Raw genomic sequence first — 55,654 nt, forward strand, 5'->3', positions numbered from 1 at the left:
CGCCCGGGGGGGGCCACGGTCCCCCTCAACGAGATCGCCCGCGAGGCGGGCATCGGCGTCGGCACGGTCTACCGCCGCTTCCCGGACCTCCAGTCACTGGTGGACGCCCTGTTCACGGAACGCTTCACGGTGTTCCTGCACCTGGCGGCCAAGGCAGCGGAACTGCCGGACCCGGCCCGGGCGCTACGGCACTACCTGCTGGCGGCGGCGCAGTGGCGGGCCGAGGACCGGGCCCTGGAGGTCATCCTGGCCAACGCGAGCGTCGACACGGGACCGGTCGCCCGGACCCGTGATCAACTCGGCCGCCTCGTGGACGGCCTCGCGGAACGGGCGGTGGCGGCGGGCGCGGTCCGCGAGGACTTCGCCAGCGCCGACGTGTACGCCTTCCTGTACATGATCGGCGCCGTCGCCGACCGCACGAACGAGGTGGCACCGGGCGCCTGGCGCCGGTACGCGGAGGTGCTGATGGTGGGGTTCGGGCTGGCGGGGCCGGCGGCGGAGGGTACGTCGGCGCTGACGGACGAGCAGTTGCTGGGGAGTTGCCGAAGCCTTTGGGAGAGCAGGGGTAGCGGGCGGGACGGGGGGACCGAGGGCTGGTCACCGGTCACACCAGCCGCCTGATCTCCCCCCGCACCCGGTAGAAGCCTGCCGAGGAGGAGTGCAGCGCGTCGACCACATAGCGGGCGCCGGGCTCGCGTATCGCGCGTGGGAACTGGACGTTCCAACCCGACTCGTAGCCGTCCGAGACCACGTGCACGCGCACTCGGCCTCCTCGCTCGAAGCACTCCACGACGACTCCGCTCCCGGGTGCGGGAACGGCGCTGACCGTGGCGACGGACGCGGCGGTGGTCAGTGGTGCGTACGTCGGCAGGGCGGCGGCCAGCTTGATGTCCGCGGCGACCGGGACCGTGCCCGACTGCGCGGCGTTGATCGCGGCCTCGCTCGCGTCGACGCAGGCGAGGGAGCCGTCCGTGGAGACGATGTACAGCCGCTCGTCGTGGTACTGCATGGACAGCGCCGAGCCGCCACCCGTGCCGAGCTTCCACAGCCGGGTGCCGTCGGCGGTGAAGCAGTAGACGGAGGACGCCGAGTCGCCCGCGAAGACGTACCGTCCGCCGGGGGACGTGGCGCACGAGTACACGGCGGCGTCGCACTGGTAGGAGGCCTCGATCGCCCCGGTGGACTTCGCGAGCCGCTGGACGACCCGCCGGCCCGTACCGGCGTAGACCGCGTTCTGCTCCTGCCAGCCGAAGAGCACGTTGCCGGTGGTCGCGGTGTGCCAGAGCTGGCGGGTGCCGTCCGCCGCGTAGGCCGTCACGCCCTGGCTGTGTCCGTGGTAGACGGCGTGGTCGTCGGCGCGCACCATCCAGGCGTTGTCCCCGGACGAGTTGCGCGACCACTGGAGCTCGTCCTCGTGGTCGATGACCGTCAGACCGCCGTTGCGGTCGGAGACGTTCAGCACGCCCGCGTGGATGTCCAGCCAGAAGATGTCGACCTCGGCGGCGATGTCGTAGGCCGCGAACGGCACCTTCGAGGAGAGGTCGTAGACCCGGCCGTCGTCACAGCCCGCGTAGATCCAGAAGTCGTCCGCCACCAGGCACTTGACGCCGTCGGGCAGGGAGTAGTGCGCCAGCACCTCGCCGTCGTGGCTCAGGTTGTAGACGTTGCCGTGCTGGTTGCCGACCCAGCAGCGGTCCTCGTCGACATGGATGCCGAACGCCGAGGCTCCGGTACGGAACCGCCACAGCACCGGGGCGGTCGCCCGTGCCGTCGACGGGGCGGACGTCACCTGACGGCGGGTCACGGCGCGGGCCGCCCGCTGCCCTTGAACGGCGGGCGCGTACCCCTTGCGCACCTTCTCGGCTATCTTCTTCGCCGCCGCGGTCTTCGCCTTCTCGTCGGTCGGGAAGGTGGTGATCTGGCGCTGCCCGTCCACTCCGATCCGCCCGTACCGCACGGAGACGGTGGTCCCCTCGACAGTCACCTCGTAGAACTTGTGCGCACCGCCGCTCTCCTGCGAGAGCTCCAGATACGTCGTGTTCCCCGACTGTCGTGCCTGCGCAGCGGACACAGCGCACCCCTCCCCAAAGACCCGGTCGGCCACTACGGCCGATCTCCAGTGACTCCAAACTAGTGGTCACCACTGACATCGAGGTCCCGGGCGGGATTCGAGGCGCTCCAAGGGGATCCGCGGGGAGACCTTCGGCTGGACCGCGCCGTTCCGAACGTGGACATCGAAGGCGACTCACTGCCGCCACGCGGCACGAACACGCAGGCAACTCCTCCGCCCGCACCCGCCCCGCCCAAGCCGAGCCGAACAAGCCGAGCCAAGAATCGGTAATGATTGTCATTATTGGGCGCCACCCCATGGTGGTGAAAATCGTTTCCATCTACGGTCGGAGGTGTTCCGTTCCACGGGGCCCCGCCCACATGTGAGGTCCCCAGCCCGTCAAGGAGAACCCCGTCGTGCGCACTGCCGGCACCTCCATATCCCGCCCCGCACGCCTCGCCGTCGGGGGCTCGGTCGCCCTCGTGGTGCTGGCCGCCGTCAGCGGCTGCTCCACCGCCTCCTCCGACGACACCGCGAACGCCGGGTCGACGACGGCGGGCAAGACCATCAAGGTCGTGGCGGCGGAGAACTTCTGGGGCAGCATCGCCGCCCAACTCGGCGGCACCCACGCACAGGTCAAGAGCATCATCAACAACCCGAACGCCGACCCGCACGACTACGAACCGACCGCGGCGGACGGCCGGTTGGTGGCCGGCGCGCAGTACACGATCGTCAACGGCATCGGCTACGACGCCTGGGCGGACAAGCTGCTGTCCGCCAACCCCGAGAGCGGCCGTACCGATCTCAAGGTCGGCGACCTGGTGGGCATCAAGCCCGGCGGCAACCCGCACCGCTGGTACTCGCCCGACAACGTCCACCAGGTCATCGAGAAGATCACCGCCGACTACAAGAAGCTGGACCCGGCCGACGCCGCCTATTTCGACGCGCGGAAGTCGACCTTCGAGACCAAGACCCTCGCGCCGTACGACAAGTTGATCGCCGACATCAAGGCCGAGTACGCCAACACCCCTATCGGCGCCTCGGAGTCCATCGTGACCCCGCTCGCCGAAGGGCTCGGCCTGAAGATGCTCACGCCCGAGTCCTTCCTGGACGCCATCAGCGAGGGCACCGACCCGACGGCCAAGGACAAGCAGACGATCGACCGGCAGATCAGCCAGAAGCTGATCAAGGTGTACGTCTACAACAGCCAGAACGCCACCCCGGACGTCCAGGCCCAGGTGAAGGCGGCCAAGGCCGAGGGCATCCCCGTCGCCACGGTGACCGAGACCCTCACTCCGGCCGGGGCCTCCTTCCAGGCTTGGCAGGTACGGCAGTTGGAGGGCATCGAGAAGGCCCTGGGGCAGGCGACGGGCAGGTGAGCACGGTGAATCCGGCTACCCGGGCAGGGGACTTGGTCCGGCACCGGTTCCCTGGACAAGCGGCCGAACCGCGCTCCCCGGTCGTGTCGCTGCGCGGCGCCGCCGTGCGCGTCGGCGGCCGCACCTTGTGGTCCGGTGTCCAACTGGAGGTCGGCGCCGGGGAGTTCGTGGCCGTCCTCGGTCCCAACGGGGTCGGCAAGTCGACCCTGGTCAAGGTGCTGCTCGGCATCCTGCCCCCGGCCGCCGGCGAGGTCGCCGTACTGGGCGAGGCGCCCGGCCGGGTGGGCCACCGCATCGGCTATCTGCCGCAGCGCCGCAGCTTCGACGCGAGCCTGCGCATCCGTGGCACCGACATCGTGCGACTGGGCCTGGACGGCGACCGCTGGGGCGTACCGCTGCCGGTGCCCGCCCGGTTCAGCGCCCGGCGCCGGGCCGCCCGGGACCGGATCGCCGAGGTCGTCGAGCTGGTCGGCGCGAGCGCGTACGCGCACCGGCCGATCGGCGAGTGCTCCGGCGGTGAGCAGCAGCGGCTGCTGATCGCGCAGGCGCTGGTCCGCGGTCCCGAACTGCTGCTGCTGGACGAGCCGTTGGACAGTCTCGACCTGTCGCACCAGAGCGCGGTCGCCGCGCTGATCGGGCGGATCTGCCGGGAGGCCGGCGTGAGTGTGGTCATGGTCGCGCACGACGTCAACCCGATCCTGCCGTGGCTGGACCGGGTGGTGTACATCGCCGAGGGCGGTGCGGTCGCGGGCCGTCCGCAGGAGGTGATCACCACCGAGACGCTGACCCGGCTGTACGGCGTACCGGTGGAGGTGCTGCGCACCGGCGACGGGCGGCTGGTGGTCGTCGGCCAACCCGAGGCGCCCGCCCGCCACACCGACCGGCACGTTGGGGGAGGCGGCCGTGAACTGGGCTGACGCGAGCGCCGGTTGGTCGTGGAACCCGGTGACCGACCTCCAGCAGATCTGGGCGTTCCCGTTCATGGTCAACGCCTTCCGAGCCGGTACGGTCGTGGCCGTACTGGCCGCCGTGATGGGCTGGTTCATGGTGCTGCGCCGGCAGAGCTTCGCCGGACACACGCTGGCCCTGGTCAGCTTTCCCGGCGCGGCCTGCGCGACGCTGCTGGGCATCGGCGCGGGCTTCGGCTACTTCGCGTTCTGCGTCGGCGGCGCCCTGGTGATCGCCGCCATCCCCCGTGCCGGACAGGGCGGCAGCGGCCAGGAGTCGGCGCTCACCGGCACGGTCCAGGCGTTCCTGCTGGCCTGCGGATTCCTCTTCGTCGCCCTCTACAAAGGGTTCCTCGGCGGGGTCAACTCCCTGTTGTTCGGAAGCTTCTTGGGCATCACCACCGTCCAGGTGACCGTGCTGACGGTCGTCGCGGCCCTCGCGCTCGGCGTGCTGGCGGTCATCGGGCGGCCACTGCTGTTCGCCTCCGTCGACGAGAACGTCGCCTCCGGACGCGGGGTGCCGGTGCGGGCCCTGTCCGTGGTCTTCCTCGTCCTCCTCGGGACGGCGACCGCGGAGGCCAGCCAGATCACCGGCACGCTGCTGGTGTTCGCCCTGCTGGTGATGCCGGCGGCGGCCGCGCAACAGCTCACCGCGCGGCCCGCGTTGAGCCTGGCGCTGTCGGTGCTCATCGCACTCGCGGTGACCTGGACCGGGCTGATCACCGCCTACTACTCGCCGTACCCGATCGGTTTCTACGTGACGACCTTCGCGTTCGCCGTCCATGTCCTGGCCCTCGCGACCCGCACCCTCAACTCGGCCGTGGGCAGGCACCGTTTGGCGGAAGCGGGTGCTGTCGTATGAGCGCCTTCACGCACCCGTACTTCGTGCACGCGCTGCTGGCCGGTACCGCGATCGCCCTGGCGGCCGGCCTGGTGGGGCACTTCCTGGTGCTGCGCGCCCAGGTGTTCACCGGCGACGCGCTCAGCCATGTCGCGTTCACCGGGGCGCTCGCGGCTCTCGCGCTCGGCTACGACCTGCGGCTGGGGCTGTTCGCGACCACCGTGCTGTTCGCGGTGCTGCTCGGCACGCTGGGCCGCCGAGGTCGCAGCGACGACGTCGCCATCGGCAGCGTCTTCTCCTGGATCCTGGGCCTGGGCGTCTTCTTCCTCACCCTCTACACCACCTCCCGCAACACGGGGAACGGCACCGCCGGGGTCACCGTCCTCTTCGGCTCGATCTTCGGACTCTCCGGCGGGCAGGCGGAGTTGGCGGCCGTCGTCGCGGGTGTCATCTCTCTCGCCGTGCTCGCGATCGCCCGTCCGCTGCTGTTCGCCTCCGTCGACGAGGCGGTGGCGGCGGCCCGTCGGGTGCCCGTACGGCTGCTCGGCCTCGGCTTCCTGATCCTGGTCGGCGCCTGCGCGGCCGAGGCGGCCCAGGCGGTCGGCTCGCTGCTGCTGCTCGGTCTGCTCGCCGCTCCCGCCGGAGCCGCGGCGCGCCTCACCGACCGGCCCTACCACTGCCTCGCCCTGTCCGCGGGACTCGCGGTGGCGGAGATGTGGGCGGGCCTCGCCCTGAGCTACTACGTTCCCCAACTGCCGCCCAGTTTCGCCATCATGGCCGTCGCCACGGCCGTCTACGCGGTCGCGATCGGCGCCGTACGGCGACCCAGCGCCCGCGTCCACCTCGCGGAGGCGTGATGGACGCACCGGCCGACGACCTGGACCTCATCGGCCGCCGCACCGCCCAACGCGCGAGTGTCGTACGGGCGTTGATCGACCGCGGCGGCTTCGTGGGCGCCCGCGCCCTGCACGACGAACTTCGGATCCAAGGGGCGAGGGTGGGCCTCAACACCGTGTACCGCACCCTGGCCGCCCTCGTGGACGCCGGTCGCGCCGACGTCGTACGCGACCGGGGTGGTGAACGGCTGTTCCGGCACCGGCCGTTCCCCGGGCATCGGCACTATCTGCTGTGCCGTGTCTGCGGGTTGAGCATGCCGGTCGACTCCGAGGCGGTCGAAGCCTGGGCCGGGCGGGTGGCCGACGCGTCCGGTTTCGCGGAGGTCGAGCACACCGTCGAGCTCAGTGGTCTGTGTCCGCAATGCAGGGCAAGTTAGTAATGGTATCCATTTTCATATAGCGTTTCCCGTGACCCGTCCGAGCAGGAGGAATCTCATGGCCGTTCCCAAGCGGAAGATGTCCCGCAGTAACACCCGCCACCGTCGCGCCCAGTGGAAGGCGGCCACGCCGGCGCTCGTGCCGATCACGATCGACGGCGTCCCGTACCTGGTGCCGCAGCGGCTGGCGAAGGCGTACGAGCGCGGGCTGCTGCGGCCCGAGGGCTGACAACTCCGCACGCCTGCCGCCCACATGGTCAGACCTGCTCGAAGTGGCTCGGTCTGCCGTCGCGCTCGATCACTCGGCCGCACCGCGCCGCCCTGTCCCTGGGCATGAGCGTCCAGGTCCCGTCCTTGCGGCGCAGGGCCGCCGAGTGCCACGGCGTGGTCCAGGCATCGGGCGCGTCGAGGAGACGGATGCCGAACTTGGGTGCGCCGACGGGCTGGGGGTGGATGGACAGGCGTACGGCGTGGGGGTGGTGGTCGGCGACGAGGTCGCCCCAGGCGCGGCTGCGCTGGATGACGCCGTACGCCCGTTGCCGGCAGGCGCGTTGCAGCGCCGAGCGGGTGCCCCGGTGGTCGGCGGTGTCCTCGACGAGGAAACGGGTGATCCCCCGGTACAGCGCCAACGCTTCGTCGTCGGTGCGGATTTCGGCCCGCAGGGCGTCGAGGGTGGGTGCGTATCGCTCGTGGACGTGGACGCGTTTCGTGTCGTGCGGCAGGTCGCCCAGGACGTCGCGCAGGTCGAAGACGGACAGTCTCTCCAGGCCCGACTCGCCTATGAGCGTGCGGAGTTCGTCGGCATAGGCGTCGATGTGCGCGTCGGGGACGCCGATGAGGTCGCCGAAGACGTGGCCGTCGGAGCAGATGACCATGCAGGCGCCCGGTGGGTGGACGCGCTCGATCTCCGTGCACAGGGTGTTCAGGAAGGTGAGGGAGAGGCGTTCGCCCATGTCGGGGAGGTGGCCGAGGACTTTGGCCGGGTTCGGGGACTTGCAGGGGAAGCCTGGCAGGGTGAAGGCGATCGGGGCGTCCGCACGGACGAACTCGGCGATCTGGCCCAGTTGTTGGGGGAACGCCTCGGCGTAGGTGCGGGCGTGGCTGTGGTCGGTCGTGCGGTGGTGCGGCAGGAGCAGGTTGAGGATCGCGGCGCCGGTGCGCGTGGGGAGCGTGTCCGGTGTGGTCGTCGACGGCATGGTGTTCCTCCGGGGGGCGTGCGGGCATGACGACGTGGCGGCATGGCGCCGAGGCGAGGCGTGGCCGGGCGCGGTGTGTAGGTGGGGCGGCGTGTAGGTGGGGCGGCGTGTTGGTGTGCCGGTGGGGCGGTGGGGCAATGTGTCCGTGAGGCGGTGTGCCAGTGGGGCGCTGTGCCGGTGGGGCGGTGGGGCGGTGGGGCGGTGGGGCGGTGGGGCGGCATGTCCGTGAGGCGGCGTGCCGGTGGGGCGGCATCTCCGTGAGGCGGTGTGCCAGTGGGGCGCTGTGCCGGTGGGGCGGTGGGGCGGTGGGGCGGCATGTCCGTGAGGCGGCGTGCCGGTGGGGCCGTGTGTCCGTGGGGCGGGTCAGGCGGAGCCGGGGCGGGCGTGCTCACCCGCCCCGGTCATCCGGGGGCTTGGGTGGTTCGGGGGCTTGGGTCACCCGGGAGGCCTGGATCACCCGGGGGCTTGGGTCACCTGGGGCCTGAGGCAATCGGGGTCTGGATCACCCGAGGGCCCGAGTCACCCTGGGGCCTGGATCATCCGAGGGCCCGAGTCACCCGAAGAGCCTGGGCCACCCGAGGGCCCGGGTGACCCCGAGGACCGGATCACGCGAGGATCTGGATCACCCGGGTCACCCGGAGGATCCGGGTCACGCGGAGGGCCCGGGTCACCGAGGGCCTGGATCACCGAGGGCCCAGGTCACCCCCAGAACCCGAATCACCCAAGACCCCGGGGCACCCGAGGCCCCAGGTCACCTTGAGGGCTTGTAGACCCTGGCGCCTGGGTCGCCCGGCGGCCCGGGTCGTCCTGGGGCCCCGGATCATCACCCAGGGCGCTGGTCAGAGGCGGCGGTCGTAGCCGACCGGGAGACGGTTCGTGCCGCGGCCCAGGACGGCCGGGATCCATTCGATGTCCTCGTCCGCGATGGCCAGTTGGAGGCCGGGGAGGCGGGCGAGGAGGGTGCCGAGGGCGGTCTGGAGTTCGGTGCGGGCGAGGGCGGCGCCGGGGCAGAAGTGGATGCCGTGGCCGAAGGCCAGGTGGGGGTTCGGGGAGCGGTCGAGGTCGAGGGTGTCGGGGTCCGGGAAGCGGCGCGGGTCGCGGTTGGCCGCGCACAGGGAGACGATCACCGAGTCGCCGGCCGGGACCTCGGTGCCGTGCAGGTCGCTGTCCTGGTCGAAGAAGCGCCAGGTCGTCAGCTCGAAGGCGCTGTCGTAGCGCAGGAGTTCCTCGACCGCGCGGGGCAGGAGCGTCGGGTCGTCGCGCAGGCGGGTCAGCTGGGCCGGGTTGCGGAACAGGGCGATCAGCGCGGTCGTGATCTGGTTGGTGACCGGTTCCTGGCCGGCGACCAGGAGCTGGAAGATCATCGAGTCCAGTTCCTCCTGGGACAGTTCACGGCGGTCGCGGGCCACGACGAGGCGGCTGAGCAGGTCGTCCTCTCCGTGTGCGTGCTTGTGGGCGACAACCTCGGCGATGTAGTTCTGCAGGCCGTGCAGGCGGGCTTCGTACCGCGGCCGTCCGGGGTCCGTGGGGCCGACCGGCTGGACGACCTTGCCCCAGTCGCGGTCGAAGCGGGCAGCCAACTCCCTTGGCAGACCGATGACTTCGGCGAGGACCTGGAAGGGGAAGCGGGCGGCGAAGCCCGACACGAGGTCGACGGGGCCGGACGGGGGCAGGTCGTCGACCAGCGCGTCCGCCAACTCCTGGAAACGCGCGCGGAGTTCCTCGATGCGGCGGGGCGTGAACGCGTCGGTCACGAAGCGCCGCATGCGGGTGTGCTTCGGCGGGTCCTGGTGGAGCAGATGGACCTGGAGCTGGGAGTGCTGCGGCTCCGGCATGATCGAGGCGCGGGACCGCCAACTGTCGTTGCCGCGCTCGTGGTTCTTGCCGAGACGGTCGTCGTTCAGGGCGGAGTGGGCGGCGTCGTAGCCGGTGACGAGCCACGCGCGGACGCCGCTGGGGAAGAGGACGCGGTGGACCGGGCCCGCGTCGCGCATCGCGTCGTAGAGGGGATACGGGTCGGCCTTGTAGGGGCAGCCCATCAGCGGTACGGGCTCGGCCAGGGGCTCTTGGACGGTCATGAACGAGGCTCCTCAGAGGGCGAGTTCGGGCTGGTGGTGGTCGAGCCAGAGGGCGAGGTCGACGACGCGCTCCAGGCGTAGCCGGTGGCCCCACTCCAACCGGTCCGGTGGGGTGTCCAGATGCGGCTTGAGGCGGGTCTCGTCGGCCAGGGCGCGGACCTGTTCGGTGGCCAGGGCGTCGCGGGCCAGGTTCTGCAATCCGCGGTTGTAGTCGGGGTGGTGGGTGGCCGGGTAGTGGTTCTTGGGGCGCCACAGGACGGACTCCGGCGCCAGACCGGCACCCGTCGCACGCAGCAGGCTCTTCTCCCTGCCGTCGTGACTCTTCAGCGCCCAGGGGGTGTTGAAGGCGTACTCGACGAGCCGGTGGTCGCAGTACGGGACCCTGACCTCCAGCCCCTGCGCCATGCTCAACCGGTCCTTGCGGTGCAGGAGTTGGCGCAGCCAGCGGGTCAGGGAGACGTGCTGCATCTCGCGTTGCCGGTGTTCGGCGGGGGTTTCGTCGTCCAGGTGCGGTACGGCGGCCAGCGCGTCGCGGTAGGTGTCGGCGCGGAACTCGCCGATGCACAGGTCGAGTTCGGGGTTGAGCGGCATCGCGGCCTCGTCGCCCGTCACCAGGAGCCAGGGGAAGGTGGTGGCGGCGAGTGCCCTCGGGTCGTGGAACCAGGGGTAGCCGCCGAAGACCTCGTCCGCCGCCTCGCCGGACAGGGCGACGGTCGAGTGCCGTCGTATCTCTCCGAAGAGGAGGTACAGCGAGGTGTCCATGTCGCCGACGCCGATCGGCGAGTCGCGGGCCACGACGACCGCCTTGCGGTGCTCGGGGTCGAGCAGGGCGAGCGGGTCGAGGACGACGGTGCTGTGGTCGGTGCCGATGAAGGCGCCGGCCTCGGTGGCGAACGGGGTGTCGTGGCCGGTGCGCAGCACGTCGCCCGTGAACCGTGCCGCCTGGTCGCTGTAGTCGACGGCGTACGAGCGGATGCGGGCGTCCGGGCCCTCGCGCAGGCGGAGTTCGGCGGCGAGCAGGGCGGTCAGGACGGTGGAGTCGAGGCCGCCGGAGAGCAGGCTGCACAGCGGGACGTCGGCTTCGAGCTGGCTGCGGGCTGCCGCCCCGACCAGCTCACGGATGCGCTCGACGGTCGTGTCCCGGTCGTCGCCGTGGACCCCGGCCTCCAACTGCCAGTAGCGGCGCTCTCGGACGCCGTCCCGGTCCAGGACGAGCAGGCCGCCGGGTTCGACCTCGCGTACGCCGGACCACACGGTCGGTCCGGTGTTGAAGAGCAGGCTGTACGCCTCCCGGAGGCCGTCGGCGTCCACGCGGGGCCGTATCTCCGGGTGCACGAACAGGGCCTTGGGCTCTGACGCGAAGGCGAGGCCGCCGTCAACCGCCGCCCAGTACAGGGGTTTTACGCCGAGCCGGTCGCGGACCAGCAGCAGGCGCTGCTCGCGTTCGTCCCAGACGGCGAAGGCGAACATGCCGTCCAGGTGGTCGGCCACCGCCTCGCCCCACTCGGCGTAGGCGCGCAGCACCACTTCGGTGTCGCTGCGCGTGCGGAACTCGTGGCCCAACTTCCGCAGCTCCGACCGGAGTTGGTGATGGTTGTAGACCTCGCCGCTGTAGCTGAGGACCGTGTCGGACCGCCGGTCGGTCATCGGCTGTACGCCGCCCACGAGGTCGATGACGGACAGCCGGCGGTGACCGATCGCGGCGCGCTCGCCGAGCCACACACCTCCGGTGTCGGGGCCGCGCGGGGTGAGGGCGGCGGTCATGGCCTCGATGACCGGGGCCCGAGTTCGGGCGTCGTGATGGAAGGACACCCAGCCGGTAATTCCGCACATGAGTCGAACTCCTGGGTCAGTGGTGGGCGGCGGGCGCCGCGTGGGTCGTCTTCTCGGGCTTGTCGGGCACGGGCGTGGATCTCCCGCCGGCCGGGGCGAGCGGGAGTAGGGCGAGACAGGCGGCCGGGGCGTGCCCCACACGCGCCTCGACGGCCAACGCCCGGGCGGTGATTGCGCACACGAGTCCAACTCCTGGGTCAGTGGTGGGCCGCGGGCGTCGCATCGGTCGTCCTCTCCGGTCTGTCGGGCACCGGCGCGGACCTTCCGCCGGACAGGGCCAGCAGGGGCACGGCGAGACACGCGGCCGTGGCCGCAAGGGCCAGCCCCGCCCGTGCTCCGCCCGCCAACGCCCAGGCCGTGGTGGCCAGGGCAGGGCCGAGGGTGAAGCCCAGGCTGCGGGCGAGTTGGACCGTCGAACCGACCGTCGCCGTCCGGTCGGGTGGGGCGGCGCCCATGACCAGGGACTGGGTCGGACCGCCGTAGAGCCCCATGCCGATGCCCCCGAGGGCCAGCCGCCAGGCCACCTCCGGCGTCGACCAGCCGGTGCCGAGCGGGACGAGCAGGAGGAGGCCCGCGGCGGTGAGCGCGGCGCCGGTGACCGCGACCGGCCAGGCGCCCCAGCGGTCGGCGAACCGTCCGCCGAACGGGCCCGCCAGGCCCATGCCGAGCGGGAAGGCGAGCACGGTCAGGCCGGTTGCGGTGGCGCTCAGGCCGTCGTCGCGCTGGAGGTGCAGGGCGACGACGTAGTGCAGGGCGGCGAAGCCGGCCGCGAGGGCAAGTACCGCCCCGTGGGCCGGTAACAGTCCCGTTGTGCGGAGTACGCCGGTCACCGGACGTCCGCCGGGACCGCGCAGCCACCACCACAGCGGCGGTACGGCGGCCAGGGCGAGGAGCGACCAGGCCGGGGCGTCGGCCGCCAGGGTGAGCGCCAGCAGCAGGGCCGCGACGCCGGTGGCCACCAGCAGCGCGTCGGACATGGACCGGCGATCGGGCGCGCGCAGCCCGCCGTCCCTCGGCATCGCCTTCCACGCGACGGCCAGCGCCAGCACACAGAACGGGATCTTGACCAGGAAGACGGCCCGCCAGCCCAGTTGGTCGAGCAGCAGCCCGCCCACCGCCGGTCCGGTGACCGCGCCGAGCGGGCCCAGCGTCGCGGGCACACTCATCGCCCGCGCCCTGGACTCCGGTCGTACGGAACGGATCGCGAGCACCGGCATCAGGACGAACAGCACCGCCCCGAACGCGCCCTGCGCCATACGGGCCGCGATCAGCCAGGCCGCCCAGGGAGCGACGGCGGCGAGGGCGCTGCACAGGCCGAACCCTGCGGCCGACATCAGCACCGCCGCGCGCGGCCCCACGCCGTCCAGCCAGCGGCCGACCGGCAACAGCAGCGCCACGACGGGGAGTTGATAGCCCAGCACGGCCCACTGGGCGGTCGCGGCGGAGACGTGCAGTCCGTCGGCGATGTCCGCCAGGGCCACATTGACGATGTTCATGTCGAGCATCGCGATGAACGACAGCACCCCCGCCACCGCCACCAGCAGCCAGCGGTCCTCCTGTACGGCTGTGCGGCCGGGCTGTTCCGGACCGGGACTCCGATGCGTCATCTCTGCGCGCCTCCCCTCGCGGGTGGGCTGCCGGACAGCAGCCTCGTCCCACAAGTCGGGGGAAAACAGGGGTGAGTTCCCGGGCTTCGGCCGGCAAAACAGTGAGCGATGTCCGGGCCGAAGGAGGGAACTCAGCGCCCCGCTCGACCGACTACTGAGGCGATCCCCGGGACGACAACCGGCCCTCAGGACAACAGGAGTTCCCCATGGTTCAGAAGCAGCCGGCTCAGAAGAAGTCGGCTCAGAAGCACTACACCGTCACCGGCATGACCTGCGAGCACTGCGCGGCGAGCGTCAGGGAAGAGGTGTCCGAGGTGGCGGGCGTGAGCGAGGTCGTGGTCGACGTCGCCGCCAACTCCGTGACCGTGCACGGCGCGGACCTCGACGACGCGCGGCTGCGCGCGGCCATCGTCGAGGCCGGGTACGCCGTAGCCGACCCGGTCGCCGCCTGACCGAGCCGGGACGGGCAGGAGGACGGCACCACCCCCGTCGTCCTCCTGCCCGTCCCGGCTCACACGCCGGTCTCCACCGCCTCGGTCAACTCCCCCTCGGCGGGCGCCCGATGGTCGAAGGCGATCAACGGGTCGCCGGTCAGTGGATGGTCGATCACCGCCGCCCGTACGCCGAACACCTCCGCCATCAACTCCGGCGTGAGCACCTCGCGCGGCGGCCCGGACGCCACCACCGCTCCCTGGTGCAGCACATGCAGCCGGTCGCAGACCGACGCGGCGGCGTTGAGGTCGTGCAGCGACACCAGGGTGGTACGGCGCCGGACGCGCAACAGGGCGAGCAGTTCCACCTGGTGGCGGATGTCGAGGTGGTTGGTCGGCTCGTCCAGGACCAGGACGTCCGGGTCCTGCGCGAACGCCCGCGCCAGCAGGACGCGTTGGCGTTCTCCGCCGGACAGGGCCGTGAAACGGCGTCCGGCGTGACCGGCCATGCCGACGTCGGCGAGGGCGCGGGCGACGATGTCCCGGTCGGTGGCGTCCTCGCCCGCGAAGGCCCGCTTGTAGGGGGTGCGCCCCATGGCGACGACCTCGCGCACGCTCAACTCGAAGTCGCTCCCCCGCTCCTGTGGCAGAGCGGCCACATGCCGGGCCGATCGCGCCGGGGTCAGCTCCCGCAGATCGGTGCCGGCCAGCAACACCCGTCCGGCGGTGGGTCGTAGGTGCCGGTAGACGGTGCGCAGGAGCGTGGACTTGCCACTGCCGTTCGGGCCGACCAGGCCGGTGATCTCGCCCTCGGCCGCCATCAGGTGGGCGCCCGCCACGACCGTACGTCCGGCGTACGCGACGCACAGATCCTCGATGTCGATCCTCAACTGTCGCTCCCCAGACGCCGATCGAGCAGATACAGCAGGGCCGGAGCCCCGAGCAGCGAGGTCACCACGCCGACCGGCAGCTCCTGGGTGTCCATCGCCGTACGGCAGACGATGTCGACCACCACCAGCAGCACGGCGCCGAACAGCGCGGAGAGCGGCAGCAGTCGGCGGTGGTCGCCGCCGACGACCAGGCGGCAGACGTGCGGCACCATCAGCGCGACGAACGCGATCGCGCCGGACACAGCCACCAGGACGCCGGTCAACACGCTCGTCACGGTGAACAGTTCGCGCCGCAACCGGGTGACGTCGACGCCGAGTCCGGCCGCGGTCTCGTCGCCCATGAGGAGGGCGTTCAGGCCGCGGGCGCGGGCCTGGAGACACAGCCAGGCGGCCGGTACGGCGACGGCGGGCACGGCGAGCAGGGGCCAACTCGCCCCGCCGAGGCTGCCCATGAGCCAGAACAGCACACTGTGGGTCTGCTGCTCGTCCCCTGCCTGAAGGACGAGGTAGCTGGTGAAGCCGGACAGGAACTGGCCGATCGCGACCCCCGCAAGGACCAGCCGCAGCGGGGCGAAGCCGCCTCCCCGGCGGGCGATCGCCCAGACGAGCGCGAAGGTGGCGAGGGCTCCCACGAACGCCGCGCCGGACAGGCCGAGTCCGAGCGCGCCGCCCGCCCCGAGGCCGAGCACGATCGCCGCGACCGCGCCGAGCGAGGCGCCGTTGGAGATGCCCAGCAGATACGGGTCGGCGAGCGGATTGCGCACCAGCGCCTGCACGGCCGTACCGACGAGACCGAGCCCGGCGCCGACCAGGGCCGCCAACAGGGCGCGCGGGAGCCGGAGTTGCCACACGATCAGGTCGTTCGTGCCGGGACGCGGTGCCTCGCCGGAGAGGCGTCGCCACACCACGCCCCACACCTCGCCGGGCGGGATGGATGTCGAGCCCCGGGCGACGGCGGCGGTGAGTGCCGCGAGCAGAGCCACGGCGAGGACGGCGGCCAGCGGGCCGGCGCGCAGGCCGCGTGTCTCCGGATGCGCCGCGCGCCGTACCGGCAAGGAGGCCACGGTCAGCCGACCTTGCCCGGGTAGAGGGTCTTGGCGATCTCCTCGACCGTGTCGGCGTTCTCGACCCCGGCGATGGTGGTCGGCTCGGAGCCGATGCGCAGGAAGTGGCCCTCCTTCACTGCCGTGAGGCCCTTGGTCGCCGCGTTGGACGTCAGCCACTTCTCGGCCTCGTCGAACGCCTTCTCGTTGGCCGCGTCGCTCCCCCGGTCGCGGACCGCGAGCTGGATCCAGTCCGGGTTCTTGGCGATCACGTCCTCCCAGCCGACCTGCTTGTAGTCGGCGTCGCAGTCGGCGAAGACGTTGCGGGCACCGGCCAGGGTGATCACCGCGTTGGCGACCTGGCGGTTGCAGACGACGGTGGGCTGCTTGGTGCCGGAGTCGTAGTCGAGGAAGAAGTAGGTCGGGCGGTCGGTCTCCGGCGTACTCCCCACCGCCTTCTGGACCTTGGCCACCTTCGTCTTCATCCCGTCGACGAGTTCCTTCGCCTTGGTGCTCGTGCCGGTGACCGCGCCGAGGGAGGTGATGTCGGCCTCGACGGCCGACAGGTCCGTCACCGCGCTCTCGCTCTGGGCCGCGCAGGCGGTCGACTTCAGGTAGATGTGGCTGATCCCGGCCGCCTTGAACTCCTCGGCGGTCGGCGCGTCGCCCATGCCGTTGCCCATGCCGCCCATCGACGCGAACGTGTCGATGTACAGGTCGGCGCCCGACCCGAGCAGCTTCTCCTTGGGGATCACGCTCTGGCTGAGCACCTTCACCCGCTGCGCCCGCGCGTCGAGCACGCCGGGCAACGTGCCCTTGCCGGGCGGGAATCCGGTGCCGATCACTTTGCCGCCGGCGCCGAGCCGGAACAGCAGTTCCAGGCTGGAGGCGTTGCTGGTGACGATCTTCTTCGGGGCGGCGGAGAAGGTGGTCCCGGCGCCCGCGCAGTCGGTGACGGACACCGGATAGCCACCCGAGGCGGCCTTCCCGGCGCTCACCTCGGCCGTCCCCTTCGCTCCGTCACCGCAGCCCGCCGCCAGCAGACCGCCGAGCACGACGGCCGCCGTACCGCCCCACACACGAGAACGCATAGCAAGTCTCCAGGTTTCACTCGGTACGTGGGCGACCGTCCGTCACCCGGTCCAGTAGTCGGGGTGAACTCGCCGTGAGTTCCCGCCACTTGGGGCTACACCGGCACGCCTTGCCGCGCTTGGGCCGTCGGTTGGTCCTCCTCGGCGAGCAGTTCCGTCAGGGCCGCCCGGGCCCGTGCCACGCGGGAGCGGACCGTGCCGATCGGGCAGTCGCCGGCCTCGGCCGCCTCCGCGTAGGGCAGGCCGAGCAGCTGGGTCAGGACGAAGGCCTCGCGGCGCTCGTCCGGCAGCGAGGCCAGCAGGTCGAGCAGCGCCACGCCGTCGTCGAAGCCGGGCAGGTCGACCGGCTGGGCCCGTTCGACCGCCAACTGCCAGTCGGGTACGTCGGACAGGCGGGGTCTGGCGGCGGCGTACCGGTAGCTGTCGATGACGGCCCGGCGGGCGATCGACAGCAGCCAGGTGCGCGCCGAGGAGCGGCCCTCGAAGCGGTGCAGGCTGCCGAGCGCGCGCAGAAACGTGTCCTGCGCCAGGTCGTCGACGGCCTGCGGATCGCCGCAGAGATGGGCCACGTACCGCTGGACGTCGCGTTGCAGGGCCCGGACGAAGTGCTCGACCGCGTCCGCGTCACCGCCCCGGGCGGCGAGCGCCCACGCGGTGATCGCCTCGTCGAGAGATGCCGCTTTGTCGCCTTTGCCGCGCGAAGCGGGCAGGGCAGGAGTGATCACCTGGAGTCCTTCTCGGTCATCCGTGATCCGGACCTGGGCACGCTGAAGCGCGGGCGGTCCGGCGAGTGGGAAGAGACGGCCCTACGACGCTGGCGCGGACGTCGGGCCGTGGCCCGGGGCACGCCTCATGGGCCGCCTCGGGATACCGGCTGTCCTCAGACGACAGCGGTCCGAGCGGGCGGCCCCCGCGAGACGATCGCGTGGACCAGGAGGAGAAGGCACGGCGCCCGGTCCGACGCGAGGCTGCGCCCACGGATGCGTGGGCGGTCCAAGGGTGCGGGCGGCGCGAGCAGCAGTCGTAGCGGAGCCAGCAGTCGGCCGGCGACGGCGCGCAGGATGCGGAACGCGGCCTTCTCGCCGTGGGCGAGCCAGAGCCCGCACAGCAGCGCGGCGAGCAGGTGGGCGACGAGCATGCCGGTCGACGAGTCCCCTATGGGCATGGAGTCCATGTGGGTCGCGCCCATGTCCATGGAGTCCATCCGCATCGAGCCCATGGTGGTGTTCGCGGCGGCCGTTCCACCGGACGCCGACTGGACGAACGAGAACGCCGAGTGGAGCACCGCCTGGGCGGCGACAACGACCGTCACGATCAGCGGGAGCCCGCGCTCACGGCCTGTCAGGCACCAGCCCGTGACACCGGTCGCGACGAGTCCGGCGGCCAGCGCCCACGCGGGCACGCGGCTCCCGGACATCATGACGTGGCCCAGGGACGCGAGCAGCACGCAGACGGCCGCGAACACCGCGGCCCGTAACGCGCGAGAACTCCACCCTGGCCTCATGACGCATCATCCTTGCATCAGGACGTCGACCGCCTTGTGTGGGTACGCAAACCCACAGCCCATCACACTCGATCCACAGCATGTGACCCAGGCCACAAAAACGGACGGGAACTGGACGGGATTCCCCGCCGACTTCTACGGGAGAGAGACCGCGCCCTTTCGGCGGCGCGGCTCCTCACCCTCACCCCGAAAGCAATTCGCGATCGCGAAGAAACCGTCACCGCGCGGGCCGTCGGACCACCACCGCGATCGTCCTGACCGCCCCGCTGTGTGCGAAGTGCAGCGTGAACGGCACGAGGTCGCCCGCCTCCCAACCCGCCTTCGCCCGGAGGGTCACGTCCAACCCGTCCGGGGACATGGACAGTTCACGGCCCGCCGCTACGACGACGGAGGCCACGTCGGCCCGGTAGCCGCCCGTGCGTTGGCGGCCGAGGGTGATCTCCCCGGTGGCGGCGGAGGACGTGACGCCGGTCAGGCGGTCGTCCGCGCCGCCGAGGTTGGCGACGTCGAAGAACGCGGCGGTGTCGCTGGCGGCGCCGTACGGCACGTAGACCCGGCTGTTCGAGACGGTGATGCGGGGCGGGCCGCCCGCCTTCCCGGCGCCGGCCCAGGCCGTCAGACCGGCCAGGGCGAGGCCGCACACGGCGACGGGCGCGACCGCGGCGAACAGGGTCTCGGTGAGTCGGCGGCGGGTCGGGCGCCAGGGGCGCGGTCCGTTCATCGGGTACGCCTCCCGGCGGCACGTGTCGGCTGCCAGCCGCGCAGCCGCAGGCTGTTGGTGACGACCAGCACCGAGCTGACCGACATGGCCGCGGCGGCGAGCATGGGGGTGAGCAGGCCGACCATGGCGAGCGGCACGGTCACGACGTTGTAGCCGAAGGCCCACACGAGGTTGACCCGGATGGTGGACAGGGTGCATCGGGCCAGTCGTACGGCGTCCGCGAGAGCCTCGATGTCGCCGCGTACGAGGGTCACGTCGGCGGCTCCGATGGCCACGTCGGTGCCGGTGCCCATGGCGATGCCGAGGTCGGCGAGGGCGAGTGCGGCGGCGTCGTTCACACCGTCGCCGATGACGGCCACCCGGTGGCCCCGCTCCTGCAACTCCCGTACCAGGTCGGCCTTGTCCTCGGGTGAGCGGCGGGCGTGCACCTCGTCGATGCCCAGCGCCGACGCGACGGCCGACGCGGGTGCCTCCCGGTCGCCGGTGGCGAGCACGGGCCGTACGCCGAGGCGCCGCAACCGCTCGACGGCGCGGTGACTTCCGGGGCGCACGACGTCACCGATCTCGATCAGCGCCTCGGGCACCCCGTCCACCCGTACCAGTACCGGGGTGTGCGCGGCGGCCTCCGCCGCGGGCAGGGCGGCCATGAGGGCGGCGGGCAACTCGCCCTCCAGGGCAAGGACTTCGACCAGCCGCCCCTCGACGCGGCCCCGCACGCCCTTCCCCGGCAGCGCGCCGAACTCGCTCACGTCCGGCAACACCCCTTCGGGCAGCGCGCGTTGGGAGTACGCGACGATCGCCCGACCCAGCGGATGCTCCGAGCCCCGCTCGACCGCGCCGGCCAGCCGCAGCACCGCGTCCCTTCCCGACCCGTCCGGTACGGCCGTGACGCGGGCGACGGTCATGTGCCCCGAGGTGAGCGTGCCGGTCTTGTCGAGGACGACCGTGTCGAGATGCCGTAGCCCCTCCAGGGCCTGCGGACCGCTGACGAGGACGCCGAGTTGGGCACCCCGGCCGGTCGCGGCCATCAACGCGGTCGGGGTGGCCAGGCCCAGCGCGCACGGGCAGGCCACGACGAGCACGGCCACGCACGCGGTGAGCGCGGCCTGCGGTGCGGCCCCGGCGCCGAGCCAGAAGCCGAGCGTCGTGACGGCGAGGGCCAGCACGACCGGTACGAAGACCCCCGCGACCGAGTCGGCCAGCCGCTGCGCCTTCGCCTTCCCGGCCTGTGCGTCGGTCACCAGGCGGGTGATCCGGGCGAGTTGGGTGTCCGCGCCGATGGCGGTGGCCCGGACGAGCAGCAGCCCACCGGAGTTGACGGCACCGCCGACCACGGCCGAGCCCGGCCCGACCTCGACGGGCTCGCTCTCGCCGGTGACCAGGGACAGGTCCACGGCCGAACTGCCCTCCGTCACCTGCCCGTCGGTGGCGACCCGCTCGCCGGGCCGCACGACGAAGATCTGACCCATCGTCAACTCCTCGATGGGCACGAGCCGTTCGGACCCGCTCTCACGCACCGAGACTTCCTTGGCGGCGAGTTGGGCGAGCGAGCGCAGCGCCGCTCCGGTGCCGCGCCGGGCCCGTGCCTCCAGGAAGCGGCCGGCGAGCACGAACAGCGGTACGCCGACGGCCGCTTCGAGATAGATGTGCGCGACGCCGTCCGAGGCGGCGGGCACCAGGGTGAACGGCATCCGCATCCCGGGATCACCGGCACCGCCGAGGAAGAGCGCGTATGCCGACCAGGCGAAGGACGCCACGACGCCGAGGGACACCATCGTGTCCATGGTCGCCGCCGAGTGACGCAGCCCGCGTGCCGCCCGCGTGTGGAAGGGCCACGCGCCCCATACGGCGACCGGTGCGGCCAGCGCGAAGCAGAGCCACTGCCAGTTGCGGAACTGGAGGCCGGGCACCATCGACAGCACGAGGACGGGGACCGCGAGCAATGCCGTGTACAGCAGCCGGTCACGTTCCTGCCGGGCCTGCTCGGACTCGTCGTTCTCCTGGTCCCCGGCGGCTCGCTGCCGCTTCTCCTTCATCGTCATCGTCATCGTCGGCTCGGGAAGGGCGGCCGTGTAACCGGCCTTCTCCACCGTCGCGACGAGTTCCGCGGGGCCGATCTCAGGCGGGTGGCTCACCCGGGCCCGTCCGGTGGCCAGATTGACGGTCGCCGTGACGCCGTCCAGCTTGCCGAGCTTCTTCTCGACGCGCGTCACACAGGCCGCGCAGGTCATGCCGCCGACGGCCAGATCGGTCGTCACGAGGACGGCCACCGTGTCGGCGCCCATCAGTTGGCTCCGCCGTGCATGTCCATGTCGCCCATGTCACCGGTGTCGCTGTCGCCTGTGCCGCTGTCTCCCGTGTCACCGGTCCCCGTAGCGGTCCCGCTGGTGCCGTGCATGCCGGGCGCGACGGGGCCGACGCCGGAGCCGACGGCGTACGAGATGCCGAACATCAGCGTCAGCAGGAGGAGGAAGCCGCACAGGGCGGGCGGGGGCGCCAGTCTCCGGAGCACCGCACCGGTGGCTGGGGAGGATTGTCGGGGCTCGTCCATCACCGGTCTCCAGTTCGCGTCGTACGGCACGCGGCGGATTGCCTGGGATCGAGCCGCACCACTTCAGGAGTCGGACGGGAGGGGTTCCGAGTTCCGGCACGGATTTGTGGCCCACGTCACGCGGCCCGGGATGCGGCGGAACGGGCGGGCGCCACGGTCGGCGCCCGCGGATAGGGTGGGCGGTGATCGACAGGGACGGGCTGGGTGAGGGCGGCGGACGGTGTGGGCGGTGCCGGGGAGAGCGGGAACACGGGCACCGGGCGCCCGACGTCACGGGACGTCGCCCGGCTCGCCGGTGTGTCGCACACCGCGGTGTCCTTCGTGTTCAACGGCCGGGCCGAGGGCAACCTCTCGTCGGCCACCCAGGAGCGCATCCGGGAGGCCGCGACCCGGCTGGGCTACCGCCCCGACCCGGTGGCCCGAGGTCTGCGCCGGCGCCGTACGGCCGTGATCGGGCTGGTCACCGATGAGATCGCGTCCTCGCCGTTCGCCGGCCGGCTGCTGCGCGGTGCCATGGAGACGGCCTGGGACAGCGACCATCTCGTCCTCACCGTCGATTCCGGCGGTGACCCGGTCAAGGAGGACGCGGCCGTCGCGGAACTGCTCGACCGGCGTGTGGACGGCATCATCTACGCGGCCATGTCACTGCGCCGGGTCCGCGTCCCCGAGGGCCTGCGCCGCACCCACTCCGTGCTGGCCAACTGCCTGCCCGAGGACGACTCCCTGCCCGCCGTGGTCCCGGCCGAGCGCGCCGGTGGCCGTACGGCGGCCCGGCTGCTGCTCGGTGCGGGCCACCGCCGGCTCGCCGTGATCGGCGGTCTGGACGACATCGCCTCGGCGGAACGTACCCGCGGTTTCCGGGAGGTGCTGCGCGCCGAGGGCGTCACCGTGCCCAAGGAGTGGATCGTGCGCAGTGGCGGGGAGATCTCCGCGGGATACGCGGGGGCGCTGCGCCTGTTCGACGGGGTCGAGCCGGACCGCCGCCCCACGGGTGTCCTCTGCTACAACGACCGGGTCGCGGCGGGCGTCCTGCACGCCGCGACCCGGCTCGGCATCGAGGTGCCCGCCGATCTGTCCGTGGTCGGCTACGACGACCAGGAGCACATGGCCGCGTTCCTCACCCCGCCGCTCACCTCGGTCGCCCTGCCGCACCGGGCGATGGGCGAGGCGGCGGCCCGGCTGCTCCTGGACGCGATCGAAGCGGGCCAGACGCCGCCGGCGACCGTCCGGCGGCTGGCTTGCCCTGTGGTGAGCAGGGCTTCCGTGGGGCCGGCGGCCACTCGGTGACCAGGGCACCCGTCCCACGCCTGCCCTGGCCCGTGATCAGCCGCGCCTCCCTGGGGCCGACGCCGTCCGGTGACATGGGCACCCGGCCCGTGCCTGGTCAGGCGTGCCTTTGTGGGTGCGGCGCCTATCCGGCGCCCACCCGGGCACCCGGCCCGCGCCTGCCCTGGTCCATGGTCAGCCGCACCTCCGTGAGTCCGGCCGCCCACCCGGTGACCTGGGCACCCGGCCCGTGCACGACCTGCCCTGTGGTCAGCCGCACCTCCCTGGGTCCGGTCGCCCACCCAAGCACCCGCCCGTGCCTGCCCTGGCCCATGGTCAGCCGCGCCTCCGTGGGTCCGGTGCGCACCCGGTGACCTGGGCGCCCGTCCCGCACATGCGCTGCTGCGCGGTCAGTCGCGGCTGCCTGGGGCCGGCGCCCACCCGGTGACCCGCGCGCCCAGCCCGTCGACGACCAGCTCGGCGATGTCGCCCGGGCGCCGGTAGACGCGCTCGGTGACCATGGCCCGGTCTGCGACGAAGAGTTCGAGGAGCGAGCCGTCGATGAGTAGTCGGAGCGTGAGTTCCGGAGCCTTCGGGACGTGGACGGTGATCGGGGCGGAGCCTTCCCTGCCGGTTCGGGGCCAGGCGCTGCGGTCGAGGACGACGGTCCCGGAGGCGGGGTTTGCGCGGACGGTCAGCTCCTGGCCCGCCGCGCTCCGGAGCAGGCTCACCGTGGTCGATTCGCATGCGGTGACGGTGAGGTCGTACGTGTGGGGAAGCGGGACCCGGTCCGGTGCGGTGACGAACGGCTCGGCCGGGCGCAGCAGGCCGAGTTCCGGGGCCGGGGTCACACGTAGTGAGCCGTCGGGGTGGACGTCGACCACCCGGGGGGCCGTCAGTACGCCTGCCCATCCCTCCCGGAGTATCTCCTCCTGCGGGCGGGCCTCCCACGACCAGCCCCACAGCAGTGCGCGGTCCGGCTCCTGGAGCACTGCGGGGGCGTAGAAGTCCCGGCCCTGGTCGAGTCGGCCGCCGGCGCGCGGTGCGAAGCCCAACTCCCCCTGTTCATTTGCCTCCAGACGGCCCGTCAGATAGCCGGTCGAGCAGGGGTCTCCATCCCACAGGGACACCAGGAGTACGTGGTCGCCGCTTGCCGTCCGGTACAGGTGCGGGCACTCCCAGCCCACCGACCTGTCGCCGAACACCCCAGCCGCCACGGGGTCGTTGCCGTCCAGCAGCACACCGGCGAACCGCCAGTCGGTCAGGTCGTCGTCGCAGTCGTAGAGCAGGATCGACGGTGTGCCGTCGGCGTGGCCGGCTCCGACCAGGGCCCAGCGCCTGTCCGCGTGGTGGAAGACGAACGGGTCGCGGAACATGACCACGTCCAGTCCCGGCGGCGGGCCCGCCACCACCGGCGTCGGCAGCGGCTTCCACTCGGTCAGCCGGTCGTCGTCCGGGGCCGCCGCCCGGGCCAGGCAGATGGTGCCGAGTCCGGTGTGGGCATGGTCAACTCCCGTGTACACAGCGGTCGGTGTGCCGTTGTCGTCGGTCACGCAGCCCGACCAGCAGCCGGCCTCGTCGGGGCCGCCGGGCGTCGGGGTGAGCGCGATCGGGTGGTGCTCCCAGTGCGCGAGGTCGGCGCTGGAGGCATGACCCCAGTGGACGTTCGCGTGCACCGGTGCGTCGGGGTTGTGCTGGTAGAAGAGGTGGTAGCGGTCCCGCCAACGGAACGGCCCATTGGGGTCGTTGATCCAGCCGACGGGCGGACGGACCCTGAAACGCGGCGCGTTGGGGTCATGGCTCAACGGTTGACTCCTGCCGAGGTGATGCCCTCGCGCAGAGGGCGCTGGCCGACGACGAACACGGCGACGGCGGGGAGCATCGAGAGGACGACACCGGCGAGGACGACGGAGATCGAGCCGGTGCCGAGGTTGCCCTGGAGGGAGACCAGGCCCAGCGGAAGCGTGTAGTTCTGGCTGGAGGTCTCCAGGATCAGCGGGCGGAAGAACTCGTTCCAGTGGTAGTTGAAGGCCAGCACGCCGACGATCGCCAGGCCGGGCGCGGCCAGCGGCGCGTACACCGAGCGGAAGATCCGCCAGGGCCCCGCGCCGTCCAGCATGGCCGCCTCGCCCAGGTCCTTCGGCATACCGAGGAAGTACTGGCGCATCAGGAACGTGCCGAAGGCCGTCGGGAAGGCCGGGAGGATCAGGCCGAGGAGTGTGTCGGTGAGGCCCATCGACTTCAGCACCAGGAACACCGGCACGATGGTCACCTGCAACGGCACCATCATGGTCGCCAGGACCAGGCCGAAGAGCGGTTTCTTGAAGCGGAACTCCAGGCGCGCGAAGGCGTATCCGGCCAGGCCCGCCGTGATCATCTGGCCTACGGCGACCAGTGCCGTCACGAGAGTGGAGTTCAGGGCGAGCAGCCACACGTCGATCTGGTCGAAGACCCCGTGGTAGGCCGCGGTCGTCGGGTGCGTCGGGATGATCTGCGGGGGCAGGTCGAAGGACTGGGCCGGAGTGCGCAGGGAAGTGGAGACGGTCCAGATCACCGGGCCCAGCGTCAGCAGGGCGCACACGGTCAGTGCGGCGATCCGGGTCCAGGGGGCGAGCGAGTGACGTACGCGGCTCAGGGTCGGGGTTGCTTTCAGGGTCGGGGTTGCTTGGCTCATCGCGCTCATGCGGCTCACCGGCTCACTGGTAGTGGACGAAACGCCGGCTGAGCCGGAACTGGAGGGCGGTGACCGCCATGATCAGCGCGAAGAGCAGCGTGCCCACCGCGGATGCCTCGCCGAAGTCGAGCTGCTCGAAGGCCCTCTCGTAGATCACCATCACCACGGTGCGGGTGGCGTCGCCGGGGCCGCCGTCGGTGAGGACGTAGGGCTGCTCGAAGACCTGGAGGGCGTTGATGATGCCGACCACGGACGCGACGAGCAGCGTGGGCGACAGCAGCGGCAGCGTGACGCCGAGGTGCTTGCGCAGGCCGGTCGCGCCGTCGAGGGCGGCGGCCTCGTGTATCTCCTTGGGGATGTTGTTCAGACCGCCGACGAACAGCAGGAACGAGAAACCGAACTGCTGCCAGACGTAGACCAGGACCACCGTGGCCATCGCCGCGTGTTCCGAGGTCAGCCAGGGCACGGGGGCGACGCCGACCAGGCCGATCAGCCAGTTCACCACCCCGAAGTCCTGGTTGAACAGGTACTTCATCACCACCGAGATGGACGCGGCGGACAGCACCAGCGGGAAGAAGAACGCCGAACGGAACAGCGACCGCAGCCATACCGGCATCCGCGCGTTCAGCGCGAGCGCCAGCGACAGCGCGATCAGCAGTTGCAGCGTGACCGCGAAGACCATGAAGAGGAGCGTGTTGCGGAAGGAGACCAGGACGGTCGAATCCGTGAAGGTGGTGCGGTAGTTGGCGCCGCCGGCGAAACGGGGCGGGTCGATCACGTTCCAGTGGAACAGGCTCAGCACGACGGACCCGATGATCGGCACGACTGTGAAGACCACGATGCCGACGACCGTGGGCGCCAGGAACAGCGCGGCCAGCAGCCGGGAGCCGCGGTCGCGGACGGACGGCCGTACGGCGGTGGCGGGTGGTGGTAGTGGTGGCGTGGCGGGCCGCGAACGTACGGGCGGGACCTGGGAGTTCGAGTCCTGAGCGTTCGGGTCCTGAGCATTCGGGTCCTGAGCGTTCGGGATCTGGGTGTTCGTCATATCTCACGCTCCATGGCCTGCTCCAGGTCGCCCTGCATCCGGCGCAGCGCGGGACCCACCGCACGCGGCGAGGCAAGTGCGGTGCCGGTGTACTTGAGCAGGACGTCGGTCACCTCGGCGACCTGCGGCGGCGCGGGGATCGGGCCGGTGTCGGGGAACCGGTCGAGGGTGTCGTAGAAGACCCGCCAGTGCGCCGGGCCGCTCTCGGCGTAGCGTGCGGCGTTGAGCATCGAACGGCGGGCCGGGGTGGTCTGGTTGCTCCGGAACAGCCGGGTCATGGTGTCCTTGCGGGCCGCGTACTTGATGAACTCCCAGGCGGCTTCCTGCTTCTTCGAGGTGCGCAGCAGCGCGTAGCCCGCCGCGCCGAACTGGTGGCGCTGGGTGCGCCAGCGCGGGAAGTACTGCACGTCGTAGTCGGCGGCCCGCATGCCGGCCTGCTGCAGACCGCCCGCCCAGAAGCCGCCCGCCGGTGTGACGCCGACGCGGCCGGTGGAGAACACGCCGACCAGATTGCTGCCGTTGCCGCCCTCGGGCCGGGTGCACAGGTCCTCCTGGACGAGGGAGGCGAGATAGTCGTACGCCTCCTCGACCCGGTCGGCGGTGGCCTGCGGGGTGCTCCAGCGGAAGCCCCCGCCGCGTCCCTGCCGGTCGGCGGCCGGGTAGAAGGCGTCCCACAGCCAGGAGCCGCCGGGTGCCTTCGACTCCTTCAGCAGGTTCGTACCGTTCGCGAAGAGCCAGGGGACCACGCCGCCCCACAGCCGGTTGGTCCAGAAGTACGGCGTGAAGTGCGCGTCGCCGGCGCGCTTCATCTCCCGCAGCAGCGCGGTGAAGTCGTCGCGGCTCCAGTCGGCCGCCGGGAAGCCCGCGCCCGCCCGTTTCAGCACCTGCTTGTTGAGGTAGATGTCGGCGGCGTTGAACTCCATCGGGAGTTGGTAGAGGTTCCCCTCGTACATCATCGACTCGACCAGCGAGGGGTGGACGTCGGCGAAGTACTCGCGCAGCTCCGCCGCGTCCCGCCGTACCCAGCGGTCCAGGGGCACGCCGAGCTTCTGGGCGAACAACTGCACGCCCTCGGTGGCCACATACACGAGGTCGGGGGCGGTGCCCGCGGCGATCTGGGTGAGGATCTTCGCGAAGAAGTCCGACCAGTCGACGGCCTGCACCGCGTTCACCCGCAGCGGGATGTCGGGGTGGAGGCGGTGGAAGCCCTTGGTGAGGGCGTCGACGGTGGCCGGGTCGAAAGCGGAGCCGAGGGTGGCGACGACGAGTGAGCCGTCGTCGCGGCCGGGGATGTCGGCTCCCGTGAGCCGGTCCCAGCTCGCGGCGGTCCCGGCCAGGGCGGCTGCTCCGGCCCCGTACGCGCCGTACCGCAGCAGTGTGCGGCGGGGGATGTGCGAGTCAGTCATCAACGGGCCTAACTCGTGTTAGTTCAGGGGTGATGCCCAGATGATGGGAAGCGGGCGGTGGGCCTGTCAAGGGTCGGGAAGGCCTGACCTTTAACGGGTTAGGCCTCTTGACCTTTATCGAGTTAGGTCTACAGTCCTCGTTCACATGAGCCGCACGAGAGGAACGATGTACCATGCCCGGAACATCGGGGATTTCATCAGGAACTGCATCGGGAACTTCATCCGGGATTTCCAGGAGATCACTGTTCGCGGGATCGGCGGCGGGGACCGCCGCCGCGCTGCTGTCGGCCGGGACGGCCGCGGCCGCTTCGAAGCCCGAGCCCGTGGCCGCGGCCGACAGCGTGACCGACTCCGCCGCAAGCGGGGCGAGTTACCGCGCCGCGTACCACTTCACGGTCCCCGACCAGTGGAAGAACGACCCGCAGCGGCCCGTCTGGATCGACGGCGAGTACCGCTACTACTACCTCTACAACGCCGACTACTTCACCGGTGCCGTCGGCACCGCGTGGCGCCTGGCCACCACCACGGACCTGGTCTCCTTCGCCGACCACGGGGTCGCCGTCCCCAAGGACACCACGCCCAACGGCGATCTCTGGTCGGGTTCGGCGGTCGTCGACACCGGAAACACGGCCGGATTCGGCGCGGGCGCGGTCGTCGTCATCGTCACCATGTCCCCCGGCGGCGGCACCGACCACCAGGAGCAGTTCCTGTACTACTCGACCGACGGCGGTCTCACCTTCACCAACCACGGGACCGACCCCGTCCTGCCCAACCCCGGCGTCGCCGACTTCCGCGACCCCAAGGTGATCCGCGACGAGGAGCGGGGCCGCTGGGTGATAGCCCTCGCCGAGAACGACAAGGTCGGTTTCTACCACTCCGGCGACCTCAAGTCCTGGACGTACGTGGGTGGTTTCGTCCATGACGGCATCGGCGTCCTGGAGTGTCCCGACCTGTTCCGGATCACCGCGGGCGACGGCACCGTGAAGTGGGTGCTCGGCGTGAGCGCCAACGGGAAGGGCTCGGGGCTGCCCAACACGTATGCCTACTGGACGGGTTCCTTCGACGGCGGCGCGTTCACCGCTGACACGAGTGACCCGCAGTGGCTCGACCACGGCTGGGACTGGTACGGCGCCGTCACCTTCGAGAAGCGGGACGCGAGCGGTGCGGTGGACTCGGCCGCCCGGTACGCGATCGCGTGGGTGAACAACTGGGACTACGCCAACACCACTCCCACGATCGACTGCGACGGCTTCAACGGCACCGACTCCGTCGTCCGTGAGATCACCCTGAAGAAGGCGTCCGACAACACCTACTACCTCGCCTCCCGGCCCGTCACCGGCCTCGACGCGTACGTCTCCCGCACCGTGAACCTGGGCGACGTGACCGTGGACGGCACGAAGGTGCTCGACTACACCGGCATCTCCTACGAGGTGACGACGGAGCTCACCTGGTCCCAACTCACCGGCGCCGGCCTCCAGTTGAGGCGCTCACCGGACGGCGGCCGGCACATCGACGCCGGGATCTACACCGACTACGCCTTCCTCAACCGGCGCAACACGGTGAACGCCGACACGTCCGGCAAGTGGCAGGAGAGCCACACCCCGTTCGACCCGTCCGCCGGCACGGTGAAGCTGCGCATCCTGGTGGACCGCACGTCGGTCGTCGACGACGGCCGCCATGTGCACACCAGCCAGGTGTTCCCGTACCTGCTGGACACCCGGCTCGCGCTGTTCACGATCGGGGGCAGCGCGGTGTTCCGCAACACGGTGATACGCGAGTTCTCGGTGTGAGAGTGGCCAGGGGTGCGGGTGCGCACTTCCTGGCCTCCCACCGCGGCAGCGTCAGGATCTCCGCCACGGCACACCTACTGCGCACGCACGAAGTCGCGGGTCAGGACAGCTTGGCGACCGGTTCAAGGATCGCGACGCACTCCACATGATGAGTCATCGGAAAAAGATCGAACGCCCGCAACGTCCGCACCCGATACCCCCCGTCCCGGAAGTACCCCAGGTCCCGAGCCAGCGCCGCCGGATCGCACGCCACATACGCGATCTTCCGTGCCCCCAGCGACGACAGGTGCTCAACGGTCTTCTTGCCGGCCCCCGAGCGCGGCGGGTCCAGGACGATCAGGTCGACCTCGCTGATCCCCGTCTTCGGGAGCACGCTCTCGACCTTGCCCTGCTCGATCCGCACCCGCTCGAACCCGGCGAGATTGTGCCGCGCGTCCTCGACGGCGCGCTTGCCGGACTCGATGCCGAGGACCGCGCCCTTGTCGCCGAGGCGGTCGGCGAGGGCGCCCGCGAAGAGGCCGACGCCGCAGTACAGGTCCAGTGCCATGTCGCCCTTGCGCGGGAGCAGGCCCTGCATGACCGCCTTGACGAGGGTGTCGGCGGCCATCGGGTGGACCTGCCAGAAGCCGCCGCTGCCGACGCGGTACGTACGGCCGTCGGCCCGCTCGCGGACGAACGCGCGGCCGTGGACGCGGTGGATGCCGCCGTCGTGCTCCTCGACGCGCATGACGGAGACGGGGCGTTCGAGTTCGACCAGGGGCAGGCGGGCGCCGGGACGGGGCTCCAGGATGACCATGCGGTCCTGGGAACCCGTCGCCGCGATCGCGTCGACCGAGGCCATGCCGGACCAGTCGCGCTCCTCGATGCCCAGCTCGCTGACGCCCGGCGCCGCGATCATGCAGTGCTCGATGGGCTCGACCTCGTGCGAACGGTGCTTGCGCAGACCAGCGTTGCCGTCGACGTCCACCGCGTACTGCACGCGCGTGCGCCACTGCGGGACCTGGCCCGCGGGCAGCTTGTCGCCCTCGGCCGGCATCACCGTGCCGTCCCAGCCGGCCTCCTCGGGCGTGAGACCCGCGAGCCGCTGCAACTGCTCGGCGATGACCTCGCCCTTGAGGCGACGCTGGGCGCCGGGCTTCGCGTGCTGCCAGTCGCAGCCGCCGCAGCGGCCCGGACCGGCGTACGGACAGGGCGCCTCGACCCGGTCCTTGGACTCCTCCAGGACCGTCACCGCGTCGGCCCGCAGGAACTTCGCGCCCTCCTCGCCGTCGGTGATCCGCGCGACGACGCGCTCACCGGGCAGCGTGTGCCGGACGAACAGCACCTGGCCCTCGGACGTACGGGCGATGCAGTGCCCGCCATGGGCGACGGGGCCCACCTCGACCTCGTACTCCTCCCCCACCAGCGATTTCTTCGGTTCTGCCTGCATGGCGGGGTGACTCCACAACGTCAAAGGGGGTACGGCCGGACAACAGCCCACCAGTCTACGTGGGCCCTGTCCAACCGCTCACCACAAAGCCGTCCCGGCTACAGCTTGGACTTCGGGGACTCGCTGTGCCGCTCCTCCGCCGGCCCCCGCCGCACCGCACCCGGCGCGCTCCACTCCTGCCGCTTGCGGGCACGGTTCTTCGCCGCCTCGGAGGACTCCAGCTGGTACGGCACCGACGTCACCATCACGCCCGGCGTGAACAGCAGCCGGCCCTTGAGGCGGAGCGCGCTCTGGTTGTGCAGCAGATGCTCGTACCAGTGCCCGACCACGTACTCGGGGATGATCACGGACACCGCGTCGCGCGGAGACTCCTTCCGCAGCCCCTTCACATACTCGATGATCGGCCGCGTGATCTCCCGGTACGGCGAGTCCAGCACCTTCAGCGGTACGTCGATCCCGCGCCGCTCCCACTCCTCGCGCAGCGCCTTGGTCTCCGCCGGGTCCACGTTGACGCTGAGCGCCTCCAGGGTGTCCGAGCGCATCAACTTGGCGTAGGCCAGGGCCCGTAGAGCCGGGCGGTGGATCTTGGAGATCAGGACGACCGAGTGCACGCGGGACGGGCGGATGCTGTCGTCGCTGGGGCCCTCGGGGGCCGCGATCTCCTCGGCGACCCGGTCGTAGTGCTTACGGATCGCGGTCATCGTGGCGTAGAAGATGCACATGCCGAGCAGCGCCACCCAGGCGCCGTGCGTGAACTTCGTGACCAGGACGACGACCAGGACGAGACCCGTGAAGAACGCGCCGAAGGTGTTGATCGCGCGGGAGCGGACCATGTGGCGGCGCTTGGCCAGGTCCTTCTCGGTGGCGAGGTGGCGGTTCCAGTGCCGGACCATGCCGGTCTGGCTGAGGGTGAAGGAGACGAAGACACCCACGATGTAGAGCTGGATCAGCCGGGTCGAGTCGGCGCCGTAGATCGCGATCAGCAGGGTGGCCGTGCCGGCGAGCAGCACGATGCCGTTGGAGAAGGCCAGGCGGTCGCCTCGGGTGTGCAGCTGGCGCGGGAGGTAGCGGTCCTGGGCGAGGATCGAGCCGAGGAGCGGGAAGCCGTTGTACGCCGTGTTGGCGGCCAGGAACAGGACCAGCGCGGTGGCCGCGGCGAGCACCACGAACAGGAAGCTGCCCTTGCCGAACACGGCCTCGGCGACCTGCGAGATCACCGGGTTCTGGACATAGCCGGAGCCGATCGCGACGCCGTTGTGCAGCAGGTCGGTGCCCGGGTTCTCGGCCATCCGGACCTTGGTCGTCATGGCGAGGGCGATGATCCCGCAGAACATCGTCACAGCCAGGATGCCCATCGCCGCGAGGGTGCTCGCCGCGTTCTTCGACTTGGGCTTGCGGAAGGCCGGGACGCCGTTCGAGATCGCCTCGACACCGGTGAGGGCGGCGCAGCCGGAGGAGAAGGCGCGCAGCATCAGGAAGACGAGCGCGAAGCCCGCGAGGCCCTGGTGCTCGGCCTTGATGTGGTAGTCGGCGGTCGGCGCGCGCATGGTGTCGCCGAGGACCAGGCCCCGGAACGCACCCCACGCGATCATGACGAAGACGCCCGCGACGAAGACGTACGTCGGGATCGCGAACAGCGAGCCGGACTCCTTCACCCCGCGCAGGTTCATCAGGGTCAACAGCACAACTACTGCGACCGCGCAGATCACCTTGTGCTCGACCACGAAGGGGATCGCGGAGCCGAGGTTCTCGATGCCGGAGGCGATCGAGACGGCGACGGTGAGGACGTAGTCGACCAGCAGGGCGCTGGCGACGGTGAGGCCGGCCTTGGGGCCGAGGTTGGTGGTGGCCACCTCGTAGTCGCCGCCACCACTGGGGTAGGCGTGGACGTTCTGCCGGTAGGAGGCGACCACGGTGAACATCAGCACCACGACCGCGACCGCGATCCAGGGGCTGAAGTGGTAGGCCGACACGCCCGCGATGGAGAGGACCAGCAGCACCTCGCCGGGCGCGTACGCGACGGAGGACAGCGGGTCGGAAGCGAAGACGGGGAGTGCGATGCGCTTCGGCAGGAGCGTTTCGCCCAACCGGTCGCTGCGCAGTGCGCGCCCGATGAGGATGCGCTTGGGCACGTCGGTCAGTTTGGACACAACAGAGGATCGTAGGCCTTCGAACAGGCGATCCTCTACTCGCCACCTGCCTGAGTCCTGTCATCTGCCTCACGAGTGAAATAAGCGACGAGCGGAGTTGCGGATTCCGTCGAGAGCGCCGACTCCTTTTCTATATGACAAAACCCCGCTCCCGCCGCCTCCTGGAGGTTCCATGCCCTCGACCGCAGAGCTGATCGGCGCCCTGGCCGCCCTCGTCGGCCTCGGAATCCTGACCCTGGCCAGCGTGCGCAGCATCGGCCGCCGCTGACGCACAGGGGTGCCCCACAAGGACCGGACGTGTGTACTTTGGCCTCGGTCTGAGACCCTGATGGGGCTGAGCATTGATTTCAGGACACCGGAAGGACGGTCGTGCACATCGTCATCATGGGCTGCGGCAGAGTGGGTTCCGCTCTCGCCCAGACCCTGGAGCAACAGGGGCACACGGTCGCCGTGATCGACCAGGACCCCACCGCCTTCCGTCGGCTGGGCCCGGGATTCGGCGGCCGCCGGGTCACCGGGGTCGGCTTCGACCAGGACACCTTGCGCGAAGCGGGCATCGAGGAGGCGGGCGCGTTCGCGGCCGTCTCCAGCGGTGACAACTCGAACATCATCTCCGCGCGGGTGGCCCGCGAGATGTTCGGCGTGGAGAACGTCGCGGCCCGTATCTACGACCCCCGCCGTGCCGAGGTGTACCAGCGCCTGGGCATCCCCACCGTGGCCACGGTCCGCTGGACCGCCGACCAGATGCTGCGCCGGCTGCTGCCCTCGGGCGCGGAGCCGCTGTGGCGGGACCCCACCGGCGGGGTCCAGCTCGCCGAGGTGCACGCCTCGGCCGCCTGGGTCGGGCAGAGGATCAGCAAGCTGCAGGAGGAGACGGGCGTCCGCGTGGCGTTCCTCACCCGGCTCGGCGAGGCGATGCTGCCCTCTTCGCAGACCGTGTTGCAGGAGGGCGACCTCGTGCACGTGATGATGCGTACGGACGAGGTCGACAAGGTCGAGGCGGCGTTCGCCAAGGGTCCCGAAGAGGAGGGCGGTCACTGATGAGGGTCGCCATTGCCGGAGCCGGCGCGGTCGGTCGTTCGATCGCCGGTGAGCTGCTGGAGAACGGTCACGAGATCCTTCTCATCGACAAGGCCCCGACCGCGATCTCGGTCGAGCGGGTCCCCCAGGCGGAGTGGCTGCTGGCCGACGCCTGCGAGATCACGTCCCTGGACGAGGCGGCGCTCCAGCGCTGCAACGTGGTGATCGCCGCGACGGGCGACGACAAGGTCAACCTCGTCGTCTCCCTCCTGGCGAAGACGGAGTACGGCGTCCCGCGCGTCGTCGCCCGCGTCAACAACCCCAAGAACGAATGGCTCTTCAACGAGTCCTGGGGCGTCGACGTGGCCGTCTCCACCCCCCGCCTGATGTCGGCCCTGGTCGAGGAGGCGGTGTCGGTCGGCGACCTGGTCCGCCTGCTGCGCTTCAGCCACGGCGACGCCAACCTCGTGGAGCTGACCCTCCCCGAGGAGTCCGCCCTCGCGGGCACCCAGGTCGGCGACGTGGAGTGGCCCGAGGACACGACCCTGGTCGCGATCATCCGCGGCACCCGCGTCCTGACCCCGTCCCGCGAGGACTCCCTGGAGGCCGGCGACGAGCTGTTGTTCGTGGCGGCGCAGGCACGCGAGGAGCAGTTGGAGGACTTGCTGTCGGTACGCCGGGAGGACGCGGCGAGCTAGAGCGGTTCTACGACGAAGAGGGCGCCCTGTGAATTCAGGGTGCCCTCTTCGTCGTGGTGAAAGCAGCGAAAGCTACGCGTCGCGACGGTGCCGTCCCGACGTGGCGTCCTGGTCCTCGCCGGAAGTCTCGGCGGCGGCCTTGCGGTCCTTCTCGGCCTGTTCCTCCGCCTCCATCTCCGCGAACACGTCGATCGGCGCGGGCGCCTTCGCGAGGAAGACCCAGGTCAGCCAGACGGCGAGGAGGAAGGGCGGGATCTTCAACGCGACCAGGACCCAGCCCAGTTGGGCGGTGTTGGCCCACCAGTAGAGCGGGAAGAGGATCGCGCACTTGGCGAGCAGGATCAGGCCCCAGGCCCAACTGGCCTTGGTGTACGCCAGCTTGCGGCCGGGGTTGCGCTTCCGCCAGGAGAGGTTCTCCTTGAAGACCGGGCCGAGGATCAGGCCGATCAGCGGGACGCCCGCGAGGGCCGTGATGATGTAGGCCAGCGCGAGGCCCAACGTGTAGAGCATGCCGGGGAGATAGAAGTCCTTGGCGTTGCCCGTCATCATCGCGAAGACGACACCGAAGGCGACGCCGAAGACACCGCTGAAGGCGTGCTTGACGGTGTCGCGGGTCACCAGGCGCACCACGACCAGGACCAGCGACACGGCCAGGGCGGCGATCGCCGACCAGTGCAGGTTCTTGTTGATGGTGAAGATGCTGACGAAGAGGAGGCCGGGCAGGACCGTTTCGATCATGCCGCGCAGCCCGCCGAACGCCTCGAAGAGGGCCGCCTCGGTCACCGCCCGGACATCCTGCTCGCTGTCTTCGGCGTCCACGGTGTCCGCGGTCGGCTTGTCGAGCGACGTCACCGGCTACTCCCGTCCGAGGGGTCTCAGTTCGTATTTCGGGTTGAAGAGCACCCGGCGGCCTCTGCTCATCGAGATCCGGCCGGAGGCGATCAGCTTGCGCCCCGGTTCTATCCCCACGATGGAGCGCCTGCCGAGCCACACCACGTCCAGGGCGGCGGAGCCGTCGAACAGCTCGGCCTCCAGGGCCGGGACACCCGCCCGGGGGCGCAGCGTGACCGTGCGCAAGGTACCAGTAACCGTCACGATCTGTCGGTCGTGGCAGTCGCCGATCCGCACGCAGCCCTCGGTCTCGGCGTCCTCACGCAGCTCTTCCGACTCCAGGTCCTCCTGCGAGGTGGAGAGCCGGTCGAGCATGCGCCGGAACCGGCCCGCCGGCTTTTCGGAACGAGGAACAGCGCTCATATCTGAAGCGTACCGGGGTCCACCGACAGCGACGTACCCACGGCCCTAGCGTTCGAACCGGTAGCCCATGCCCGGCTCCGTGATGAAGTGCCTGGGATGCGCGGGGTCCGTCTCCAGCTTGCGCCGGAGCTGCGCCATGTACACGCGGAGGTAGTTCGTCTCGGTCCCGTACGACGGCCCCCACACCTCCTGGAGGAGCTGCTTCCGGCTGACCAGCCGCCCGGTGTTGCGCACCAGCACCTCCAGCAGATGCCACTCCGTGGGGGTCAGCCGTACGTCCCGCCCGTCCCGCTGGACCTTCTTGGCGGCCAGGTCGACGGTGAACTCCTCGGTCTCGACCAGGACGTCGTCCTCGCCGCCCCCGGTGGGCTCGGCCCGGCGCACGGCGGCCCGCAGCCGGGCCAGCAGCTCGTCCATGCCGAAGGGCTTGGTGACGTAGTCGTCGGCGCCCGCGTCCAGTGCCTCGACCTTCTCGTCGGAGGAGTGCCGGGCGGACAGCACGAGGATCGGCACCCGGGTCCAGCCGCGCAGCCCCCGGATCACCTCGACGCCGTCCATGTCGGGCAGCCCCAGGTCGAGGACGACCACGTCGGGGTGGCGGGAGGCGGCGAGGTCGAGAGCGGTCTTGCCGTCGGCTGCCGCGTCGACCTCGTACTTCCGCGCCTTGAGGTTGATCACGAGGGCCCGCACGATCTGCGGCTCATCCTCGACCACGAGGACCCTGGTCATGAGGCCTGCCTTTCCGGTTGCACGTCTTTCACGTCACGCACGTCATACCCGTCCTCTACGACGCCTTTCGCCGCGCGGAGGGTGAGGACCATGGTGAGACCTCCGCCGGGCGTGTCCTCGGCGTTCAGGGTGCCGTTCATCGCCTCGGTGAAGCCGCGCGCCACGGCGAGGCCGAGTCCCACTCCGGCGCCGCGCGGGGCGTCGCCGTAGCGCTGGAAGGGCTCGAATATGCGGTCCTTGGCCTCGTCGGGGACTCCGGGGCCGCGATCGACCACCCGGACCTCGACGCGGTCGGCGATGGCGCTGGCGGACACCAGGACGGTTTCGCCGGGCGGGCTGTACTTGACCGCGTTCTCGACCAGGTTGGCCACCGCCCGCTCCAGCAGCCCGGGGTCGACGGCCACCATGGGCAGCGTCTCCGGGATGTCGAGTTCGGCGCTGCCCTCGGGGACCCCGCCGAGCGCCATCGGCACGACCTCGTCGAGGTCTATCTCGCGGATGATCGGGGTGACCGTGCCGGTCTGGAGGCGGGACATGTCGAGCAGGTTGCCCACGAGGTGGTCGAGCCGGTCGGCTCCGGCCTCGATGCCCTCCAGCAGCTCGGCCTGGTCCTCCTCGGACCACGCCACGTCGTCGGAGCGCAGGGAGGAGACGGCCGCCTTGATGCCGGCCAGCGGAGTCCGCAGATCGTGGCTCACGGCCGCCAGGAGGGCCGTACGGATGCGGTTGCCCTCGGCGAGCGCACGGGCCTGGTCGGCCTCCTCCCGCAGACGCCTGCGATCGAGTACGACGGCGGCCTGGGCCGCGAAGGCGGCCAGCACCCGGCGGTCGGAGGCGGGCAGCACCCGGCCGGTCAGCGCGAGGGCCATGTGGTCGCCGACCGGCATGTCCACATCGCCGTCCTCGGGCCGCTCCAGCGGCACCCCGACGCCCACCCGGCCCGCGCAGGTCCAGGGGTCCACGTCGCTCTTGCGCTCCAGCAGCGCCACGGACTCCATGCCGAAGGTCTCCCGGACCCGCTCCAGGAGCGCCTCCAGGCTCGTCTCGCCGCGCAGCACGCTGCCCGCGAGGAAGGACAGGATCTCGGACTCGGCGCGCAGTCTGGCGGCCTGCTGGGTGCGTCGCGCGGCGAGGTCCACCACGGAGGCCACGGACACGGCGACCCCGACGAAGATCGCGATGGCGACGATGTTCTTCGGGTCGGCGATGGTCAGCCGGTGCAGCGGTGGGGTGTAGTAGTAGTTCAGCAGGAACGATCCGACGGCCGCCGAGACCAGCGCCGGCAGCAGCCCGCCGAGCAGCGCCGCCGCCACCGTCAGGGACAGGAACAGCAGCATGTCGTTGGCGAGGCCGAGATGGATCGCGTTCAGCAGGAGCGCGAGGCCCACCGGCCCGACGACACCGACCACCCACCCCGAGACGATCCGGGCCCGGCCGAGCCGCGCGCCCCGGGACACGGGCAGTCCGCGGCCCTTGGCGACCTCCTCGTGGGTGACGATGTGGACGTCCAGGTCGGGCCCGGACTCGCGGGCGACCGTGGCTCCGACACCCGGCCCGAAGACGTACTGCCAGGTCTTGCGCCGCGAGGAGCCGAGGACGATCTGCGTGGCGTTCACCCCGCGCGCGAAGTCGAGCAGCGCGGCCGGGATGTCGTCGCCGACGACGTGGTGGAAGGTGCCGCCCAGGTCCTCGGCGAGCGTGCGCTGGAGGGCGAGTTCCTTCGGTGAGGCCGAGGTCAGGCCGTCACTGCGGGAGATGTAGACGGCCAGCACCTCACCGCCGGCCCCCTTCTCGGCGAGCCGAGCGGCCCGCCGGATCAGCGTCCGCCCTTCGGGCCCGCCGGTCAGCCCTACGACGATCCGCTCGCGGGAGCCCCAGATCGCCGAGACGTGGTGTTCGCTGCGGTACTCCTGGAGGTACTCGTCGACCCGGTCGGCCACCCACAGCAGCGCCAACTCCCGCAGGGCGGTGAGGTTTCCGGGGCGGAAGTAGTTCGAGAGGGCCGCGTCGACCTTGTCGGGCTTGTAGATGTTGCCGTGCGCCATCCGCCGCCGTAGCGCCTGTGGCGACATGTCGACGAGTTCGATCTGGTCGGCCCGGCGGACGACCTCGTCCGGCACGGTCTCCTGCTGGCGGACCCCGGTGATCGACTCGACGACGTCGCCCAGGGACTCCAGATGCTGGATGTTGACGGTCGACACCACGTCGATGCCGGCCGCGAGCAGCTCCTCGACGTCCTGCCAGCGCTTGGTGTTGCGGGAGCCGGGGATGTTGGTGTGGGCGAGTTCGTCCACCAGGGCGACGGCGGGGGCCCGGCGCAGCACCGCGTCGACGTCCATCTCGGTGAAGACGGTCCCCCGGTAGGCCAGCTCCACGCGCGGGACCTGCTCCAGGCCGTGCAGCATCACCTCGGTGCGGGCCCTGCCGTGGTGCTCCACGAAGGCGACCACACAGTCGGTGCCCCGCTCCACCCTGCGGTGGGCCTCGGACAGCATCGCGTATGTCTTGCCGACGCCCGGTGCCGCACCGAGGTAGATCCGAAGCTTGCCGCGTCCCATGGCCCCATTGTCTTCCCGTCACCGCTGTGCACGCAGCGTCGACTTTACGGCCAATAAGTCCGACAAATGGGGCGGAGGGCCTGGTCCGGGACGCCTTTGACACAACCCTGATGCCCGCACGGTGCCGTGCGGGCATCAGAGACGCGGCGGTGTTCAGTTGGGGTTGTCCCCGTGCGTGAGGGTCTCCCAGGCGACGAAGAGGTTGTTGCTGCCCGCCGGGCGGTTGTTGAGGGTGAGCGTCTGGGTGTTGGTCATGGCGATGCCCAGCCGGTTGTGCAGGGCGTTGTAGCCGACCTCGGTGACCGGCCCGAGCCCGAGGGTCAGCGATCCGCCGCACAGCCAGCTCGGCACGGCCGTCCCGAGCTGGTACTTGGCCTGGAACCCGAGCGCCTGCCGCAGCCGCTCGCCCACGTCGGTGCCGTAGAGGTCGGTGCCCTGGATCCGGCTGGTCTCGGCGACGTGCGAGATCGAGGAGAGGCCGTACCCGGTGTGCGTGAAGTCGCGGCACGTCTCCTGGGTGAGCCCGGTGACGAAGGTCGACTGGCCCTGCCAGTAACTGACGATCTTCGCCGTGGTGTTGAGGTTCTGACTCGGCACGGTCTTCGGTACGGAACCGTCCGAGGCCAGGTAGATGTACGCGGCCGTCCGCGTCTGGAAGAGCGCCATGGCCTTGTCGTACGACGTCCTGTCCTCCAGGAAGACGGAGATGCCGACCGCCGCGTCCATCATCGCCAGCTCCCAGTTCCCGTTGGAATTGGAGCCGTTGATGATCTCGGGCAGGTAGACGTTGCGCAGCATGGTCGCGAAGCGGGCCGAGTTGGTCCACGTCCCGGTGTACGTGTACTTGATGATCTCGGCGGCCTTGGGCCAGGAGGAGCCGGCCCAGCCGGTCTGGAGGGGCGCGTTGCTGTTGGTGTGGCTGGTGATCGTGGCCGACCAGGCGTCCATGATCTCGATGGCCTTCTGGGCGTAGCGCGCGTCCTTGGTGATGTACCAGGCGAGCGCGTCGGTGTAGGCCGCTATCGCGTCCTCGCGCTCGTCGGTGCAGCCGTAGTTGGGGTTGGAGTACGAGCCGCACTCGACGACGGCTCTGGGCTTCGGGGTCCGGCTCAGACTGGCGTAGGAGCTGGCCATCATCTGGTCGTAGGCGCCCTTCCAGGGCTGGGCGCCGGCGAGGACCTCGGTGCGGGCGAAGTCCAGTTGGCCCCTGGAGACGTCGACTCCGGGATGGACGAAGGTGACGGGGGCCGCCTGGGCGGTGACGGTGGCGCCTGGCTGGGCGAAGAAGCCCAGGACCAGCGCGGTGACGACGGAGAGCAGGGCAGCGCGGCGCACGGTGACTCCGTTCTTGTATGTGAACAAAGAGCACCCTGATGAACCTGGGCGTTGAGCCGAGACCATAGGTACAGACCAATGCGCCGTCAAGAGTCCGCGCACGACGAAGGGCCGCACCCCGGGAGGGGTACGACCCTTTCGTGTCTGTCTGTTCCTGCTGACCCGCTAACGGACCTCGGTGATCTCCGGTCCGCGCTGCAACTGGCCCATGCCACCGGAGAAGCGGGAACCCGCCTCCTCCTGCTGGACGCCCTCGGGAACCATCTGGGCGTCGTTCGGCAGCTTCAGGACGATCGGGTCACGGGGCGCCATCGGGCCCTCGCCGCGCACGACGACCGTGTCCCGGAAGATCTGCTCCAGCAGACCGGCCGCCTGCGGCTGCACCGCGCCCTGCCCGGAGATCACCCCGCGCAGGAACCAGCGCGAACCGTCCACACCGACGAACCGCACCACCTGGAAACCGCCCGTGCCGTCCGGCAACTGCACCGGAACCTGCGCGCGCAGCTCCCAGCCCAACGGCCCCTCGACCTCGTCAACGATGCCGCCCTGCTGGGTGATGCCGCTGGCGATCTCCTCGCGGACCTCACCCCAGATGCCCTCGCGCTTGGGAGCGGCGAAGGCCTGCAACTGGATGGCACTGTCCTTGAGGACCACGGTGGCGGCGACGATCGCGTCACCCGCGACCTCGACCCGCAGCTCCATGCCGTCGACTCCCGGCACGAACAGACCGCCCAGGTCCACCCGGCCCTCGGCGGGGTCGCCGATCTCCGAGTCGTCCCAGGGTCCGTCGGGGCGGGGCTCCGGTTCGAGCTTCACGCGCTCGACCGCTGCTTCGTCCGCCCCAGTGTCGACGTCGTCGACGACCTGCTCGGCCTCGCTCGCCGCGTCCTCGGCGGCAGTGCCCTTCTTGCGACGTCCGAACACGTCACTGTCCTTCCCGGTCGGATACGACCGAAGCGTATCGATTCCCACCCGTAGTGCCGCCCACGGCGGCGTGACCGCCGGTGGACCCGAAGCCCCCCTCGGCCCGCGCCGAACCGGGAAGCTCCGCCACCTCCTGGAAGCGGACCCTCTCGACCTGCTGGACGACCAGTTGGGCGATCCGGTCGAAGCGCTCGAACCGTACCGACTCGTACGGGTCGAGATTCACCACGATCACCTTGATCTCCCCACGGTACCCGGCATCAACCGTCCCTGGGGCATTCACCAGAGCGACACCGCAGCGGGCGGCGAGCCCCGAACGAGGGTGCACGAAAGCTGCGTACCCCTCCGGGAGCGCGATAGACACCCCCGTGGGCAGCACGGCCCGCTCCCCCGGCTTCAGTTCCCGGCTCTCGGTGGTCCGCAGATCGGCTCCCGCGTCACCGGGGTGCTCGTACGACGGAAGCGGTACGTCGGGGTCGACGCGCCGGATCAGTACGTCCAGGGGACTACGGCCACTGCTCACGGGTTCACCTCGAAGGCACGGGTACGCCGGACCTGGTCCGGGTCGTCCATGGCGGCCCGGATCTCCTGCGGGCGGCCGTTGTCGATGAAGTGGTCGACCTTCACCTCGACGAAGAGGGCGTCGGCGCGCACGGCGACGGGCCCGTCGGGAGCGCCGACGCGTCCGGTGGCGGTCGAGTAGATCTTCCGGCCGGCCACGGCCGTCACCTCGGCCTCCAGGTACAGCACGGTGTCCACGGGCACCGGCCGGACGAAGTCGGTCTCCAGCCGGCCGGTCACCGCGATCGTCCGCAGCAGCCAGTTCAGCGAGCCGAGGGTCTCGTCCAGCGCGCTGGCCAGCACTCCGCCGTGCGCGAGGCCCGGGGCGCCCTGGTGGGCGGCCCGCACGGTGAACTCGGCGGTGACGGTGACGCCCTCGCCTGCCCGCGCCTCCAGGTGCAGCCCGTGCGGCTGGTCGCCGCCACACCCGAAACACTGTTCGTAGTGCGCACCGAGCAGCTCGCCCGGCGCGGGCGCGTCAGGGTGCCGCACCGGTTTCACGGCGTCGGGCGGAGGCTCAAGAGCTGGAGAAGTACCACTCACAGCCGCAGACCTTACCCGCGCGTCGGTACGTTCCCGACACCGTGCCAAGCTTGGCTCCATGCAGCTTTCCGCCTCCCCCTACGACGAGCGCCTCACCGCCCCCCGTTCGTGGTGGTTCATCTCGTTCCTGGTGGGCGTCTCCTTCGCCCTGATCCTGCTGCCCTTCGGCACCCTGCCGCTGCTCGGCGGCCTGGTCGGCGGCACCGCGGCGGCATCCGTCATGGCCAGTTCCTACGGCTCGCTCCGCATCCGGATCGTGGGCGACCAGCTGATCGCGGGCGAGGCGAAGATCCCGGTGACGGCCCTGGGCGAGGCGGAGGTCCTGGACCCGGAGGAGGCCCGCGCCTGGCGCACCTACAAGGCCGACACCCGCGCCTTCCTGCTGCTGCGCTCGTACATCCCGCGGGCGCTGCGCGTCGAGGTCACCGACCCGGACGACCCGACGCCGTACCTGTATCTGTCGACCCGTGAGCCGGAGCGGCTGGCGGAGGCCCTGAAGACCGCCCGCGCGGCAGCCGTCTAGACCCTTTTCAGCGACCGAGTTCCTTCGGGATCTCACCCATCCGGAGCGGGTCCGGCGGCGCCTCCAGGGGCGGCAGTTCGGGCAGCGCGTCCCACGGGACCTGGGCCTTGCGCAGGTCCTTGCGGATGCGCTCGGCGAGTTTCTTGGTGTCCCGGCGGTTCATGACCGCTCCGACGGCGGCGCCGACCATGAAGGGCATCAGGTTCGGCAGGTCGCGGACCATGCGTTTCATGATCTGCTGGCGCAGTTCGCGCTTCATATGGCCGTTCAGCGCGGCGCTCATGGTCGACGGCTTGGTCACGTCGATACCGCGCTCCCCGGACCAGGAGTTCAGATACGTGGTGCTGCGCTGCCGGAGGTCGCCGGGCGGACGGACGCCGTAGACCTCGTACAGCTCGGCGATCAGCTTCAGCTCGATCGCGGCGACGCCGGTGATCTCGGCGGCCAGTTCGGTGGGCATCGCGGGCGGCACAGGCAGCATCGCCGCGGCACCGATTCCGGCACCGACCGTCGATGTCGCGTTCGCCGCGCCCGCCACGAGTTTGTCGGCGAGCTGCTCGGGGGCGAGGCCCGGGAACTGCCGCCGAAGCGCCTCGAGGTCCCGTACGGGGATCCGCGGGGCGATGTCGATGATCCGGTCGGCGAGGTACGCCAGACCGGCCCTGGCCCGGCTGCCGCCCTTACGGACGCCTTCCTTGGCCTTGTCCCGGATCACCGCCACCCGTCGTTTGGCGACGGGGGCGGCTGCGGGAACGTCGGCGGGCACCAGGAGGTCAGCCCGGTCGGCCGCCGGTTCGAGCGAGGCTGATCCCGGTTCGGATGAGCCCCGCTCGTCGTCACGCGCGCCATGAGGACCGTCTGTCGGCCCTTCGTCCGCTCCCCGCTGGAGGGAGCGGCGCTTCCAGGGTGGGGTCGAGCCAGTCACGGCCGACCCCTCCTCAGTCGCAGTCGCGGCAGATCGGCTGGCCGTTCTTCTCGCGGGCCAGCTGGCTGCGGTGGTGCACCAGGAAGCAGCTCATGCAAGTGAACTCGTCCTGCTGCTTGGGCAGCACCCGGACGGCCAGCTCTTCGTTCGAGAGGTCCGCTCCGGGCAGTTCGAGGCCCTCGGCCGCCTCGAATTCGTCGACGTCCACTGCGGAAGTCGACTTGTCGTTCCTACGCGCCTTGAGCTCTTCAAGGCTGTCCGAGTCGACGTCGTCGTCGGTCTTGCGTGGGGTGTCGTAATCCGTTGCCATGTCGCTCTCCCCCTCTGGGTGTCTGCGGTGTCTCCAGCGCACGTAACGCGTGAGAGGCCGGACTTGTGCCCGACCTGAGGCGGAGATTTTGCCTCACATCAAGGTCTGTTACTCAATCGACACCCAACCGGACCCCTCAAGAGTGATCGGCTTGGATGGCGAAGGGGACCGTACACGGTCCGAATGCCGCTCTTCAAAGGCACCTCATCGTGTACTTCCCGTGATCAAGACCCTCGAAAACCCGGATTTTCCCGGCTTTCCGACAGGGTGCATGATCACGGAGAGTGGAAGGCCCGAAAATCGCGCTTGTGATCGATCACACACAAGAATGCCGGAGAAGCGGCCAGAAAATTCCGCGCAAAGCGAACATCCTCGTGTGTCGGCGACATGATCTCAGATGGGCAGGGTGACTCGCATCACGAGTCCACCCCCCTCACGTGGCTGGGCCGAGATATGGCCACCGTGCGCCCGCGCCACGGACCGCGCGATCGACAGCCCCAGGCCCACCCCCTTGTCGCTGCCCGTCCGCTCCGTACGCAGCCGTCTGAAGGGCTCGAAGAGGTTGTCGATCTCGTACGCCGGGACCACCGGACCCGTGTTCGAGACGACCAGCACCGCGTGGCCGTGCTGGACCTCGGTGGTGACCTCGACCCAGCCGTCCTCGGGCACGTTGTAGCGCACCGCGTTCTGCACCAGGTTCAGGGCGATCCGCTCCAGCAGGACGCCGTTGCCCTGGACGACCGCGGGTTTCTGCTCGCCGCGGATCACCACGCCCTTGGCGGCCGCCTCGCCGTGCACCTGGTCGACGGCCTGCTCGGCGACCTCGGCGAGGTCCACGGGCTTGCGCTCGACGATCTGGTTGTCACTGCGGGCGAGCAGCAGCAGACCCTCCACGAGCTGCTCGCTGCGCTCGTTGGTGGCCAGCAGCGTCTTGCCGAGCTGCTGCAGCTCCATGGGGGCGCCCGGGTCGGACAGATGCACTTCCAGGAGCGTGCGGTTGATCGCGAGAGGTGTCCTCAGCTCGTGCGACGCGTTCCCGACGAAGCGCTGCTGTGCGGTGAAGGCTCGCTGCAGCCGCTCCAGCATCTCGTCGAAGGTGTCCGCGAGTTCCTTCAGCTCGTCGTCCGGGCCGTCCAGCTCGATCCGGCGGGACAGGTCCGAGCCGGCCACCGCGCGGGCGGTGCGGGTGATCCGGCCGAGCGGGGACAGCACCCGGCCGGCCATCGCGTACCCGAAGGCGAAGGCGATGATCGCCAGCCCCAGCAGGGCCAGCAGCGAGCGGCTGAGGAGGTTGTCCAGGGCCGCCTGCCGCTGGTGGTCGATGCACTCGCTGATCGCGGCGTTGAACTGGCCCAGCGGGATGTTGCTCGCGTTGTTCACCGCGGAGCAGCTGTCGCTGGTCACCTTGATCGAGTCGCCGTCGACGATCTTGAACAGCGGTTCGTTGCCCGTGTTCAGCGCCTGCGCGGCGAGCAGGTAGATGATCGACAGCAGCAGGATGCCGGCGATCAGGAACATGCCGCCGTACAGCAGCGTGAGCCTTATGCGGATGGTGGGGCGCAGCCAGGGGAACGGCGGTTCGGGCCTTCTGGGGTCCCACGTGGGCTTCGGGGGCGCCTGGGGAGGCGCGGGGGTCGTGGCCACAGTGGATCAGATCCGGTATCCGGAACCGGGGACGGTGACGATGACCGGGGGCTCGCCGAGCTTGCGGCGCAGTGTCATGACCGTCACACGCACGACGTTGGTGAACGGGTCCGTGTTCTCGTCCCAGGCCTTCTCCAGGAGCTGCTCCGCGGAGACGACGGCGCCCTCGCTGCGCAGCAGCACCTCCAGGACGGCGAACTCCTTGGGCGCGAGCTGGACTTCCTTGCCGTCGCGGAACACCTCGCGGCGGTTCGGGTCCAGCTTGATGCCGGCGCGCTCCAGGACGGGCGGCAGCGGCACGCTCGTCCGTCGGCCGAGGGCACGCACGCGGGCCGTCAGCTCGCTGAACGCGAAGGGCTTGGGCAGATAGTCGTCGGCGCCGATCTCCAGGCCCTCGACACGGTCGCTGACGTCGCCGGACGCGGTGAGCATCAGCACGCGCGTGGGCATGCCGAGCTCGACGATCTTGCGGCAGACGTCGTCCCCGTGCACGAGCGGCAGGTCGCGGTCGAGAACGACCACGTCGTAGTCGTTGACGCCGATGCGCTCCAGGGCGGCCGCACCGTCGTACACGACGTCGACGGCCATGGCCTCCCGGCGCAGTCCGGTGGCCACCGCATCGGCGAGCAGTTGCTCGTCCTCGACGACGAGTACGCGCACGTCGCTTGTCCTTCCTCTGTCCACCCGCGTAGCGCGCCTGGGCGCACGCGGGCAGGGTCTTCGTGGCTGTGTGACCTCCATCCTGCCCTTTTCGGCCATAAGTCGGCTGTAAGGCGGCCGGGCGCAAGATGAAGGTCGGGTATGAGGCCCGGGAATGCGGGATTTTCTCGGTGGGTTGAGGTTTCTACGGAAGGGAGCGGGGGGAGGACGGCTTTACACCCCGCGATCACGCTCTGCACGTGGCAAGCCACCTTGTGGTACGTCCAACCGCTTCCGCAGAGCGGGCGTGGGTGTCCGGCACCGTCGCCGCCCAGCCAGGGCAGCGCTGGGCACCCCATCCGCAGACGTGATCGCCCCTTCCCACGGCACACCCCCGTGCCACCCGACCCACGACCCAGGACGAGGGGGCGCAGCATGGACGCATTCACCGCAGGACTTCTGCAGCGCATAAGGGCGACCGAGACCGACCTGACGCGGGCTCGTGACGAGGGCGACGACTTCCTCGTCGAGGTGGAACAGGCCGAGCTCGACGACCTGCGCCGCCTGGCCGCCGACCACGGTGTGGAGGTCGGCGCGACGAGCGTCTGATCAGTGCAGCCAGCAGGACAGCAGGACCCCGGCGAATCCAGCGCCGGGGTCCTGCTGCTTTTGGTTCTTCGCCTCGGGGGCACCTGGGCCAGTTTGGCGGGCCCTGACCGTTGGTGAGGATGTGCGCGGTTGGTTTGGTGAGGGTCAGTCGTGCCAGGCGCCGAAATCCTCCAACAGCCGCTGGAGGGGCTCGAAGACGCCAGGGGTGCCCGCGATCGCCAGATCACGTGCGGGGCGCTCTCCCGGCCGTCCACCGGTCAACGCGCCCGCCTCACGGGCGATCAGGTCCCCCGCAGCCAGGTCCCACGGGTTCAACCCCCGCTCGTAGAAGCCGTCCAGGCGCCCCGCGGCCACATCGCACAGGTCGACCGCCGCCGAGCCGCCCCGCCGGATGTCCCGCAGCAGCGGGATCAACTTCTGCGCCACGTCGGCCTGATGGGCACGGACCTCGGTGACGTAGTTGAACCCGGTCGAGACCAGCGCCTGCTCCAGGGGCGGCGCGGGCCGGCACGCGAGCCTGCGTTCGCCCTCCCACGCGCCCGTGGCCCACGCCCCGCCGCCGGGCACCGCGTGGAACGTCTCGCCGCGCATCGGGACCGCGACGACCCCGGCGACGGTCTCGCCGTACAGCTCGGCCGCGATGGAGACGGACCAAGTGGGCAGTCCGTAGAGGTAGTTGACCGTGCCGTCGAGCGGGTCGATGACCCAGCGGACACCGCTGGTGCCCGTGACGGAGGCGCCCTCCTCGCCCAGGAAGCCGTCGTCCGGGCGCTGTTCGGAGATCAGGTCGGTGATCAGCTTCTCGGCCGCGATGTCCATCTCGGTGACGACGTCGATGGGGCTGGACTTCGTGGCGGCGACCGCGAGGTCGGCCGGGCGGCCGTCCCGCAGCAGGGCGCCGGCCTTGTGGGCGGCCTCCTGGGCGAGTGCGAGCAGTTCCTGGTGCAGGGGGTCGGTCACGGCGCTCCTCAGGCGTAGGGACTGTCGGCGCCCGCGGCGGCGGGACGCGGGGCACGGGCCGGGCAGCAGCCCACCGGGCAGAGGTTGTGGCCGGCGCCGAGGGTGCCCAGGGCGCAGGGTGTGACCTGGCGCCCGCTCTCGACGGCGGCGCGCTCCAGGACCAGCTCGCGGACCGCGGCGGCGAAGCGCGGATCGTCGCCCACGGTGGCCGACCTGCGTACGGGCAGGCCCAGTTCCCCGGCCCTGGCCTTGGCCTCCGTGTCGAGGTCGTAGAGGACCTCCATGTGGTCGGAGACGAAGCCGATGGGTGCCATGACGACCGCGGGGACGCCGGCCGCGTGGCGCTCCTCCAGGTGGTCGCAGATGTCGGGCTCCAGCCACGGGATGTGCGGGGCGCCGGAGCGGGACTGGTAGACGAGCTGCCAGGGGTGGTCGACGCCGGTGCGCTCGCGGACGGCGTCGGCGATCAGCCGGGCCACGTCCAGGTGCTCCTCGACGTACGCCCCGCCGTCTCCGTGGTCCTCGGCCGGGCCGGAGCTGTCCGCGGCGGCGGTCGGGATGGAGTGGGTCGAGAAGGCGAGGTGCGCGCCGTCCCGGACGTCCTCGGGGAGGTCGGCGAGGGACGCGACGACACCGTCGATCATCGGCTCCAGGAAGCCGGGGTGGTTGAAGTAGTGGCGCAACTTGTCGACCTCGGGGAGGTCGAGGCCTTCGGCCTGGAGGGCGGCCAGGGAGTCCGCGAGGTTCTCGCGGTACTGGCGGCAGCCCGAGTACGAGGCGTAGGCGCTGGTGGCGAGGACCAGGATGCGGCGGTGGCCGTCGGCGACCATCTCGCGCAGGGTGTCCGTGAGGTAAGGGGCCCAGTTGCGGTTGCCCCAGTAGACCGGCAGGTCCAGGCCGTGCTCCGCGAAGTCCTTGCGGAGGGCGTCCAGGAGGGCACGGTTCTGGTCGTTGATCGGACTGACCCCGCCGAACAGGAAGTAGTGCTGCCCCACTTCCTTGAGGCGTTCCTTGGGGATGCCTCGCCCACACGTCACGTTCTCCAGGAACGGAACCACGTCGTCCGGGCCCTCGGGTCCGCCGAACGAGAGCAGGAGCAGGGCGTCGTAGGGGGTGGCATCGAGCACGTCTGGCATGTGTTCGATCCTGCCACCCGGCACTGACAGGCGGGACACGGAGGGGGCCGGACCGGGATCCCGGGGCCCCGGACGGGTGCGTCGAGGTCACCTCACTCGTAAGCTGTATCAGCCGCATTCGCACCTTACCCAGCCGTCGCCCCATCACCGCCGAGCCGCCACCGCGCCTGTACGACCGGAGACACCCGTGCCCAGCCCCTATCGCGCCCTGTTCGCCGCACCCGGCTCCAAGGGCTTCTCCGCCGCGGGGTTCCTCGGCCGTATGCCGCTGTCGATGATGGGCATCGGCGTGGTCACGATGATCTCCCAGATCAACGGGCGCTACGGGCTCGCGGGCGCACTGTCGGCCACCATCGCGCTGGCCGCCGCCGCGATCGGGCCGCGGATCTCGCGCTGGGTGGACCAGTACGGGCAGCGGCGGGTGCTGCGTCCGGCGACGTTCGTCGCGCTGGCCGCGGCGGCCGGGCTGCTGCTGGCCGCCCGCTTCGAGTGGCCGGACTGGGCGCTGTTCGTGTGCGCCGCCGGGATCGGCTCGGTGCCGAGCCTGGGGGCGATGGTCCGCGCGCGCTGGGCGGCCGTGTACCGGGGCACCCCGCACCTGCACACCGCGTACTCCCTGGAGTCCGTGATCGACGAGGTGTGCTTCATCTTCGGGCCGATCCTCTCCATCGGGCTGTCCACGGCGTGGTTCCCGGAGGCCGGTCCTCTGCTGGCCGCCTGCTTCCTGGCGGTCGGTGTCTTCTGGCTGACCGCCCAGCGCGCCACCGAGCCCGCGCCGCACCCGCGCGTGCGGGGCGTCGACGGCGGCGGCTCGGCGCTGCGGGCTGCCGGTCTCCAGGTGTTGGTGGCCACCTTCGTGGCGACCGGGGCGATCTTCGGGGCGGTCGATGTCGTCACCGTCGCGTTCGCCGACGAGCAGGGCCACAAGGGCGGCGCCAGCGTGGTGCTCGCCCTGTACGCGGCGGGCTCCTGCGCGGCGGGCGTCGTGTTCGGGCTGCTGCGCTTCCGTGGAGCCCCGGAACGTCGGTGGCTGCTGGGCATATGCGCGATGGCCGTGAGTATGATCCCCCTCCTACTGGTCGGAAACTTGCTGCTTCTGGCCGTGGCGCTGTTCCTTGCGGGCCTGTCCATCGCACCCACGATGATCACGACGATGTCCCTCATAGAAGAGCACGTACCTCGCGCGAAGCTCACCGAGGGCATGACCTGGGTGAGCACCGGCCTGGCGGTCGGGGTCGCGCTCGGCTCCTCCGTCGCCGGCTGGGTGATCGACGCGGTCGGCGCGCGTGCCGGGTACGGGGTGCCGGTCGTCGCCGGTGCCGTCGCGGTCGCGGTGGGTTTCCTCGGGTACCGCCGGCTCAGCAGACCGGCGCCGGGTCGTGGAGGCACCGTTGAGCACCACAGCGAGCGCGAAGAACGGCACGTGGCGTAACTGGGGCGGCACGGTCGCGTCCCGTCCCGCGCGGGAGGTCACGCCCGCCTCCGTCGAGGAACTGGCCGCGGCAGTGCGGAGGGCCGGTGAGGACGGGCTGACGGTGAAGGCCGTCGGCTCCGGGCACTCCTTCACGTCGATCGCCGCCACGGACGGTGTGTTGATCCGCCCTCAGCTGTTGACCGGCATCCGCAACATTGATCGCGATGCCTTGACGGTCACGGTCGAGGCGGGCACCCCGCTCAAGAGACTCAACCTGGCTCTCGCGCGCGAGGGTCTGTCGCTCACGAACATGGGCGACATCATGGAGCAGACGGTCTCCGGCGCGATCAGCACCGGAACGCACGGCACCGGCCGCGAGTCGGCGTCGATAGCCGCCCAGATCAGGGGCCTTGAGCTGGTCACGGCGGACGGCTCGGTGCTCACCTGCTCCGAGAAGGAGAACCCGGATGTGTTCGCGGCCGCCCGGATAGGCCTCGGCGCCCTGGGTGTCGTCACGGCGATCACGTTCGCCGTGGAGCCCGTCTTCCTGCTCACGGCCCGCGAGGAGCCGATGACCTTCGACGAGGTCACCGGACGCTTCGACGAACTCTGGGCGGAGAACGAGCACTTCGAGTTCTACTGGTTCCCGCACACCGGCAGCACCAACACCAAGCGCAACAACCGCAGCGCCGGCCCGGAACAGCCCGTGAGGCCGGTCGCCGGCTGGTTCGAGGACGAGTTCCTCTCCAACGGCGTGTTCCAGGTGGCCCAGTGGGTCGGCCGCGCGGTGCCGGGGACGGTGCCCACGATCGCGCAGGTCTCCAGCAAGGCACTGTCCGCGCGGACCTATACCGACATCCCGTACAAGGTCTTCACCTCTCCGCGGCGGGTGCGCTTCGTGGAGATGGAGTACGCCGTACCGCGCGAGGCCGTCGTCGAGACCCTGCGCGAGCTGAGGGCCATGGTCGACCGCTCGGACCTGAGGATCAGCTTCCCCGTAGAGGTGCGCACCGCCCCCGCCGACGACATCACGCTCTCCACGGCCTCCGGGCGCGACAGCGCCTACATCGCCGTGCACATGTTCAAGGGCACGCCCTATCAGGCGTACTTCACCGCCGCCGAGCGCATCCTCACCGCGCACGAGGGCCGGCCGCACTGGGGCAAGGTGCACACCCGGGACGCCGAGTACTTCGCCGGGGTCTACCCGCGCTTCGGCGAGTTCACGGCGCTGCGGGATCGGCTGGATCCTGATCGCCGGTTCCAGAACGACTACTTGCGGAGGGTGCTGGGTCAGTAGCCGACGCGCTGGGCGAAGCGGTCGGCGTACCGCCGTCGCCCGAAGTGCTGGGCGTCGGCGCGGGACCGGCCGTCGTACCGCCGCTGTCGGAGGCTGTGCCGTCGTCGGTCGGGCCGGACGGGGTCTCCGGGTCGGCCGACGAGTCGTTCGGGGAGCCGGACGGCGAATCGGCCGGACTCGGGCCGTCGTCACCGGACTTCGGGGACGAGGACGTGTCGTGTCCCGTGACGGCGGCGCTGACCGTGGTCCCCTTGCCGCCGCTGAAGCTGTCGCCGGACACCAGCTCGTACACGGTGATCCCGGTCATGGTCACCCCGAAGACGAGGGCCGCGGCGAGCACCGGGCGCTTCCAACTGCCCACCCGCGCGCGGTAGACGGTGCCTTCCGTGAACTCCCCCGGGCGCGCGGGTGGTTGCCCCGGCTCCTTGGACGTGACGGTGGCCTCCCGGAGCTGAGCGCCGGTCCGGCTGAAGAAGTGCTGGAAGACGGAGCCTCCGGAGGTGGCGATCGCGCTCACGACGCCGGCGCCGAGGATCGTGCCGTAGACCCCGAAGTAGGAGGCGAGTTTGGCGGCCACCACCGCCGCCACCGCACTGCCGGCGACTTGAGGGACGCTCAGTTCGATCCGCTTCTTGCTGACATCGGGCCTTGCACGCATTCCGGGACCTAGCCTCGCTTTCTCGCATCTGATCAACTATCTGTACGACAAAGGGACGTACGGCCGAAACCGATAGTTCCGTTTCCGGCCATTGCGTGAAGTACGCCACTTTCAAGATCGCCCGAGCCCCGCTCCAGGCCGCCAAGTCCCGCCCCCCACAAGAAGTTGGGCGGCGTGCCAATCCACGCGCGTGGTCCAAATGGAGTACTGTTGCGAGCCCTGGGTCAGGCCTCCCGCCAGGGCGTCCGCGGCCTTATTGGACCGCCCCGAAGGGGCCAGTTGCACAGGGTGACGTAGTTGGTCACTTAGCGTTGCGAATAGGTAACCGTGCCATAACGGCGAGTCCGGGCCCGTGCCCGACACGCCGGGCAACTCGGCAAGGTTGTGGCAGGCTGCACCCGGGCAGGCCACACTCGACTAGCGGAAGCAGCGACGCACGTGACGTCGGCAGGCACCACCCGGGAGGTCCCCATGCCCGAACTGCGTGTCGTGGCCGTCTCTAACGACGGCACACGGCTGGTGCTGAAGGCTGCGGACAGCACGGAGTACACGCTTCCGATTGATGAGCGTCTGCGCGCCGCGGTCCGCGGCGACCGTCCCCGCCTCGGCCAGATCGAGATCGAGGTGGAGAGCCATCTCCGCCCCCGAGACATTCAGGCACGCATACGTGCCGGCGCCTCTGCCGAAGAGGTCGCTTCGCTCGCCGGCATCCCCGTCGACCGGGTGCGCCGCTTCGAGGGCCCTGTCCTCGCGGAGCGCGCCTTCATGGCCGAGCGGGCCCGGAAGACCCCTGTCCGCCGCCCCGGTGAGAACGCGGGACCCCAGCTCGGCGAGGCCGTCCAGGAGCGCCTGACGCTGCGCGGTGCCGAGAAGGACACCGTCCAGTGGGACTCCTGGCGCCGCGACGACGGCACCTGGGAGGTCCTGCTGGTCTACCGGGTCGCGGGCGAACCGCACTCGGCGAGCTGGACGTACGACCCGCCCCGGCGGCTCGTCCAGGCCGTCGACGACGAGGCGCGCTCGCTGATCGGCGAGTCCGACGACCTCGCCATCACACCCGAGCCCAGCTTCCCGTTCGTCCCGCGGATCGCCCGGCTGCCCCGCGACCGCCCGCTGGACCGTGCCCTGGAGCGCCCGGAGCGTCCCGCGCTGCCGTCGCCCGAGCCGGTCGAGGAGAGCGAGCGCGACTCGCTGACCAGCCTCCTGGAGGCGGTGCCGAGCTTCCGCGGCGACATGGTGGTCCCCGAGCGCCCCTCGGAGCCCCCGGAGGAGCCTGCCGTCGAACCGGAGGCGGAGGAGCCCCCGGCACCCGCGGCCTCGGCCGGTTCGGCCTACGCGGACGTGCTCATGCCCCGTTCGGTCGGCGCCCACCGCGACCGGCTCATCGGCTCGACCGACCGCCAGGCCGAGGCGGACGGCGTCCGTCCGGGCCGTAGAGCGGCCGTTCCGAGCTGGGACGAGATCGTGTTCGGGACCCGAAGGAAGAAGCAGGACTAGTCCTTCACAAGAAGTTCGTCGTACGACGAGGAGGGCCCGGGCCGGTTTCGGTCGCGGGCCCTCCTCGTCGTACGGCCGCTACTGCGGGTCGGGGCCGACGGCGACCGGTCGCTCCGGGTCCGAGGACCACTCCGACCAGGAGCCGACGTACAGCCCGGCCGGAATGCCGGCCACCGCGAGCGCCAGTACCTCGTGGGCCCCCGAGACGCCCGAGCCGCAGTACACGCCGACGGCCGTGCCCTCCGCGGCGCCCAGGGACTTGAAGCGGGCGGCGAGTTCCTCGGCCGGGAGGAAGCGGCCGTCCGCGCCCACGTTCTCGTTGGTCGGCGCGGACAGCGCCCCCGGGATGTGGCCGCCGACCCGGTCGATCGGCTCCACCTCGCCCCGGTAACGCTGTCCCGCGCGGGCGTCGAGCAAGACCCCGCCGCGGGCCAGCGCGGCGGCTCCGTCCGCGTCCAGGAGGGCCACGGCGCCCGGTTCCGGCGTGAAGTCGCCCTCGGCCGGCGTCGCTGCGGCCGTCTCCGGAGACCCCTCCCAGGAGGGAAGGCCGCCGTCGAGCACCCGCACGTCCGGGTGACCCGTCCAGCGCAACAGCCACCACGCGCGTGCCGCCGCCCAGCCCTGGCCGCCGTCGTACACAACCACCGGCCGGCCGGTCGAGACGCCCGCGCGGCGCATCGCGGCGCCGAAGCGCTCGGTGTCGGGGAGGGGGTGGCGGCCGTTGGTGCCGGGGGCCGAGGCGAGTTCCTGATCGAGGTCTACGTAGACGGCGCCCGGGATGTGCCCGGCCGCGTACTCGGCGCGGCCGTCGAAGGACGGCTCACCTGCGGCCTTCGGGACGCTGAGCTGCCAGCGGACGTCGAGCAGGACCGGCGGGTTCGTCCCGGCGAGTTCGCTCGCCAGTTCGGATACGGAGATGATGGCGTTCATGGCCACCATCCTTGCGCAAGGGGTGGCCGCCGCGTCCAGGTGCGACTACTCTGCTCGGCCGGACAGCCTCGATCACGAGGCGTACGGGAACGAGCACATGCTGTGCAACCGATGGACACCCCTCGGCAATCGCCCGGAAACGGACGAGTGGCCGCAGATCGACCATCCTCTCCACGTGAGCCGCCCGACGACGGCGCGGCCGGGGCGCGGTGCGTCACGGGGGGTGCGAGCATCGGCACGGGGCGTGCACGCGGCTGCGGCGCGCGGATCCGCAGAGCGGAAGCGACACGGCCAC

General features: G+C 70.8%; 54 protein-coding genes (1 of these 54 cut by a window edge). 17 read left to right on the forward strand and 37 right to left on the reverse strand.

Annotation, left to right across the window (positions count from 1 at the left end):
- Positions 1-621, forward strand: partial view of a TetR/AcrR family transcriptional regulator gene (locus ACIRRY_RS31555; protein WP_403979257.1) — the 3' portion only. 99 nt of this gene lie to the left of the window's left edge; the window shows 621 of its 720 coding nt (coding positions 100-720); its start codon lies off the left edge, out of view; its stop codon occupies positions 619-621.
- Here the strand turns inward: ACIRRY_RS31555 and ACIRRY_RS31560 are convergent.
- Positions 605-2,071: a WGR domain-containing protein gene (locus ACIRRY_RS31560; protein ID WP_403979260.1), complete on the reverse strand. Its 1,467-nt coding sequence runs from the start codon at positions 2,069-2,071 to the stop codon at positions 605-607. The two genes, ACIRRY_RS31555 and ACIRRY_RS31560, sit on opposite strands and share 17 nt — an antisense overlap.
- Positions 2,072-2,466: 395 nt before the next feature.
- On the opposite strand from ACIRRY_RS31560, the gene ACIRRY_RS31565 reads away from it, so the two are divergent.
- The 6 genes from ACIRRY_RS31565 (at position 2,467) to rpmF (ending at position 6,719) form a co-directional block, all read left to right on the forward strand.
- Positions 2,467-3,429 carry a metal ABC transporter solute-binding protein, Zn/Mn family gene (locus ACIRRY_RS31565; protein WP_403979262.1) on the forward strand — a complete coding sequence of 321 codons (963 nt, stop codon included), beginning with the start codon at positions 2,467-2,469 and terminating at the stop codon, positions 3,427-3,429.
- A gap of 83 nt (positions 3,430-3,512) precedes the next feature.
- Positions 3,513-4,346, forward strand: coding sequence for a metal ABC transporter ATP-binding protein (locus tag ACIRRY_RS31570; protein WP_403979265.1), 834 nt, complete (start codon positions 3,513-3,515; stop codon positions 4,344-4,346).
- Positions 4,333-5,238 carry a metal ABC transporter permease gene (locus ACIRRY_RS31575; protein ID WP_403979268.1) on the forward strand — a complete coding sequence of 302 codons (906 nt, stop codon included), beginning with the start codon at positions 4,333-4,335 and terminating at the stop codon, positions 5,236-5,238. The genes ACIRRY_RS31570 and ACIRRY_RS31575 overlap by 14 nt, the downstream gene beginning before the upstream one ends.
- Positions 5,235-6,074, forward strand: coding sequence for a metal ABC transporter permease (locus ACIRRY_RS31580; RefSeq protein WP_403979270.1), 840 nt, complete (start codon positions 5,235-5,237; stop codon positions 6,072-6,074). The genes ACIRRY_RS31575 and ACIRRY_RS31580 overlap by 4 nt, the downstream gene beginning before the upstream one ends.
- Positions 6,074-6,490 carry a Fur family transcriptional regulator gene (locus ACIRRY_RS31585; protein ID WP_403979274.1) on the forward strand — a complete coding sequence of 139 codons (417 nt, stop codon included), beginning with the start codon at positions 6,074-6,076 and terminating at the stop codon, positions 6,488-6,490. The genes ACIRRY_RS31580 and ACIRRY_RS31585 overlap by 1 nt, the downstream gene beginning before the upstream one ends.
- A 58-nt stretch (positions 6,491-6,548) precedes the next feature.
- Positions 6,549-6,719, forward strand: a complete 171-nt coding sequence (gene rpmF / locus ACIRRY_RS31590) for a 50S ribosomal protein L32 (protein WP_328930860.1) — start codon at positions 6,549-6,551, stop codon at positions 6,717-6,719.
- A gap of 28 nt (positions 6,720-6,747) precedes the next feature.
- Here the strand turns inward: rpmF and ACIRRY_RS31595 are convergent, their stop codons facing one another.
- From ACIRRY_RS31595 to ACIRRY_RS31615, 5 genes are all read right to left on the reverse strand, one after another.
- Complete coding sequence (locus tag ACIRRY_RS31595; protein WP_403979277.1) at positions 6,748-7,686, reverse strand: L-tyrosine/L-tryptophan isonitrile synthase family protein; 939 nt, start codon at positions 7,684-7,686, stop codon at positions 6,748-6,750.
- 839 nt (positions 7,687-8,525) lie between these two features.
- Complete coding sequence (locus tag ACIRRY_RS31600; RefSeq protein ID WP_403979280.1) at positions 8,526-9,764, reverse strand: cytochrome P450; 1,239 nt, start codon at positions 9,762-9,764, stop codon at positions 8,526-8,528.
- Positions 9,765-9,776: 12 nt separating this feature from the next.
- A complete protein-coding gene (gene asnB / locus ACIRRY_RS31605) occupies positions 9,777-11,597 on the reverse strand; it encodes an asparagine synthase (glutamine-hydrolyzing) (protein WP_403979283.1) in 1,821 nt (606 codons plus the stop codon).
- 16 nt (positions 11,598-11,613) lie between these two features.
- Positions 11,614-11,778: a hypothetical protein gene (locus ACIRRY_RS31610; RefSeq protein WP_403979285.1), complete on the reverse strand. Its 165-nt coding sequence runs from the start codon at positions 11,776-11,778 to the stop codon at positions 11,614-11,616.
- Positions 11,779-11,794: 16 nt separating this feature from the next.
- Positions 11,795-13,204: an MFS transporter gene (locus tag ACIRRY_RS31615; protein WP_403979287.1), complete on the reverse strand. Its 1,410-nt coding sequence runs from the start codon at positions 13,202-13,204 to the stop codon at positions 11,795-11,797.
- 206 nt (positions 13,205-13,410) lie between these two features.
- Between ACIRRY_RS31615 and ACIRRY_RS31620 the strand changes: the two genes are divergently transcribed.
- A complete protein-coding gene (locus tag ACIRRY_RS31620; RefSeq protein WP_403979290.1) occupies positions 13,411-13,656 on the forward strand; it encodes a heavy-metal-associated domain-containing protein in 246 nt (81 codons plus the stop codon).
- Positions 13,657-13,715: 59 nt separating this feature from the next.
- Here ACIRRY_RS31620 and ACIRRY_RS31625 read toward each other — a convergent pair whose 3' ends face one another.
- The 8 genes from ACIRRY_RS31625 to ACIRRY_RS31660 all read right to left on the reverse strand — a co-directional run bounded on the left by ACIRRY_RS31625 (position 13,716) and on the right by ACIRRY_RS31660 (position 21,435).
- Entirely contained in the window at positions 13,716-14,525 is an 810-nt protein-coding gene (locus ACIRRY_RS31625) for an ABC transporter ATP-binding protein (RefSeq protein ID WP_403979293.1), read from the reverse strand.
- A complete protein-coding gene (locus ACIRRY_RS31630; protein ID WP_403979295.1) occupies positions 14,522-15,589 on the reverse strand; it encodes a FecCD family ABC transporter permease in 1,068 nt (355 codons plus the stop codon). The genes ACIRRY_RS31625 and ACIRRY_RS31630 overlap by 4 nt, the downstream gene beginning before the upstream one ends.
- A 2-nt stretch (positions 15,590-15,591) precedes the next feature.
- On the reverse strand, positions 15,592-16,659 hold the full coding sequence (locus ACIRRY_RS31635; RefSeq protein WP_403979298.1) for an ABC transporter substrate-binding protein: 1,068 nt from the start codon (positions 16,657-16,659) through the stop codon (positions 15,592-15,594).
- Between the two features lie 95 nt (positions 16,660-16,754).
- Positions 16,755-17,384: a sigma-70 family RNA polymerase sigma factor gene (locus tag ACIRRY_RS31640; protein WP_403979300.1), complete on the reverse strand. Its 630-nt coding sequence runs from the start codon at positions 17,382-17,384 to the stop codon at positions 16,755-16,757.
- A 155-nt stretch (positions 17,385-17,539) separates the two neighbouring features.
- Entirely contained in the window at positions 17,540-18,163 is a 624-nt protein-coding gene (locus tag ACIRRY_RS31645) for a hypothetical protein (protein ID WP_403979303.1), read from the reverse strand.
- A 217-nt stretch (positions 18,164-18,380) separates the two neighbouring features.
- Entirely contained in the window at positions 18,381-18,884 is a 504-nt protein-coding gene (locus ACIRRY_RS31650) for a copper chaperone PCu(A)C (protein ID WP_403979306.1), read from the reverse strand.
- Entirely contained in the window at positions 18,881-21,169 is a 2,289-nt protein-coding gene (locus ACIRRY_RS31655; protein ID WP_403979309.1) for a heavy metal translocating P-type ATPase, read from the reverse strand. The genes ACIRRY_RS31650 and ACIRRY_RS31655 overlap by 4 nt, the downstream gene beginning before the upstream one ends.
- On the reverse strand, positions 21,169-21,435 hold the full coding sequence (locus ACIRRY_RS31660; RefSeq protein ID WP_403979312.1) for a hypothetical protein: 267 nt from the start codon (positions 21,433-21,435) through the stop codon (positions 21,169-21,171). Before ACIRRY_RS31660 ends, ACIRRY_RS31655 begins: the two co-directional genes overlap by 1 nt.
- A 204-nt stretch (positions 21,436-21,639) precedes the next feature.
- Here ACIRRY_RS31660 and ACIRRY_RS31665 point away from each other — a divergent pair, with 204 nt between their 5' ends.
- Positions 21,640-22,722, forward strand: a complete 1,083-nt coding sequence (locus ACIRRY_RS31665; RefSeq protein WP_403979314.1) for a LacI family DNA-binding transcriptional regulator — start codon at positions 21,640-21,642, stop codon at positions 22,720-22,722.
- 124 nt (positions 22,723-22,846) lie between these two features.
- Here the strand turns inward: ACIRRY_RS31665 and ACIRRY_RS31670 are convergent, their stop codons facing one another.
- The 5 genes from ACIRRY_RS31670 to ACIRRY_RS31690 are packed head-to-tail and all read right to left on the reverse strand — an operon-like array spanning position 22,847 to position 27,826.
- Positions 22,847-23,068 (reverse strand): hypothetical protein, encoded by a 222-nt coding sequence (locus tag ACIRRY_RS31670; protein ID WP_403979316.1) that lies wholly within the window; start codon positions 23,066-23,068, stop codon positions 22,847-22,849.
- 43 nt (positions 23,069-23,111) lie between these two features.
- Entirely contained in the window at positions 23,112-24,506 is a 1,395-nt protein-coding gene (locus ACIRRY_RS31675) for a glycoside hydrolase family 32 protein (protein ID WP_403979319.1), read from the reverse strand.
- The gene (locus tag ACIRRY_RS31680) at positions 24,503-25,375 is read right to left on the reverse strand and encodes a carbohydrate ABC transporter permease (protein ID WP_403979322.1); all 873 of its coding nucleotides are present in this window, start codon (positions 25,373-25,375) and stop codon (positions 24,503-24,505) included. Before ACIRRY_RS31680 ends, ACIRRY_RS31675 begins: the two co-directional genes overlap by 4 nt.
- Positions 25,376-25,397: 22 nt before the next feature.
- Positions 25,398-26,420, reverse strand: a complete 1,023-nt coding sequence (locus tag ACIRRY_RS31685; RefSeq protein ID WP_403979325.1) for a carbohydrate ABC transporter permease — start codon at positions 26,418-26,420, stop codon at positions 25,398-25,400.
- Positions 26,417-27,826, reverse strand: a complete 1,410-nt coding sequence (locus tag ACIRRY_RS31690; protein ID WP_403979328.1) for an extracellular solute-binding protein — start codon at positions 27,824-27,826, stop codon at positions 26,417-26,419. Before ACIRRY_RS31690 ends, ACIRRY_RS31685 begins: the two co-directional genes overlap by 4 nt.
- A 173-nt stretch (positions 27,827-27,999) precedes the next feature.
- Between ACIRRY_RS31690 and ACIRRY_RS31695 the strand changes: the two genes are divergently transcribed.
- Entirely contained in the window at positions 28,000-29,616 is a 1,617-nt protein-coding gene (locus tag ACIRRY_RS31695) for a glycoside hydrolase family 32 protein (protein ID WP_403979331.1), read from the forward strand.
- A 100-nt stretch (positions 29,617-29,716) separates the two neighbouring features.
- Here the strand turns inward: ACIRRY_RS31695 and ACIRRY_RS31700 are convergent, their stop codons facing one another.
- Both ACIRRY_RS31700 and ACIRRY_RS31705 read right to left on the reverse strand, forming a co-directional pair.
- Positions 29,717-31,045 carry a class I SAM-dependent RNA methyltransferase gene (locus ACIRRY_RS31700; RefSeq protein WP_403979334.1) on the reverse strand — a complete coding sequence of 443 codons (1,329 nt, stop codon included), beginning with the start codon at positions 31,043-31,045 and terminating at the stop codon, positions 29,717-29,719.
- A gap of 98 nt (positions 31,046-31,143) precedes the next feature.
- Positions 31,144-33,195: an APC family permease gene (locus tag ACIRRY_RS31705; RefSeq protein ID WP_403979337.1), complete on the reverse strand. Its 2,052-nt coding sequence runs from the start codon at positions 33,193-33,195 to the stop codon at positions 31,144-31,146.
- Positions 33,196-33,564: 369 nt separating this feature from the next.
- On the opposite strand from ACIRRY_RS31705, the gene ACIRRY_RS31710 reads away from it, so the two are divergent.
- Positions 33,565-34,236 carry a TrkA family potassium uptake protein gene (locus ACIRRY_RS31710; protein WP_033283949.1) on the forward strand — a complete coding sequence of 224 codons (672 nt, stop codon included), beginning with the start codon at positions 33,565-33,567 and terminating at the stop codon, positions 34,234-34,236.
- Complete coding sequence (locus ACIRRY_RS31715; RefSeq protein ID WP_328677743.1) at positions 34,236-34,913, forward strand: TrkA family potassium uptake protein; 678 nt, start codon at positions 34,236-34,238, stop codon at positions 34,911-34,913. The genes ACIRRY_RS31710 and ACIRRY_RS31715 overlap by 1 nt, the downstream gene beginning before the upstream one ends.
- A gap of 72 nt (positions 34,914-34,985) precedes the next feature.
- Here ACIRRY_RS31715 and ACIRRY_RS31720 read toward each other — a convergent pair whose 3' ends face one another.
- The 8 genes from ACIRRY_RS31720 to ACIRRY_RS31755 form a co-directional block, all read right to left on the reverse strand.
- Entirely contained in the window at positions 34,986-35,765 is a 780-nt protein-coding gene (locus tag ACIRRY_RS31720; RefSeq protein WP_403979340.1) for a DUF3159 domain-containing protein, read from the reverse strand.
- 3 nt (positions 35,766-35,768) lie between these two features.
- On the reverse strand, positions 35,769-36,167 hold the full coding sequence (locus ACIRRY_RS31725; RefSeq protein ID WP_200678990.1) for an OB-fold nucleic acid binding domain-containing protein: 399 nt from the start codon (positions 36,165-36,167) through the stop codon (positions 35,769-35,771).
- Positions 36,168-36,212: 45 nt separating this feature from the next.
- Entirely contained in the window at positions 36,213-36,896 is a 684-nt protein-coding gene (locus tag ACIRRY_RS31730) for a response regulator (protein ID WP_403979342.1), read from the reverse strand.
- Positions 36,893-39,454 (reverse strand): ATP-binding protein, encoded by a 2,562-nt coding sequence (locus ACIRRY_RS31735; RefSeq protein WP_403979344.1) that lies wholly within the window; start codon positions 39,452-39,454, stop codon positions 36,893-36,895. The genes ACIRRY_RS31730 and ACIRRY_RS31735 overlap by 4 nt, the downstream gene beginning before the upstream one ends.
- A 153-nt stretch (positions 39,455-39,607) precedes the next feature.
- Positions 39,608-40,789 carry an alginate lyase family protein gene (locus ACIRRY_RS31740; RefSeq protein WP_403979346.1) on the reverse strand — a complete coding sequence of 394 codons (1,182 nt, stop codon included), beginning with the start codon at positions 40,787-40,789 and terminating at the stop codon, positions 39,608-39,610.
- 165 nt (positions 40,790-40,954) lie between these two features.
- Positions 40,955-41,713, reverse strand: a complete 759-nt coding sequence (locus tag ACIRRY_RS31745; RefSeq protein WP_329259203.1) for a DUF3710 domain-containing protein — start codon at positions 41,711-41,713, stop codon at positions 40,955-40,957.
- Position 41,714: 1 nt separating this feature from the next.
- Positions 41,715-42,236, reverse strand: a complete 522-nt coding sequence (gene dut / locus ACIRRY_RS31750; protein ID WP_403979349.1) for a dUTP diphosphatase — start codon at positions 42,234-42,236, stop codon at positions 41,715-41,717.
- Positions 42,233-42,817: a PaaI family thioesterase gene (locus ACIRRY_RS31755; RefSeq protein WP_403979351.1), complete on the reverse strand. Its 585-nt coding sequence runs from the start codon at positions 42,815-42,817 to the stop codon at positions 42,233-42,235. Before ACIRRY_RS31755 ends, dut begins: the two co-directional genes overlap by 4 nt.
- A gap of 58 nt (positions 42,818-42,875) precedes the next feature.
- Between ACIRRY_RS31755 and ACIRRY_RS31760 the strand changes: the two genes are divergently transcribed.
- A complete protein-coding gene (locus ACIRRY_RS31760; RefSeq protein WP_403979354.1) occupies positions 42,876-43,340 on the forward strand; it encodes a DUF3093 domain-containing protein in 465 nt (154 codons plus the stop codon).
- Positions 43,341-43,347: 7 nt separating this feature from the next.
- Here the strand turns inward: ACIRRY_RS31760 and ACIRRY_RS31765 are convergent, their stop codons facing one another.
- From ACIRRY_RS31765 to ACIRRY_RS31780, 4 genes are all read right to left on the reverse strand, one after another.
- Positions 43,348-44,265, reverse strand: coding sequence for a hypothetical protein (locus ACIRRY_RS31765; RefSeq protein ID WP_403979357.1), 918 nt, complete (start codon positions 44,263-44,265; stop codon positions 43,348-43,350).
- 13 nt (positions 44,266-44,278) lie between these two features.
- On the reverse strand, positions 44,279-44,575 hold the full coding sequence (locus tag ACIRRY_RS31770) for a DUF4193 domain-containing protein (RefSeq protein ID WP_005481602.1): 297 nt from the start codon (positions 44,573-44,575) through the stop codon (positions 44,279-44,281).
- A gap of 393 nt (positions 44,576-44,968) precedes the next feature.
- Positions 44,969-46,219, reverse strand: a complete 1,251-nt coding sequence (locus tag ACIRRY_RS31775) for a sensor histidine kinase (RefSeq protein ID WP_403979359.1) — start codon at positions 46,217-46,219, stop codon at positions 44,969-44,971.
- 6 nt (positions 46,220-46,225) lie between these two features.
- The gene (locus tag ACIRRY_RS31780; protein ID WP_010983842.1) at positions 46,226-46,879 is read right to left on the reverse strand and encodes a response regulator transcription factor; all 654 of its coding nucleotides are present in this window, start codon (positions 46,877-46,879) and stop codon (positions 46,226-46,228) included.
- A 414-nt stretch (positions 46,880-47,293) separates the two neighbouring features.
- Between ACIRRY_RS31780 and ACIRRY_RS31785 the strand changes: the two genes are divergently transcribed.
- Positions 47,294-47,467, forward strand: a complete 174-nt coding sequence (locus ACIRRY_RS31785; protein WP_019061061.1) for a hypothetical protein — start codon at positions 47,294-47,296, stop codon at positions 47,465-47,467.
- Between the two features lie 144 nt (positions 47,468-47,611).
- Here the strand turns inward: ACIRRY_RS31785 and ACIRRY_RS31790 are convergent, their stop codons facing one another.
- Complete coding sequence (locus ACIRRY_RS31790) at positions 47,612-48,427, reverse strand: inositol monophosphatase family protein (protein WP_403979361.1); 816 nt, start codon at positions 48,425-48,427, stop codon at positions 47,612-47,614.
- 8 nt (positions 48,428-48,435) lie between these two features.
- The gene (locus ACIRRY_RS31795) at positions 48,436-49,563 is read right to left on the reverse strand and encodes a ferrochelatase (RefSeq protein ID WP_403979363.1); all 1,128 of its coding nucleotides are present in this window, start codon (positions 49,561-49,563) and stop codon (positions 48,436-48,438) included.
- Positions 49,564-49,750: 187 nt separating this feature from the next.
- Between ACIRRY_RS31795 and ACIRRY_RS31800 the strand changes: the two genes are divergently transcribed.
- Both ACIRRY_RS31800 and ACIRRY_RS31805 read left to right on the forward strand, forming a co-directional pair.
- A complete protein-coding gene (locus tag ACIRRY_RS31800) occupies positions 49,751-50,995 on the forward strand; it encodes an MFS transporter (protein ID WP_403979364.1) in 1,245 nt (414 codons plus the stop codon).
- Positions 50,955-52,274: a D-arabinono-1,4-lactone oxidase gene (locus ACIRRY_RS31805; RefSeq protein WP_403979366.1), complete on the forward strand. Its 1,320-nt coding sequence runs from the start codon at positions 50,955-50,957 to the stop codon at positions 52,272-52,274. Before ACIRRY_RS31800 ends, ACIRRY_RS31805 begins: the two co-directional genes overlap by 41 nt.
- On the opposite strand, the gene ACIRRY_RS31810 is transcribed toward ACIRRY_RS31805, so the two are convergent.
- Complete coding sequence (locus tag ACIRRY_RS31810) at positions 52,198-52,932, reverse strand: hypothetical protein (RefSeq protein ID WP_403979369.1); 735 nt, start codon at positions 52,930-52,932, stop codon at positions 52,198-52,200. The genes ACIRRY_RS31805 and ACIRRY_RS31810 overlap by 77 nt on opposite strands.
- Before the next feature lie 471 nt (positions 52,933-53,403).
- Between ACIRRY_RS31810 and sepH the strand changes: the two genes are divergently transcribed.
- Positions 53,404-54,429 carry a septation protein SepH gene (gene sepH, locus ACIRRY_RS31815; RefSeq protein WP_403979372.1) on the forward strand — a complete coding sequence of 342 codons (1,026 nt, stop codon included), beginning with the start codon at positions 53,404-53,406 and terminating at the stop codon, positions 54,427-54,429.
- Positions 54,430-54,507: 78 nt separating this feature from the next.
- Here sepH and ACIRRY_RS31820 read toward each other — a convergent pair whose 3' ends face one another.
- A complete protein-coding gene (locus tag ACIRRY_RS31820) occupies positions 54,508-55,359 on the reverse strand; it encodes a sulfurtransferase (protein ID WP_403979375.1) in 852 nt (283 codons plus the stop codon).
- Positions 55,360-55,654: the final 295 nt, after the last annotated feature.

Origin of the sequence: Streptomyces sp. NPDC101776 (assembly GCF_044766845.1) — a bacterium.
GTDB lineage: Bacteria > Actinomycetota > Actinomycetes > Streptomycetales > Streptomycetaceae > Streptomyces.

What these genes read in the sequence shown, in the direction of transcription:
- ACIRRY_RS31580 (WP_403979270.1), top strand. Translation starts at nt 5,235, where the DNA reads ATGAGCGCCTTCACGCACCCGTACTTCGTGCACGCGCTGCTGGCCGGT.
- ACIRRY_RS31585 (WP_403979274.1), top strand. Translation starts at nt 6,074, where the DNA reads ATGGACGCACCGGCCGACGACCTGGACCTCATCGGCCGCCGCACCGCC.
- rpmF (WP_328930860.1), top strand. Translation starts at nt 6,549, where the DNA reads ATGGCCGTTCCCAAGCGGAAGATGTCCCGCAGTAACACCCGCCACCGT.
- ACIRRY_RS31595 (WP_403979277.1), bottom strand. Translation starts at nt 7,686, where the DNA reads ATGCCGTCGACGACCACACCGGACACGCTCCCCACGCGCACCGGCGCC.
- ACIRRY_RS31600 (WP_403979280.1), bottom strand. Translation starts at nt 9,764, where the DNA reads ATGACCGTCCAAGAGCCCCTGGCCGAGCCCGTACCGCTGATGGGCTGC.
- asnB (WP_403979283.1), bottom strand. Translation starts at nt 11,597, where the DNA reads ATGTGCGGAATTACCGGCTGGGTGTCCTTCCATCACGACGCCCGAACT.
- ACIRRY_RS31615 (WP_403979287.1), bottom strand. Translation starts at nt 13,204, where the DNA reads ATGACGCATCGGAGTCCCGGTCCGGAACAGCCCGGCCGCACAGCCGTA.
- ACIRRY_RS31620 (WP_403979290.1), top strand. Translation starts at nt 13,411, where the DNA reads ATGGTTCAGAAGCAGCCGGCTCAGAAGAAGTCGGCTCAGAAGCACTAC.
- ACIRRY_RS31635 (WP_403979298.1), bottom strand. Translation starts at nt 16,659, where the DNA reads ATGCGTTCTCGTGTGTGGGGCGGTACGGCGGCCGTCGTGCTCGGCGGT.
- ACIRRY_RS31645 (WP_403979303.1), bottom strand. Translation starts at nt 18,163, where the DNA reads ATGAGGCCAGGGTGGAGTTCTCGCGCGTTACGGGCCGCGGTGTTCGCG.
- ACIRRY_RS31650 (WP_403979306.1), bottom strand. Translation starts at nt 18,884, where the DNA reads ATGAACGGACCGCGCCCCTGGCGCCCGACCCGCCGCCGACTCACCGAG.
- ACIRRY_RS31655 (WP_403979309.1), bottom strand. Translation starts at nt 21,169, where the DNA reads ATGGGCGCCGACACGGTGGCCGTCCTCGTGACGACCGATCTGGCCGTC.
- ACIRRY_RS31660 (WP_403979312.1), bottom strand. Translation starts at nt 21,435, where the DNA reads ATGGACGAGCCCCGACAATCCTCCCCAGCCACCGGTGCGGTGCTCCGG.
- ACIRRY_RS31680 (WP_403979322.1), bottom strand. Translation starts at nt 25,375, where the DNA reads ATGAGCCAAGCAACCCCGACCCTGAAAGCAACCCCGACCCTGAGCCGC.
- ACIRRY_RS31685 (WP_403979325.1), bottom strand. Translation starts at nt 26,420, where the DNA reads ATGACGAACACCCAGATCCCGAACGCTCAGGACCCGAATGCTCAGGAC.
- ACIRRY_RS31690 (WP_403979328.1), bottom strand. Translation starts at nt 27,826, where the DNA reads ATGACTGACTCGCACATCCCCCGCCGCACACTGCTGCGGTACGGCGCG.
- ACIRRY_RS31695 (WP_403979331.1), top strand. Translation starts at nt 28,000, where the DNA reads ATGCCCGGAACATCGGGGATTTCATCAGGAACTGCATCGGGAACTTCA.
- ACIRRY_RS31700 (WP_403979334.1), bottom strand. Translation starts at nt 31,045, where the DNA reads ATGCAGGCAGAACCGAAGAAATCGCTGGTGGGGGAGGAGTACGAGGTC.
- ACIRRY_RS31715 (WP_328677743.1), top strand. Translation starts at nt 34,236, where the DNA reads ATGAGGGTCGCCATTGCCGGAGCCGGCGCGGTCGGTCGTTCGATCGCC.
- ACIRRY_RS31725 (WP_200678990.1), bottom strand. Translation starts at nt 36,167, where the DNA reads ATGAGCGCTGTTCCTCGTTCCGAAAAGCCGGCGGGCCGGTTCCGGCGC.
- ACIRRY_RS31730 (WP_403979342.1), bottom strand. Translation starts at nt 36,896, where the DNA reads ATGACCAGGGTCCTCGTGGTCGAGGATGAGCCGCAGATCGTGCGGGCC.
- ACIRRY_RS31735 (WP_403979344.1), bottom strand. Translation starts at nt 39,454, where the DNA reads ATGGGACGCGGCAAGCTTCGGATCTACCTCGGTGCGGCACCGGGCGTC.
- ACIRRY_RS31760 (WP_403979354.1), top strand. Translation starts at nt 42,876, where the DNA reads ATGCAGCTTTCCGCCTCCCCCTACGACGAGCGCCTCACCGCCCCCCGT.
- ACIRRY_RS31770 (WP_005481602.1), bottom strand. Translation starts at nt 44,575, where the DNA reads ATGGCAACGGATTACGACACCCCACGCAAGACCGACGACGACGTCGAC.
- ACIRRY_RS31785 (WP_019061061.1), top strand. Translation starts at nt 47,294, where the DNA reads ATGGACGCATTCACCGCAGGACTTCTGCAGCGCATAAGGGCGACCGAG.
- ACIRRY_RS31795 (WP_403979363.1), bottom strand. Translation starts at nt 49,563, where the DNA reads ATGCCAGACGTGCTCGATGCCACCCCCTACGACGCCCTGCTCCTGCTC.
- ACIRRY_RS31810 (WP_403979369.1), bottom strand. Translation starts at nt 52,932, where the DNA reads ATGCGTGCAAGGCCCGATGTCAGCAAGAAGCGGATCGAACTGAGCGTC.
- sepH (WP_403979372.1), top strand. Translation starts at nt 53,404, where the DNA reads ATGCCCGAACTGCGTGTCGTGGCCGTCTCTAACGACGGCACACGGCTG.
- ACIRRY_RS31820 (WP_403979375.1), bottom strand. Translation starts at nt 55,359, where the DNA reads ATGAACGCCATCATCTCCGTATCCGAACTGGCGAGCGAACTCGCCGGG.